Source organism: Methylobacterium sp. WCS2018Hpa-22 (assembly GCF_031843785.1).
Lineage (GTDB): Bacteria > Pseudomonadota > Alphaproteobacteria > Rhizobiales > Beijerinckiaceae > Methylobacterium.
Genome location: NZ_JAVTJA010000001.1, coordinates 285,219 through 342,286 on the forward strand (window position 1 = coordinate 285,219; position 57,068 = coordinate 342,286).

General features: G+C 67.5%; 54 protein-coding genes (2 of these 54 cut by a window edge). 21 read left to right on the top strand and 33 right to left on the bottom strand.

All coding sequences use genetic code 11. The features are described 5' to 3' along the window. Positions 1-849 carry the 3' portion of a class I SAM-dependent methyltransferase gene (locus tag RQI43_RS01265; protein ID WP_311273953.1) on the top strand. 27 nt of this gene lie to the left of the window's left edge, so 849 of the gene's 876 nt are visible here — the last part of the coding sequence; the start codon falls outside the window, past its left edge; the stop codon is at positions 847-849. A 62-nt stretch (positions 850-911) separates the two neighbouring features. Further along, complete coding sequence (gene oxlT / locus RQI43_RS01270) at positions 912-2,186, top strand: oxalate/formate MFS antiporter (RefSeq protein ID WP_056452811.1); 1,275 nt, start codon at positions 912-914, stop codon at positions 2,184-2,186. A gap of 115 nt (positions 2,187-2,301) precedes the next feature. Here the strand turns inward: oxlT and RQI43_RS01275 are convergent, their stop codons facing one another. The 6 genes from RQI43_RS01275 to dusB all read right to left on the bottom strand — a co-directional run bounded on the left by RQI43_RS01275 (position 2,302) and on the right by dusB (position 8,560). Beyond that, positions 2,302-2,733, bottom strand: a complete 432-nt coding sequence (locus RQI43_RS01275; RefSeq protein ID WP_056433356.1) for an NUDIX domain-containing protein — start codon at positions 2,731-2,733, stop codon at positions 2,302-2,304. Beyond that, complete coding sequence (locus tag RQI43_RS01280; protein WP_311273954.1) at positions 2,730-3,914, bottom strand: MFS transporter; 1,185 nt, start codon at positions 3,912-3,914, stop codon at positions 2,730-2,732. The genes RQI43_RS01275 and RQI43_RS01280 overlap by 4 nt, the downstream gene beginning before the upstream one ends. Positions 3,915-4,296: 382 nt before the next feature. Then, positions 4,297-4,908: a DUF6886 family protein gene (locus RQI43_RS01285; RefSeq protein WP_311273955.1), complete on the bottom strand. Its 612-nt coding sequence runs from the start codon at positions 4,906-4,908 to the stop codon at positions 4,297-4,299. After that, positions 4,905-6,368, bottom strand: a complete 1,464-nt coding sequence (gene ntrC / locus RQI43_RS01290; RefSeq protein ID WP_056157473.1) for a nitrogen regulation protein NR(I) — start codon at positions 6,366-6,368, stop codon at positions 4,905-4,907. The genes RQI43_RS01285 and ntrC overlap by 4 nt, the downstream gene beginning before the upstream one ends. A gap of 9 nt (positions 6,369-6,377) precedes the next feature. Next, on the bottom strand, positions 6,378-7,517 hold the full coding sequence (locus RQI43_RS01295) for a nitrogen regulation protein NR(II) (protein WP_056433362.1): 1,140 nt from the start codon (positions 7,515-7,517) through the stop codon (positions 6,378-6,380). Then, positions 7,514-8,560 (bottom strand): tRNA dihydrouridine synthase DusB, encoded by a 1,047-nt coding sequence (gene dusB / locus RQI43_RS01300; RefSeq protein ID WP_311273956.1) that lies wholly within the window; start codon positions 8,558-8,560, stop codon positions 7,514-7,516. The genes RQI43_RS01295 and dusB overlap by 4 nt, the downstream gene beginning before the upstream one ends. Positions 8,561-8,694: 134 nt before the next feature. Here dusB and RQI43_RS01305 point away from each other — a divergent pair, with 134 nt between their 5' ends. Continuing rightward, positions 8,695-9,966, top strand: coding sequence for a bifunctional 2-C-methyl-D-erythritol 4-phosphate cytidylyltransferase/2-C-methyl-D-erythritol 2,4-cyclodiphosphate synthase (locus RQI43_RS01305; RefSeq protein ID WP_311273957.1), 1,272 nt, complete (start codon positions 8,695-8,697; stop codon positions 9,964-9,966). After that, positions 9,963-10,472 carry a CinA family protein gene (locus RQI43_RS01310; protein ID WP_311273958.1) on the top strand — a complete coding sequence of 170 codons (510 nt, stop codon included), beginning with the start codon at positions 9,963-9,965 and terminating at the stop codon, positions 10,470-10,472. The genes RQI43_RS01305 and RQI43_RS01310 overlap by 4 nt, the downstream gene beginning before the upstream one ends. A gap of 205 nt (positions 10,473-10,677) precedes the next feature. Here the strand turns inward: RQI43_RS01310 and RQI43_RS01315 are convergent, their stop codons facing one another. From RQI43_RS01315 to RQI43_RS01330, 4 genes are all read right to left on the bottom strand, one after another. Continuing rightward, on the bottom strand, positions 10,678-10,938 hold the full coding sequence (locus RQI43_RS01315) for a PepSY domain-containing protein (RefSeq protein WP_311273959.1): 261 nt from the start codon (positions 10,936-10,938) through the stop codon (positions 10,678-10,680). Positions 10,939-11,459: 521 nt separating this feature from the next. Continuing rightward, on the bottom strand, positions 11,460-11,915 hold the full coding sequence (locus tag RQI43_RS01320) for a type II toxin-antitoxin system RatA family toxin (RefSeq protein ID WP_311273960.1): 456 nt from the start codon (positions 11,913-11,915) through the stop codon (positions 11,460-11,462). A 6-nt stretch (positions 11,916-11,921) separates the two neighbouring features. Beyond that, positions 11,922-12,890 (bottom strand): lipoyl synthase, encoded by a 969-nt coding sequence (lipA, locus tag RQI43_RS01325; RefSeq protein ID WP_311274100.1) that lies wholly within the window; start codon positions 12,888-12,890, stop codon positions 11,922-11,924. A gap of 104 nt (positions 12,891-12,994) precedes the next feature. Continuing rightward, complete coding sequence (locus RQI43_RS01330; protein ID WP_056433378.1) at positions 12,995-13,285, bottom strand: GlsB/YeaQ/YmgE family stress response membrane protein; 291 nt, start codon at positions 13,283-13,285, stop codon at positions 12,995-12,997. A 395-nt stretch (positions 13,286-13,680) separates the two neighbouring features. On the opposite strand from RQI43_RS01330, the gene RQI43_RS01335 reads away from it, so the two are divergent. Together RQI43_RS01335 and RQI43_RS01340 are read left to right on the top strand one after the other, a co-directional pair. Next, positions 13,681-14,892, top strand: a complete 1,212-nt coding sequence (locus tag RQI43_RS01335; protein ID WP_311273961.1) for an SDR family oxidoreductase — start codon at positions 13,681-13,683, stop codon at positions 14,890-14,892. Between the two features lie 88 nt (positions 14,893-14,980). Beyond that, complete coding sequence (locus tag RQI43_RS01340) at positions 14,981-16,327, top strand: sorbosone dehydrogenase family protein (protein ID WP_311273962.1); 1,347 nt, start codon at positions 14,981-14,983, stop codon at positions 16,325-16,327. Positions 16,328-16,373: 46 nt separating this feature from the next. Here the strand turns inward: RQI43_RS01340 and RQI43_RS01345 are convergent, their stop codons facing one another. The 9 genes from RQI43_RS01345 to RQI43_RS01385 form a co-directional block, all read right to left on the bottom strand. Continuing rightward, positions 16,374-17,015, bottom strand: coding sequence for a L,D-transpeptidase (locus RQI43_RS01345; protein ID WP_311273963.1), 642 nt, complete (start codon positions 17,013-17,015; stop codon positions 16,374-16,376). A 79-nt stretch (positions 17,016-17,094) separates the two neighbouring features. Next, entirely contained in the window at positions 17,095-17,328 is a 234-nt protein-coding gene (locus RQI43_RS01350) for a hypothetical protein (RefSeq protein ID WP_311273964.1), read from the bottom strand. A gap of 110 nt (positions 17,329-17,438) precedes the next feature. Beyond that, complete coding sequence (gene lpdA / locus RQI43_RS01355) at positions 17,439-18,878, bottom strand: dihydrolipoyl dehydrogenase (RefSeq protein ID WP_311273965.1); 1,440 nt, start codon at positions 18,876-18,878, stop codon at positions 17,439-17,441. Next, positions 18,879-19,388: a DUF559 domain-containing protein gene (locus RQI43_RS01360; RefSeq protein ID WP_311273966.1), complete on the bottom strand. Its 510-nt coding sequence runs from the start codon at positions 19,386-19,388 to the stop codon at positions 18,879-18,881. A gap of 173 nt (positions 19,389-19,561) precedes the next feature. Then, positions 19,562-20,971 carry a pyruvate dehydrogenase complex dihydrolipoamide acetyltransferase gene (locus RQI43_RS01365; protein WP_311273967.1) on the bottom strand — a complete coding sequence of 470 codons (1,410 nt, stop codon included), beginning with the start codon at positions 20,969-20,971 and terminating at the stop codon, positions 19,562-19,564. Between the two features lie 43 nt (positions 20,972-21,014). Further along, entirely contained in the window at positions 21,015-21,305 is a 291-nt protein-coding gene (locus RQI43_RS01370; RefSeq protein ID WP_018043098.1) for a DUF5076 domain-containing protein, read from the bottom strand. A gap of 142 nt (positions 21,306-21,447) precedes the next feature. Continuing rightward, on the bottom strand, positions 21,448-22,893 hold the full coding sequence (locus RQI43_RS01375) for a pyruvate dehydrogenase complex E1 component subunit beta (protein WP_311273968.1): 1,446 nt from the start codon (positions 22,891-22,893) through the stop codon (positions 21,448-21,450). Positions 22,894-23,028: 135 nt separating this feature from the next. After that, positions 23,029-24,114, bottom strand: coding sequence for a pyruvate dehydrogenase (acetyl-transferring) E1 component subunit alpha (gene pdhA / locus RQI43_RS01380; RefSeq protein ID WP_311273969.1), 1,086 nt, complete (start codon positions 24,112-24,114; stop codon positions 23,029-23,031). A 122-nt stretch (positions 24,115-24,236) separates the two neighbouring features. Then, complete coding sequence (locus RQI43_RS01385; protein WP_056433401.1) at positions 24,237-24,548, bottom strand: septum formation initiator family protein; 312 nt, start codon at positions 24,546-24,548, stop codon at positions 24,237-24,239. A gap of 69 nt (positions 24,549-24,617) precedes the next feature. Here RQI43_RS01385 and RQI43_RS01390 point away from each other — a divergent pair, with 69 nt between their 5' ends. Next, a complete protein-coding gene (locus tag RQI43_RS01390; RefSeq protein ID WP_200919218.1) occupies positions 24,618-25,553 on the top strand; it encodes a LysR substrate-binding domain-containing protein in 936 nt (311 codons plus the stop codon). Positions 25,554-25,617: 64 nt separating this feature from the next. Continuing rightward, positions 25,618-26,070 (top strand): manganese-binding transcriptional regulator MntR, encoded by a 453-nt coding sequence (mntR, locus tag RQI43_RS01395; protein ID WP_056433737.1) that lies wholly within the window; start codon positions 25,618-25,620, stop codon positions 26,068-26,070. Positions 26,071-26,141: 71 nt separating this feature from the next. On the opposite strand, the gene RQI43_RS01400 is transcribed toward mntR, so the two are convergent. From RQI43_RS01400 to RQI43_RS01415, 4 genes are all read right to left on the bottom strand, one after another. Next, positions 26,142-26,756 (bottom strand): hypothetical protein, encoded by a 615-nt coding sequence (locus RQI43_RS01400; RefSeq protein WP_311273970.1) that lies wholly within the window; start codon positions 26,754-26,756, stop codon positions 26,142-26,144. A gap of 181 nt (positions 26,757-26,937) precedes the next feature. Next, complete coding sequence (locus tag RQI43_RS01405) at positions 26,938-28,236, bottom strand: type III PLP-dependent enzyme (RefSeq protein ID WP_311273971.1); 1,299 nt, start codon at positions 28,234-28,236, stop codon at positions 26,938-26,940. Further along, positions 28,229-29,755: an AMP-binding protein gene (locus RQI43_RS01410; protein WP_311273972.1), complete on the bottom strand. Its 1,527-nt coding sequence runs from the start codon at positions 29,753-29,755 to the stop codon at positions 28,229-28,231. Before RQI43_RS01410 ends, RQI43_RS01405 begins: the two co-directional genes overlap by 8 nt. Positions 29,756-29,758: 3 nt before the next feature. Continuing rightward, entirely contained in the window at positions 29,759-30,043 is a 285-nt protein-coding gene (locus tag RQI43_RS01415; RefSeq protein ID WP_311273973.1) for an acyl carrier protein, read from the bottom strand. A 310-nt stretch (positions 30,044-30,353) separates the two neighbouring features. Between RQI43_RS01415 and aqpZ the strand changes: the two genes are divergently transcribed. Further along, positions 30,354-31,094 carry an aquaporin Z gene (gene aqpZ / locus RQI43_RS01420; RefSeq protein ID WP_056452802.1) on the top strand — a complete coding sequence of 247 codons (741 nt, stop codon included), beginning with the start codon at positions 30,354-30,356 and terminating at the stop codon, positions 31,092-31,094. Positions 31,095-31,263: 169 nt separating this feature from the next. Here the strand turns inward: aqpZ and RQI43_RS01425 are convergent, their stop codons facing one another. Genes RQI43_RS01425 through RQI43_RS01435 form a run of 3 tightly spaced genes read right to left on the bottom strand, consistent with a single transcriptional unit; the run spans position 31,264 to position 37,963 of the window. Then, a complete protein-coding gene (locus RQI43_RS01425; RefSeq protein ID WP_311273974.1) occupies positions 31,264-32,181 on the bottom strand; it encodes a transglutaminase family protein in 918 nt (305 codons plus the stop codon). Further along, a complete protein-coding gene (locus tag RQI43_RS01430; protein ID WP_311273975.1) occupies positions 32,178-34,697 on the bottom strand; it encodes a circularly permuted type 2 ATP-grasp protein in 2,520 nt (839 codons plus the stop codon). The genes RQI43_RS01425 and RQI43_RS01430 overlap by 4 nt, the downstream gene beginning before the upstream one ends. Continuing rightward, on the bottom strand, positions 34,694-37,963 hold the full coding sequence (locus RQI43_RS01435; RefSeq protein ID WP_207411424.1) for a DUF2126 domain-containing protein: 3,270 nt from the start codon (positions 37,961-37,963) through the stop codon (positions 34,694-34,696). Before RQI43_RS01435 ends, RQI43_RS01430 begins: the two co-directional genes overlap by 4 nt. Before the next feature lie 372 nt (positions 37,964-38,335). Between RQI43_RS01435 and RQI43_RS01440 the strand changes: the two genes are divergently transcribed. Further along, positions 38,336-39,484 (top strand): putative zinc-binding metallopeptidase, encoded by a 1,149-nt coding sequence (locus RQI43_RS01440; RefSeq protein ID WP_056433426.1) that lies wholly within the window; start codon positions 38,336-38,338, stop codon positions 39,482-39,484. Positions 39,485-39,517: 33 nt separating this feature from the next. Here the strand turns inward: RQI43_RS01440 and yciA are convergent, their stop codons facing one another. From yciA to RQI43_RS01470, 6 genes are all read right to left on the bottom strand, one after another. After that, entirely contained in the window at positions 39,518-39,922 is a 405-nt protein-coding gene (gene yciA, locus RQI43_RS01445; protein ID WP_056433429.1) for an acyl-CoA thioester hydrolase YciA, read from the bottom strand. Between the two features lie 152 nt (positions 39,923-40,074). Continuing rightward, positions 40,075-40,374, bottom strand: a complete 300-nt coding sequence (locus RQI43_RS01450; protein ID WP_056433743.1) for a hypothetical protein — start codon at positions 40,372-40,374, stop codon at positions 40,075-40,077. Positions 40,375-40,567: 193 nt separating this feature from the next. Beyond that, complete coding sequence (locus RQI43_RS01455; RefSeq protein ID WP_056433746.1) at positions 40,568-40,753, bottom strand: DUF1508 domain-containing protein; 186 nt, start codon at positions 40,751-40,753, stop codon at positions 40,568-40,570. A 162-nt stretch (positions 40,754-40,915) separates the two neighbouring features. Further along, a complete protein-coding gene (locus RQI43_RS01460) occupies positions 40,916-42,424 on the bottom strand; it encodes a DEAD/DEAH box helicase (protein ID WP_056433432.1) in 1,509 nt (502 codons plus the stop codon). A 301-nt stretch (positions 42,425-42,725) separates the two neighbouring features. After that, positions 42,726-43,079: a hypothetical protein gene (locus tag RQI43_RS01465; protein WP_311273976.1), complete on the bottom strand. Its 354-nt coding sequence runs from the start codon at positions 43,077-43,079 to the stop codon at positions 42,726-42,728. A 2-nt stretch (positions 43,080-43,081) separates the two neighbouring features. Continuing rightward, entirely contained in the window at positions 43,082-43,324 is a 243-nt protein-coding gene (locus tag RQI43_RS01470; protein WP_311273977.1) for a hypothetical protein, read from the bottom strand. Between the two features lie 134 nt (positions 43,325-43,458). Between RQI43_RS01470 and sseA the strand changes: the two genes are divergently transcribed. Then, positions 43,459-44,307 carry a 3-mercaptopyruvate sulfurtransferase gene (gene sseA / locus RQI43_RS01475; RefSeq protein ID WP_311273978.1) on the top strand — a complete coding sequence of 283 codons (849 nt, stop codon included), beginning with the start codon at positions 43,459-43,461 and terminating at the stop codon, positions 44,305-44,307. Positions 44,308-44,332: 25 nt separating this feature from the next. Then, on the top strand, positions 44,333-45,190 hold the full coding sequence (locus tag RQI43_RS01480; RefSeq protein WP_311273979.1) for an urease accessory protein UreD: 858 nt from the start codon (positions 44,333-44,335) through the stop codon (positions 45,188-45,190). A gap of 9 nt (positions 45,191-45,199) precedes the next feature. Here RQI43_RS01480 and nikR read toward each other — a convergent pair whose 3' ends face one another. Further along, on the bottom strand, positions 45,200-45,736 hold the full coding sequence (gene nikR, locus RQI43_RS01485) for a nickel-responsive transcriptional regulator NikR (RefSeq protein WP_244483691.1): 537 nt from the start codon (positions 45,734-45,736) through the stop codon (positions 45,200-45,202). Between the two features lie 86 nt (positions 45,737-45,822). Between nikR and RQI43_RS01490 the strand changes: the two genes are divergently transcribed. The 9 genes from RQI43_RS01490 to RQI43_RS01530 all read left to right on the top strand — a co-directional run. Then, positions 45,823-46,839: an ABC transporter substrate-binding protein gene (locus tag RQI43_RS01490; protein ID WP_311273980.1), complete on the top strand. Its 1,017-nt coding sequence runs from the start codon at positions 45,823-45,825 to the stop codon at positions 46,837-46,839. A gap of 68 nt (positions 46,840-46,907) precedes the next feature. After that, a complete protein-coding gene (locus RQI43_RS01495; RefSeq protein WP_405030532.1) occupies positions 46,908-47,966 on the top strand; it encodes an ABC transporter permease in 1,059 nt (352 codons plus the stop codon). Continuing rightward, the gene (locus RQI43_RS01500) at positions 47,963-48,904 is read left to right on the top strand and encodes an ABC transporter ATP-binding protein (protein WP_056433451.1); all 942 of its coding nucleotides are present in this window, start codon (positions 47,963-47,965) and stop codon (positions 48,902-48,904) included. Before RQI43_RS01495 ends, RQI43_RS01500 begins: the two co-directional genes overlap by 4 nt. Positions 48,905-49,175: 271 nt before the next feature. Then, positions 49,176-49,952, top strand: a complete 777-nt coding sequence (locus RQI43_RS01505; RefSeq protein WP_056433454.1) for a creatininase family protein — start codon at positions 49,176-49,178, stop codon at positions 49,950-49,952. A gap of 17 nt (positions 49,953-49,969) precedes the next feature. Next, positions 49,970-51,343 (top strand): type III glutamate--ammonia ligase, encoded by a 1,374-nt coding sequence (glnT, locus tag RQI43_RS01510; RefSeq protein WP_056433458.1) that lies wholly within the window; start codon positions 49,970-49,972, stop codon positions 51,341-51,343. 126 nt (positions 51,344-51,469) lie between these two features. Then, positions 51,470-51,931, top strand: coding sequence for a cupin domain-containing protein (locus RQI43_RS01515; protein ID WP_244477962.1), 462 nt, complete (start codon positions 51,470-51,472; stop codon positions 51,929-51,931). A gap of 96 nt (positions 51,932-52,027) precedes the next feature. Beyond that, positions 52,028-52,837, top strand: coding sequence for an urea amidolyase associated protein UAAP1 (locus tag RQI43_RS01520; RefSeq protein ID WP_056433461.1), 810 nt, complete (start codon positions 52,028-52,030; stop codon positions 52,835-52,837). Positions 52,838-52,852: 15 nt separating this feature from the next. After that, positions 52,853-53,491: an urea amidolyase associated protein UAAP2 gene (locus RQI43_RS01525; protein ID WP_056433464.1), complete on the top strand. Its 639-nt coding sequence runs from the start codon at positions 52,853-52,855 to the stop codon at positions 53,489-53,491. Continuing rightward, positions 53,491-57,068 carry the 5' portion of a 5-oxoprolinase/urea amidolyase family protein gene (locus RQI43_RS01530; protein ID WP_056433469.1) on the top strand. The gene runs 61 nt beyond the window's last position, so only the first 3,578 of its 3,639 coding nucleotides appear in the window; the start codon lies at positions 53,491-53,493; its stop codon lies beyond the right edge, outside the window. The genes RQI43_RS01525 and RQI43_RS01530 overlap by 1 nt, the downstream gene beginning before the upstream one ends.

Sequence of the window (57,068 nt, forward strand, 5' to 3'; positions counted from 1 at the left end):
CGCGAATACTGGAACGGCGAGGTCGGGGCGCGCTGGGCCCGCAACCAGCGCCGGATCGACGCTGTCTTCGCGCCCCTCACCACCGCGTTGCTCGATGCGGCACGCCTTCGGGTGGACAGCTCGGTGCTGGATATCGGCTGCGGCGCCGGTGATTGCGCCATCGCCGCCGCGCGGCATCTCGGTGCCGGGGGACGTGTGGTGGCGGCCGATCTCTCCGCGCCCCTGCTCGCCGTCGCGCGCGAGCGAGCCGGAACCGAGGCTTCCGCCAGCGCGCCGATCGCGTTCATCGAGGCGGACGCGCAGAGCCACGATTTCGGCGCGGCGGTTTTCGAACACGCGATCTCGCGCTTCGGAATCATGTTCTTCGACGATTCCGCCGCCGCCTTCGCCAACATCCGCAAGGCCCTGGTTCCCGGCGGTAGTATGACCTTCCTGTGCTGGCGGCGGATCGAGGACAATCCCTGGATCACCGTGCCGAGGGAGCTCGTCCTACCCCTCGTGCCGGAACCCGAGCCGGGCTCGCCGGACGCGCCCGGGCCGTTCCGCTTCGCCGAAGCGGAGACCATTCGTGCCGTGCTGGCGGAGGCCGGCTTCTGTGACATCACCGTCGAGGCCGTCGACCGCCCGCTCACCCTCGCCCGGTCCGGTGACGGCGTGGGCCCCACCGCGGCGGAGGCCGCCGCGGATTTCGCCACCGAGCTCGGCCCCGTCTCCCGACTCCTGCGTGATCAGCCGGCATCGATCCGCGTGGAGGCCCTGCGCAGGGTGAGCGACGACTTCGCGACGCGCACCGTCTCGGGGGGCGTCGCCCTGAATGCGGGTTGCTGGCTGGTCTCCGCCACAGGCTGACGACCCCGTCGGTTCAATTGGTATACACTTTGCGTCTCCGTGCCCGCAGCATGGAGTGCATAATGGATACGAATCTTTCCCGGCAGCGCTGGATACAACTCGGCCTCGGCCTCGTGGCCATGATGGCGATCTCCAGCCCGCAATACGTCTGGACCCTGTTCACCAAGCCGCTGATCGCGACGACGGGCGCGAGCCTGCCGCAGCTGCAATGGACCTTCACGATCCTGATCGTGCTGCAGACCTTCTTCTCGCCGGTCCAGGGCTACCTGATCGACCGGTTCAGTCCCAAGCTGATGATCGCGCTGGGCGCCATCCTCTCGGGCCTCGGCTGGGTGCTGGCCGCCCGCGTCGACACGCTCTGGGGCGTCTATGCCACCTACGGCCTGTTCTGCGGTCTCGGCACCGGCATCGTCTATGTCGGCATCGTCGGCCTGATGGTGAAGTGGTTTCCCGATCGCCGGGGCTTCGCCGTGGGCGTAGTCGCCGCCGGCTACGGCATGGGCGCGATGCTGAGCACCTTCCCCATCAGCGACATGCTCACCGCCTCGGGCTACCGCCACACGCTGACGGTGTTCGGCATCATCCTCGGCGTCATCGGCGCACTGGCCGCCCTCGGCCTGAGGGCTCCCCGCGCCGACGAGGTCCTGCCGGCCCCGGCCCGCAACCTCTCGACCTGTGTCCACGACACCGCCCCGAAGGAGATGCTGAAGACGCCTCTGTTCTGGCTGATGTTCGCGATGATGACGATGATGTCCACCGGCGGCCTGATGGTGGTGGCGAACTTCGCCTCCTTCGCCCGCGACTTCGGCGTGGCCGACGCGATCATCTTCGGCTTCGTGGCCCTGCCCTTCGCCCTGACCTTCGACCGCATCACCAACGGCCTCACCCGGCCCTTCTTCGGCTGGGTGTCGGACAAGATCGGCCGTGAGAACACGATGGGCATCGCGTTTGCCGCCGAGGCGGTGGCCATCGCGCTGCTCCTCGTCTTCCGCGAGAACGCTTACGCCTTCGCCCTGCTTTCGGGCGTCGTGTTCTTCGCCTGGGGCGAGATCTTCTCGCTGTTCCCCTCGATCCTCACCGACACGTTCGGCACCAAGCACGCCACCACCAATTACGGCTTCCTCTACATGGCGCAGGGCATCGGCTCGCTCTTCGGCGGACCGATCGCCGCCTGGATCTACCTGGTCCAGGGCTCCTGGCTCCCGGTCTTCGCGATCATCATCACCCTCGACGTGCTGACCGCGATCCTCGCCTACTTCGTCCTCAAGCCCATGCGCCGGAACTGGCTCGGTCTCGGCGAGACGCGGGCCATGACGGCCAAGCCCGCCATGGCCTGACACCCACGTCCTGACCCTCGCGGCTGGATTGATCTTTCGAAGCGCGGACGGGGAAACCCGCCCGCGCTTTGCCGTATGGCGCCCATCGATTTTTGTCTGTTCGATGAAGTGAGATTTACAACTTTGACAGGTGCATTCGCCGGGCCAGCGGAATGATCTGGTTGGCTGTCAGGGGGGCAAGCTCGATCGTTGGCAGCGTCGTCTCGGAAACCCAGGCCACCTCTTCGATTTCGGCTGCGGGAGAGACGGGCTGTTCGAGGTCGAAGCCGTAAAGTTCGGCGTCCACCCAGTGGCCGTCTTCGTTCGCGGCTTCCGCGATGAAGCGGCCGAGATAGGATGCTTCGGACGGAAGCTCCACGCCCAGCTCTTCCTTCAGCTCTCGCGCCAAAGCCGCGAGCGGGGTTTCTCCCGGCTCGATCTTTCCTCCCGCCTGCATGAAGAACGAGGACCCTCGCTTTCGAACGAGGAGCGTTCGGCCGTGCGAATCGAAGATCAACGCTGCCGCGATGCGAATGACGGGCGCTGTGTCGGGCGGGGAATTCTTCAAATGGTCTGTCTCCTCCGTCCCTGCGGGATGAGGGCGAAGCCCAGTGTCAGGATCGCGCCGATCCCGGCACCGAGCATGACGGTGAAGGGACCCCATCGATCGAGCAGGGCGGATCCCGCCATGGCGCCGATGCCGATCGCCGCGTTCAGGACGGCCGTGTGAACGGCTGCCGCCGGCGTTGCCAACGGGCCGGCTGCCTTCAGAATCCAGGTCTGCAACGTCGCGAAAAGCATCGAGATCGCCGCGCCCCAGACCACGAGGCATGCTCCGACGCCGAGAAGACCGAGGACCGTGCTCGACGTTCCCATGAGGATCAGGGCCATTCCCATCGCCGTGAGCGCACACAGGATGACCTCGCGCAGGAAACGATCGATCAACAACGCGCCGAGAACGCTGCCCAGAAGCCCTGCCGCACCGAAGGCGAAGAGGAAAATCGGGACCGTCGTCGGCAGGATGCCCGGAAGCGCGGCGATATACGGTTCGGCAAAGGTGTAGGCCGAGAAATGAACCGCCCCGATCAGCGCGGTGATGGCGTAGATCGGGCGGAGCGTCCGCTGACCGATGGCATCGGCGAGCGTCGCCTCCCGGCCGCGCGCCGATGTCGCCAGGTTCGGAAGCGTCACCATCATCGAAACGGCCGTGAGCAGACCGAGCAGCCCAAGCGCGCCGAAGGCTCCGCGCCATCCCATCACCTGCCCCGCCATGTTCACCGCCGGAACACCCATGACCGTGGCGACGGAAATGCCGCCGAAGACGATGGAGGTCGCCAGCCCCGTTCGGTGAGGCGGGGCGATGTCCATGGCAAAGGCGGCGACCGTCGCCCAGAAGATGCCGTGTGCCACGGACCCGACGAGGCGGGCGAGGAACAGCGCCTCCAGGGACGGCGACCTGAGCGCGATCGCGTTCGACGCGGCGATGACGAGCATCAATCCGATCAGGAGAGCTTTGCGCGGGACGCGTCCGACAAGTGTCGGCGCGAGAAGACCGCTGAGGGCTCCGAACCAGGCGTAGAGGGTGACCGTGAGGCCGATCGTGGCCTGGGATTCGCCGAGATCGCCAGCCATCTGCGACATCAGCCCGATCGGGGCGAATTCAGTCGAGACCATCGTGAACGCGGCGATGCCGAGCACCGAGATCGAAAGCCATGTCCGGAAAGGAGAGCGACCATGATCCTCGGCCAAACGTTCTCTCCTCGGACAAACGCGTCAGGCGATCGAATAATGGTTTTTTGAACTTTATCGAGTGGCGCCAACATCACACTTAGGAAGTGTTTGTTGTGATTTGCCGTTCCGCGTTAATTAAGTGACATTTCTCCGTATGTGTCTATATAGATATCTATAAAAACAATATAATGACCGAATAGTTATTAAATTGATTGTGAAAAGTTTCTTCACAACGCGTAATAGCGACAGTTATATTATGTTTTGACTGATTATGAATCGCAAATGGCAATCTATAATTTTTAGTATGTACAGAAATTTATTGTAAATATTGCCTTGCGCCATTCTTGTGGGGCCAGAAGTTGTTGTTTGACCAGCCGTTCCGGTCAACCCGAGCATTTCCTTACCGCGCAAGAGGAAGTGCGATCGGCCTCGGCGGTCCGCCCTCCGGCGTGACCCAGGCCTGCGCGTTCCTCAAGCGGATGCCGCTCGCGTGCAGGGTGGAGCGCCAGATCGGCGCCAGGGGGGTGAGGCGCGGGAGGGGGCGGAGTTCGACGCCTTGCGCCTTCATCGCGGCGGGGAGGTCCCGGATCGTGTCGTGGCCAACAGGGACGACCGGGCTTCGAGAGACCCAGGTGCCGGGCTCGCCGGTGGGCTCGAAGGTCTCGGCCGGCATCCGGTAGCGTTGGATCGCGGCGGTCGCGATCCTCTCCGACCAGGCCTCCTCCACATAGGCGACGGCGCGGTCGGTGACGTCGCCGAACCAGGCCCGCCGGTCCTCCGGCGTGGTCCGTTCGGTCGGCCAGATCACGATCCGGGGGCAGTCGCGCGGGAAGAGGTAGAGCAGGCTGTGGGCTGCATCGATCGCCCAGACCAGGGGGCCGTTCAGCCAGGCTCCCGCCTGCCCGCGATCCACGCCGACGCGGACGGGGCGCGGCGCGAAGACCCGGATCGCCGGGTCTTCGCTGAAATGGAACAGGTCCCCTGGTTCGCCGGACGTGTCGCGCGGGCTCACCGTGCGTTGCGGAAGACCTGAAGGTCGAGGTCCCGCACCTTCTTGCGCAGGGTGTTGCGATTGACGCCGAGCAGTTCCGCCGCGCGGATCTGGTTGCCGCGCGTGGCGGCGAGCGCCGCGCCGATCAGCGGGCCTTCGATCTCGCGCAGGATTCGGTGGTAGAGGCCGGGAGGGGGCAGCGTGTCGCGATAACCGCTGAAATACTCGGCGAGATGCCGCTCCACCGCGGCCGACAGCGTCTCGTTGTCCGCCGCGCCGGCCTTGCGCGCACCGGACCCGTTGGCCTGTGGCTGCGCCAGCGGCAGCGTGTCGAGCTCGGCCTCGATGACCGGGCCGGTAATCGTTTCCTGCGGATACAGGGCGGCGAGGCGGCGGACGAGGTTCTCGAGTTCGCGCACATTGCCGGGCCAGCGATAGCGCTTCAGGCGCTCCATCGCCTCGCCGTCGAGCTGCTTGCGGCTGAGACCCTCCTTCTCCACCAGGATGAAGAAGTGACGGATCAGGTCCGGCACGTCCTCCGAGCGCTCGCGCAGCGCCGGCAGGCGCAGCGGCACGACGTTCAGGCGGAAGAACAGATCCTCGCGGAAGATGCCCTGCTGAATCGAGACGCGCAGGTCCTTGTTGGTGGCCGCGATGATGCGGACATTGGTCTTGATCGGGACCCGGCCGCCGACCGTGGTGTACTCGCCTTGTTGCAGCACGCGCAGCAGGCGGGTCTGGGCCTCCATCGGCATGTCGCCGATCTCGTCGAGGAAGAGCGTGCCGCCCTCCGCCTGCTCGAACCGCCCGGCCGAGCGCGAGAGCGCGCCGGTGAAGGCGCCCTTCTCGTGGCCGAAGAGTTCGGATTCGATGAGGTCGCGCGGGATCGCCGCCATGTTCACCGGCACGAACGGCCCGGAGCGGCGACGGCCGTAATCGTGCAGCGCGCGGGCCACCAGCTCCTTACCGGTGCCCGACTCGCCGGTGATCATCACCGTGAGGTCGGTGGGCATGAGGCGGGCGAGGGCCCGGTAGATCTCCTGCATCGCCGGCGAACGGCCGACCAGCGGGATGTCCTCGTTGCCCGGATCGGCGCCGGGGGCGGGCGTGCCGCGCGGCCGCGAGAGCGCCCGGCCGACGATGGCGATGAGCTCCTTCAGGTCGAAGGGCTTGGGCAGGTATTCGTAGGCCCCGCGCTCCGAGGCGCGGATCGCGGTCATGAACGTGTTCTGCGCGCTCATGACGATGATCGGCAGTTCCGGCCGGACGCGCTTGATGCGCGGCAGCAGGTCGAACACGTTCTCATCCGGCATCATCACGTCGGTGATGACGAGATCGCCCTCCCCTTGCGCGACCCAGCGCCAGAGCGTGGCGCAGTTGCCCGTCGAGCGGACTTCGTAGCCCGCCCGTGACAGGGCCTGGTTGAGGACGGTGCGGATCGCAGCGTCGTCGTCCGCGACGATGATGTGGCCGTTGGGCATTACGCGACTCTATTGCTCCACGACCGATTCGCGCCCGTCTCGGGCGCTCGACATGGGAAGGAGGAGACGGAAAGTGGTGCGGCGCGGCACCGGATCGCATTCGACGATGCCACCGTGATCGCCGATGATCTTGGCAGCCAATGCAAGTCCGAGGCCGGACCCCTGGGCTTTGGTGGTCACGAACGGGTCGAACAGGTCCGGCAGAAGCTCGGCCGAAACCCCCGGCCCGTTATCCCGCACCGCGACTTCGATGGGCAGGCTGACCCGCTCGCGCGAGCCCGGAACCTGCATCTTCAGCCCCGTACGGAAGGCGGTGGAGAGGGTGATCTCGCCGTCCACCGCATCGGCGCCGATGGCCTCGGCGGCGTTCTTCACAAGGTTGAGGATGACCTGGATCAACTGATCGCGATTGCCGAGGACCGGCGGCAGCGACGGGTCGTAGGTCTCGACGAAGCGGATGTGACGCGCGAAGCCCGACTGGGCCGAGCGCTTCACCTGATCGAGCACGCCGTGCACGTTGACGGGCCCGCGTTCGACCGGGCGTTCGTCGCCGAACAGCTCCATGCGCTCGACGATGCGGACGATCCGGTCGGATTCGTCGCAGATCAACCGAGTCAGCAGCCGGTCGTCCTCGGTGCCCGATTGTTCGAGGAGCTGAGCCGCCCCGCGGATGCCAGCGAGCGGGTTCTTGATCTCGTGGGCGAGCATGGCGCCCAGCGCGATCATCGAGCGGGCGGCGCCGCGATGGGTGAGCTGCCGGTTCATCTTGTCGGCGATGGTGCGCTCCTGCAGCATCATCACCACCGCGTCCTCCTCGTCGCCGAGGGGGGTCGCGAAGACGTCGACATTGCGCTCCAGGCCGGAGCGCGGCTGAACCAGTTCGACGCCGTATTCGCTGACGCTCGCCTTGCGGCGGCGCACTTCGGCCACGAGAGCGCTGATCGGGGACGAGAACGGGATGATGTCGCGCAAGTGCCGGCGCTGCATCAACCGGGCGGAATGGTCGAAGAACGTCTCCCCCGCGTGGTTCACGTGAAGGATGCGGTCATCCGCGCCGATGGTCAGAACCGGCAGCGGCAGCGCGTTGATCACCGCCTCACTCGAAGGCAATGGGCGGGTCCTTCCGCCATAGTCCTTGTCTGCGCTCACGCTGCCTCCTCGGTGATGGACGGTTCGCGCAGGGGCCGCATCGCCCTCAGGAGAAGGTCGGCCGCGATTGTCGGGTCGGTCGTGGTGAGAAGCCGTGTCCGGTCATCCGGGCCGAGGGCGCCGACATCGTCCACATAGGCCGCCAGATGCTTGCGCGCGTGGCGCACGCCCATGGCGGGGCCGTAGAGCGCTATCAGCCCCTGGTAATGCTCGAGGGCCAGGGCGGCCTTCTCCGCGGCGTCGAGGGAACGCGGTGCCCGACCCGCGAGACCGGCGGCGATCTCGCCCACGAGCCAGGGACGACCCACGGCCGCACGCCCGATCATCAACCCGGCAGCGCCCGAGGCGGCGAGGCAGGCCCGCGCGCCGGCGAGATCGACGACGTCGCCATTGGCGATGACCGGGATCGAGACCGCGTCCACCACGGCGCGGATGGCGGCCCAATCGGCCTGGCCCTTGTAGAATTGCTGGCGGGTGCGCCCGTGCACCGTCACCGCCGCGAGGCCGAGGCCCTGGGCGCGCCGGGCGAGATCGGGGGCGTTGAGGCTCGCATGGTCCCAGCCGAGGCGCATCTTCACGGTGACCGGGATCGTGACCGCCGCGCGGACGGCGGCGAGGATGCGCGTGGCCCCCTCGATGTCGCGCATCAGGGCGGAGCCCGCCTCCCCGCCGGTGACGGTCTTGGCCGGGCAGCCCATATTGATGTCGATGACGTCGGCGCCGTTCGCCTCGGCCAAACGCGCGGCCTCCGCCATCGAATCGGGACGGCAACCGGCGAGCTGGACCACATGGGGATCGACACCGCTCCCCTCGGCCCGCAGGCGCGCCTCCTCCGCCCCACGGGCGAATTCGGCGGCGGCGACCATTTCCGAGACGACGGCGCTTGCACCCAGACGCCGCGCGATGCGACGCATGTGCAGGTCGGTGACGCCCGACAGGGGGGCGAGCAGGACCGGCACCGAAGCCGCGGCGCCTGCCCTCTCGCCGGCCTGCCCCTGGCCATCGCCCGAGCGCAGAGCGCTCAAATAATCATCAGCTTTCATTGTGCCCAACAAATAGACAATCGGCGGGGCGACGCAAGCGTCTTGCGCGATTTGATTTCAGGCTATGCCCCGCTTAAACGACAGACCACCCCAGCTATTCACGCTACCTCGAACTGATGCGGGAGCACTTTTCCATGTCCGGCACCGCCTGGAACGCCGCGGTGGTCGTCGCAGCCGGCCGCGGGATCCGCATCGGCGGTGACGTTCCCAAGCAATATCGCAGCGTCGGCGGACGCGCGGTCCTCACCCGGACCCTCGCCGCACTGGCGGCCCATCCCGACCTCGCGGTGATCCAGCCCGTGATCGCCGCGGACGCGGCCTCGTTCTACCACGCCTGCATCGCGGAACTCGACCCCGTTCTGCGCGCCAAGCTCGCGGCGCCCGTCGAAGGCGGCCCCACGCGCCAGCAATCCGTCCGGGCCGGCCTCGAAGCCCTGGCCGCAACGTCGGTGGAAACGGGCGCGCCGGGCCTCGTCCTGGTTCACGACGCGGCCCGCCCGCATGTGGACGAGGCGCTGATCGACCGTGCCCTCGTCGCCGGTCGTGACCATGGCGCGGCGGTGCCCGGCATCGCCGTCACCGATACGATCAAGATCGTCGAGGATGTCGGCCCGGGTATCGGCCGGGTGCGCGAGACCCCTGCCCGCGAATCCCTGCGCGCCGTCCAGACCCCTCAGGCCTTCGCCTTCGCGCCCCTCCTCGCCGCCCATCGTCAGGCGGCGGAGGCGGACCTCCACGGCTTCACCGATGACGGGGCTTTGGCCGAATGGGCCGGGCTCGACGTGGTGGTGTTCGAGGGCGACCCGCGCAACCGCAAGATCACCCAGCCCTCCGACCTGATCGAGGCCGACCGCGGCTTTTCCGGCAGCGATGTGCTGCCTTCAGAACCAGAGACCGATTCCATGACGACCTACGTGACCCGCCTCGGGACCGGCTTCGACGTCCACGCCTTCACCGAGGGCGACCATGTCTGGCTCGGCGGCGTGAAGATCCCCGCCGATCGCGGCGTGCTGGCCCATTCCGACGGGGACGTGGCGCTGCACGCCCTCACCGATGCCCTGCTGGGGGCGATCGCGGACGGCGATATCGGCACGCATTTCCCGCCCAGCGACGAGCAATGGCGCGGCGCTTCGTCCGACCGCTTCCTGGCCCATGCGGTGAAGCTCGTTCGCGACCGGGGCGGCCGGATCGACCATCTCGATATCACCGTGCTGGCCGAAGCCCCGCGCATCGGCGCCCATCGCGAGGCCATCCGCGCCCGCATCGCGGAGATCTGCGGCGTGAAGCTGAGTTCGGTCTCCATCAAGGCGACGACCACCGAGAAGCTCGGCTTCGTCGGTCGCGCCGAGGGGCTCGCGGCCCAGGCGGCGGCGACGATCCGCCTGCCGGAAGACGACGCGGCGTGATCGACGACCCGGCGCTCCTCGCCCGCGCCGAGGCGCTGGTGGCGGCCTATGCCGCTGCCGGCCTCCGTGCGGCCTGCGCCGAATCCTGCACCGGCGGCCTCGTTGCCGGGCTGCTCACCGCCGTTCCCGGCTCCTCGGCGGTGGTCGAGCGCGGTTTCGTGACCTATTCCAACGAGGCCAAGACCGAGATGCTCGGTGTGCCCGCCGACCTCATCGCGACCCATGGGGCGGTGAGCAAATCCGTCGCCCGCGCCATGGCGGAGGGCGCGCTCGCCCACTCGCATGCGGATGTGGCGGTCTCGATCACCGGAATCGCCGGCCCGGGCGGCGGCAGCGAGGCCAAGCCCGTGGGCCTCGTGCATTTCGGCCTCGCCCGCCGGGGTGCCGCGACCCGACATATCGAGCGCCGCTACGGCGATCTCGGCCGAGGCGAAATCCGCCGCGCGGCCGTGGCAGAGGCGCTGGAGCTGTTCGGCCGGGCCGTGGAGCCCGTCGGGACGGATTGACGCCTATTTCAATTGCTTTTCCAAGGCTCTACCTCATCCTGAGGTGACGCGTAGCAGCCTCGAAGGAGGCTTCCAGCCAGCATCGAGCGATCTGGGGGGCTCCTTCGAGGCCGCCGCTGTGCGGCGTCACCTCAGGATGAGGTGCTCTGATGGGATAATCGACTTTGGTCTCGTCATCCGCTGAGACATCCGATCAAGCCGGCTCTCAATCGGCGACTTCGCCGAGGATCGCGCCCGTCTTCGGATCGGCATCGAACTTCATCTTTTGGCCGTTCTTGATGCCCTCGCCGTCCCAATGGCCGTCATCGGCCTCGAGCTTCGAGATCTCGGTGTAGCCCTCCGCCATCAGCGCCTTCTTGACCTGATCGATCGGCAGCCAGTCGGGGCCGGGCTGGTCCGCCATGGCGAAGCCGGAGAGGCCCGCATTCAAGGCGAGGGCGAGGGCGAGAATCGGGATCGGTCTCACGGGGTGTTCTCCGGTGGCGCTGCGCCCCGGTATCTAGGGCCCCGCGCGGCATTGTCCGCCCGTCTTATCTACGGTGCCACACATCTCGCGGGTTGATCGGGTCCGCTCTCCTGGAAGGCAGGGCGATTGCATATGGCACCACGCCATCATTCCGGGTCGCCAGAGGCGAGCCCGGACCCGGACGGCCGCGCCAGAGGCGTGCAATCCAGAGCCGCCGACGGTGCAAAGTCCTGCACCGCCTGTGTTTCTGGATCCCGGGCTCCGCTGCGCGGCCCCGGGATGACGGGGTGCTGCGATTCGATTTTCGACGAGCAAATCGGCATATGCGATCGCCCTGCCCGGAAGGAGAGGGACAGGGTGAGGTGTATGACCTATCCGGATGTGGACCTCACCTCACCCCAGCCCTCTCCTTCCAGGAGAGGGAGCCCGTCGCGCCTCATGTCGACCCCTCATGGGTAGAGAAGCGGCCGTCGAGCAGATGTGTGGATCCAGTAGCCTGTCAGAGAACGGGCACCGGCGCGTCAGGCGACGCCGTACACCCGGTCCGCCCTGCCCTCGAACGCATCGGTGAACTTGCGGAAGGCGCGGTCGAACATCGTGCCCATGAGCAGGCCGAGGGTGCGGCTCTTGAACTCGTAGTTGATGAAGAAGTCGACGTCGCAGCCGGCGGGAGATTTCTCCTTGAAACCCCAGCGGTTCTCGAGGTGCCGGAACGGCCCATCGATGTATTCGGCGACGATCCTGTGGTTCTGCGGATCGAGGGTGACGCGGGTGGTGAAGCGCTCGCGGATCGCCTTGTAGCCGACCCCCATCTCGGCGACGAGAATTTCCGTCCCGTCCGCGCCGGGCTGGCGGCGCAGGACGCGTAGGGATTCACAGAGCGGCAGGAATTCCGGATAGCGTTCCACATCGGCCACGAGGTCGTACATCTGCTGCGGCGAGTGGCGTACCGCGCGGTTGATCCGGAAGGAAGGCATCGGCCCTCAGGCGTTGGCAGGCGCGAGCCGAGCGAGCCGGGCGGCCTTCAATCGAGAAAAATCCTCGCCCGCATGGTGCGAGGAGCGGGTCAGGGGCGTCGCCGAGACGAGGAGGAAACCCTTGGAATAGGCCGTGGTTTCAAGGGTCTTGAATTCTTCCGGCGGGACGAAGCGCCTCACCTCGTGGTGCTTCTTCGTCGGCTGCAGGTACTGGCCGATGGTGAGGAAGTCCACATCCGCCGAACGCAGGTCGTCCATGAGCTGGACGATCTCGTTCCGCTCCTCGCCGAGGCCGACCATGATGCCGGACTTGGTGAAGATGGTGGGGTCGAGCTCCTTCACCCGCTGCAGCAGCCGCACCGAATGGAAGTAGCGCGCGCCGGGGCGGACGGTGAGGTAATTCCCCGGCACCGTCTCCATGTTGTGGTTGAACACGTCGGGCCGCGCCTCCACGACGAGCTCCAGCGCCCCATCCTTGCGAAGGAAATCGGGGGTGAGCACCTCGATCGTGGTGGCGGGGCTGCGCTCGCGAATGGCCCGGATGGTGCGGAAGAAATGCATCGCCCCGCCATCGGCCAGGTCGTCGCGGTCCACCGACGTGATCACCACGTGATGCAGGCCGAGCTTGGCCACCGAATCGGCGATCTTGGCCGGCTCGTCCCCGTCGAGGGCATTGGGCAGGCCGGTGCGCACGTTGCAGAAGGCGCAGGCCCGCGTGCAGGTGTCGCCCATGATCATGAAGGTGGCGTGCTTCTTCTCCCAGCACTCGCCGATATTGGGGCAGCCCGCTTCCTCGCAGACCGTGACGAGGCCGTGCTCCTTCACGATGGCGCGGGTGGCGTTCCAGCCGGGCGATCCGGGTGCCTTCACCCGGATCCAGTCGGGCTTACGCTGGATCGGGTTGTCGGGGCGATGCGCCTTTTCCGGGTGCCGGGGGCGCTGGTCGTTTCGCAGGAGGTCGAGGACGACGGCCATGGCATACCGGGCAAGCTGCGCCGGCAACGTGCCGGTGCTCAGGCCGGAACGTAATGGCTCGGCCACCGCATCGCAAACGATCGGGAAACGATCCGCCGAACCTGTCAGTAGCTCATGCCGCGCCCGCGGATCGCCCGGTAGATGGTGATGATGATGACCGCGCCCACGGTCGCCGAGATGAGGTTGCGCCAGAAGCCGTAGATCGGGATGTGGAGCTTGGCGGCGAGGTAGTTCCCCAGCAGGCCGCCGAGGATGCCCATCGCGATATTGGCGAAGAGGCCCATATTCGCGGCGGTGAACTGTTCTGCGAGCCAGCCCGCCAGGGCGCCGATGAGGATGGCCATGAACAATCCCATGCCGGGCTGCCCCAGCGCACCGTAGACTTCGCCATCCATAGTCGTTGCTCCTCGCGATGAACGGGGGGGACGCCCCGCGTCGCATCCTACCTGTGATGCCCCGCTGCGTGGCGCAAGTTGCCCTGGCGGACCTGATATCGAGTTTTCCCAGACTGCGATCTTCGCGTGGATGGACGCAGGTCATGCAATGACAGGTTTAGGCTCGGTCAATCGGGTGGATGCACCTCGGTCCCGAGCGTAGTCAGCCTCACGGCGCAAGATATAATACAAAATTAACGATGTTTCTTAACCATGATTCGACTGAACCCGGCATAGCTAGGGAAAATTTTACGTATTAATTTCCATACACTTGTCAGCATCTTGTTAACGATCCCTTAACTATCTTTGGGCTGCCGAAACGTCCGCCCGGATGTGCAGTCCTTGGAGCGAGTGCTGTGAGTCGAATTCTTCTGACAGGTGCGACAGGGCTCATCGGCGGTGCTGTCCTGCACCGCGCCCTGGTGGCGAAAACCGATGCCGAATGGGTCTGCCTAGTGCGCGCCTCCGACGAGGAGGCCGGGCGTCAGCGCATCGCGGCGCGTCTCGGCCGCTTCACGAGTGCCCTGAACGCCCAGCGGATGGCACAGCGCGTGGAGATCGTGGCGGGCGATTTCACCAAGGCCGACCAGATCGCCGATCCGCGTCTCGATTCCGTGACGCAGGTTCTGCATCTGGCCGCCGACACCTCGTGGTGGGCGCAGGAGAAGGTGCACCGGACCAACCATGACGGCACCCTGGCCCTGGCCCGGCGCGCGGCGCGGATGCCGCGGCTCGACCGTTTCCTGCATGTGAGCACGGCGATGATCTGCGGCGGCAAGCCGCCCACCATGGTGGACGAGACCCGCTACCCCGACCCCGACGCCGCGCATCTCGTGCATTACAGCGCGTCCAAAGCCGCCGCCGAGACGTCGCTCGCGGCCGGTTTCGCGGACCTGCCCCTGATCGTGGCGCGCCCCTCCATCGTGCTCGGCCATTCGACGCTGGGCGCCCGGCCGGGTTCGAGCATCCTCTGGGTGATCCGCGCCTGCGACCGGCTTCGGCTCGTCGCTGGCTCACGTGACGGGACCGTCGACATCGTGCCCACCGACTGGGTGGCCGACACCCTGGTGGAGATGCTCGCGAGGCCCGCCCTCGCCCACGGCACCTACCACCTCTCCGCCGGCACGGTGAGCCGCACCCGCTGGAGCGAACTCGGCCGCACCCTCGATCGCGTCGACCCGGCCGAGGGTCCGCGCCGCTACGAGGAATTCTCCGCCCGCGACCGGGCGACCCTTCACAGGCGCTTCACCGAGGTCTTCGGCATGGACGAGGCGATCAAGGTGGCGATGTTCCGGGCGCTGCAGGCCTATTACCGGTTCTGCGAACTCGACGTGACCTTCGACAATACCCGCCTCCTGGCGGAGGGCTTTGCCCCTCCCCCCGCGCTCTCGGAATACATCGGCCGCTGCATCGAGACCTCCGGCGAGATCATCGATCAGTTCCGCGAGGATTTCGGCGGATTTGCCGGGGCGCCCGTGCGGGGCGAGCAGACCGCTCGTCCGAGGCCGTCCCAGCCCGATGGCGTCACGAACCGGACCGTGGCGCGACGGGGATCCGCCCCAGGCTGATCCCTTCCTTGCCGTAGCCAAATCTCACCTCGCCCATGTAATCTGAGCGAAGGGCGTCCGGCTCGGGCGCGGATACAGGGTCACCACCATGCGGAATCGATCGAAGCTCGGCCTTGCGGCCTTGGGCGTAGTGCTTCTTGGCGGAGCGGCATTCCTCCGCTTCGTCGTCTACCCCGAGAAGGCCAGTCTCGAAGCCTCGGCCGGAATAGGACCCGACCCCACCCTCCCCGCGCCGAACCCCACGCTGATGCCCACCGTCAACATCGCCCGCGTCGCCCGCTGGGAGAACGGCGCGAAGCCGAAGCCGGCCGCGGGGCTTCAGGTCGCGGCCTATGCGGCCGGGTTCGACCATCCACGCTGGATGTATCTCCTGCCCAACGGCGATGTGCTGGTGGCGGAGGCGAACAAGCCCAAGACCGACGACCCCTCCACCGGCATCGCCGACTGGGTTGCCGACAAGGTGAAGAGCATGGCCGGCGCCGGCGTGCCGAGCCCGGACCGGATCGTGCTCCTGCGCGACAAGGACGGCGACGGGGTCGCAGAGGAGCGCCACATGTTCCTCACCGGCCTGCACTCGCCCTTCGGCATGGCCTTGGTGGGCGGCGATCTCTACGTCGCCAATGCCGATGCCCTGGTGAAGGTGCCCTACGCACAGGGCCAGACCGAGATCACCGCGAAGCCCGAGAGGGTGGTCGAGCTACCGTCCGGCATCAACCACCATTGGACGAAGAACGTCATCGCGAGCCCGGATGGTACCAAACTCTTCGTCACCGTGGGCTCGAACAGCAATGTCGGCGAGAACGGTCTCGACAAGGAGGTGGGCCGCGCCGCGATCTGGGAATACACGATCGGCACGAAGCAGATGCGCGAGTTCGCCACCGGCCTGCGCAACCCCAACGGCCTCGCCTTCGAGCCCACCACCGGCGCCCTCTGGACGGCGGTGAACGAGCGTGACGAGATCGGCAGCGACCTCGTGCCCGACTACGTCACCTCGGTAAAGGAGGGTGGCTTCTATGGCTGGCCCTACAGCTACTGGGGCAAGCATGTGGACGAGCGGGTCTCGCCGCAGAAGCCCGACCTCGTCGCCAAGGCCATCGCGCCGGACTACGCGGTCGGCACCCACACCGCGTCCCTGGGCATCGCCTTCTCCAACGGCTCGGCCCTGCCGGAGGCGTGGACAAACGGCCTCTTCGTGGCCCAGCACGGCTCATGGAACCGCCGCCCGAAGAGCGGATACAAGGTGATCTATGTGCCCTTCAAGGACGGCAAACCCACCGGCCAACCCGTCGAGGCGCTCACAGGCTTCCTCGACGCCGACGAGAAGGCGCAGGGGCGTCCGGTGGGCGTGATCCTCGACAAGACCAGGGCGCTGCTCGTGTCGGACGATGTGGGGAAGGTGATCTGGCGGGTGACCGGTGCGTCGCAGACGCAGTGAAACCGAATCGGGTCCCTGACGACCGGGAGGGAGGGGTTCTCCCTCCTTAGTATCCGTCGCCGTAGACAAGGACCGTTCCGTACCCACTACGTTCGTCAAGCGGATTGCGAGACACACGTGTGACCGGAGCGTCGTAGTAGTTTTCCTGCTCCCACGCCCGGTCTCGCGCGCTTTGAGACACGACGCGACGTGAGCGCTCCGAGGAGCGAGCCACACGCTGCGGTTCGGACCGACGGAGGTCGGCGATGGGCGCATGAATGCTGCCCTCGACGGTGACACGCGTCCCGCCCATCCCCTGCTGCCTCACTAGCGCGAACAAAGTCGCGGCGTTGCGCGGCGAGAGCCGGACACAGCCATGCGAGGCCGGGCGGCCGAGATGGCGGGTCTGATGGGTGGCGTGGATCGCGTGGCCGGCGGGCGTGAAGAAGATCGCGTGCGGCATCGGCGCGTTGTCCCATTCGCGGGAAAAGTGCGTCTTCTCCATCCGGAACGGCCGGTAGGCGCCGTTCGGCGTGTCGTAGCGGGCGAGCCCCGTGGAGACCGGCCAGACATGCCGGGTCTCGCCGTCCACCGCGACACTCATGCGCTGCGCCTCCTTGTCGATGGTCACGCGCAACTCGGCCGAGGCGGGATGCGTCAGCGCCGCGAGGGCGAAGGCGGACAGGAGGGTGGCGAGACGGCGGCGCATGATCGTCCTCGGTGTGATGCGAGGGTACATGCACCGGCGGGGGCGCGCTTCAAGCGATGCGTTTTGGTTGACGCGCGCTTCAGCTCCTGAGGGCGGAGCGGACATAACCCCGCGAAATCAACCGGCTGGTCTCGCGTGCCCGACGCTCGGCCTGCATCAGGTCGGACAGCGCGTCGGTGATGGCGCAGCGGAGCGCGATCTCCGCATCCCCCGCCGTGCTGGTGAGATAGGCCTGGGCGATATCCTCCACCGGACAGTGCAGGCCCGACTCCGCCTCACCCTCGTTCCTGATCCTGGTCAGCGTCTTCGGCATGGCCCGTCTCCGACTCGCATTGAGAACGAAGACAGAACACGCTGCGACGGTTAACGGATCCTTACCCGGACCGTGAGAAGCCTGTGGACATCCCGCGACGGATTCCGGGCTCAGCTGTGGATCACCTTTCCGTAGGCGTCGAGCACGCTTTCGTGCATCATCTCGCTCAGGGTCGGGTGCGGGAAGACCGTGTGCATGAGGTCTTCCTCCGTCGTCTCCAGGTTCATGGCGACGACGTAGCCCTGGATCAGTTCGGTGACTTCCGCTCCCACCATGTGGGCGCCGAGCAGCTGGCCGGTCTTGGCGTCGAACACCGTCTTCACCAGCCCGTCCGGCTCGCCGAGCGCGATGGCCTTGCCGTTGCCCGCGAAGGGGAAGCGGCCGACCTTCACGGAAAAACCCTGCTCCTTGGCCTTGGCCTCGGTGAGGCCGACGCTGGCGATCTGCGGCTGACAATAGGTGCAGCCGGGGATCTTGGCCTTGTCCATGGCGTGGGTGTGCAGCCCCTTGATCGTCTCGACGCAGAGCACGCCCTCGTGCTCGGCCTTGTGGGCGAGCATCGGCGGTCCGGCGACGTCGCCGATGGCGTAGATGCCCGGCACGTTGGTGTTGCCGAGCCCATCGGTGACGACGATGCCGCGCTCGATGCCGATTCCAAGCTTCTCGAGACCGAGATTCTCGATGTTGCCGACGACGCCCACTGCCGAGATCAGCTTCTCCGCCGTCAGCTGCTGGCTCTTGCCGTCCGTGGTCTCGATGGTAGCGGTGACGGAATCTGCCGCCTTCTCCACCTTCGTCACCTTGGCGCCGGTGAGGATCTTGATGCCCTGCTTCTCGAAGCGCTTGCGGGCGAGGCCGGCGATCTCGGCATCCTCCACCGGCAGGATCTGCGGCAGCAGCTCGATCACCGTCACCTCGGCGCCCATGGTGCGGTAGAACGAGGCGAACTCGATGCCGATGGCGCCCGAGCCCATGACGAGCAGGCTCTTGGGCATCGTCTCCGGCACCATGGCCTCGTAATAGGTCCAGATTTGCTTCTTGTCCGGCTCGATGCCCGGGATCGCGCGGGGGCGGGCACCCGTGGCGACGATGATGTGCTTGGCCAAATAGGAGCCGGCGGCGAGCGCACCCTTCGGCGCGGGCGCGCGGCTCGTCTCCTTCACCGTCACCTTGCCGGGCTCGTTGCCCTTGGCGGCGGCCTCGATGGTGGCCTCGCCCCAGATCACATCGACCTTGTTCTTCTTGAGCAGCATGCCGACGCCGCCGTTGAGCCGGGTCGAGACGCCGCGCGAGCGCTTGACGATGGCGGCCGTGTCGAACCCGACTTTCTCCGCCGACAGGCCGTAATCGGAAGCGTGCTGCATGTAATGGTAGATCTCGGCCGAGCGCAGCAGCGCCTTCGTGGGGATGCAGCCCCAGTTCAGGCAGATGCCGCCGAGATGCTCTCGGTCCACCACCGCGGTCTTGAACCCGAGCTGTGCCGCCCGGATGGCCGCGACGTAGCCCCCGGGGCCTGCGCCGATGACGAGGATGTCGTAGGTGTTGGACATTCAGGGCTCCGCGGTCTCTCCTCCCCCTTGCGGGGAGGAGGTAGGAGGTGGGGGTGGTGCCGGATGGAACGGGTAGGGTGCCGATTGACCCCTCGGCGTTGCCAATCCTGTCTCGGGCAGGACATGTAACGACGGGTCGGAGAGTGCGGCGAATATCGTCTCGAGGACGGTGTCGATCCGCAGCATGACGTCTGCATTGGTGAATCTGAGAACGCGGAAACCTCTCTCTTCGAGAGCGAGCGTGCGGGTTTCATCGTAAGCGGCCATGTGGTCGTGGCTATGCTGCCCGCCATCGACTTCGACGATCATGCGCGCGGACAGACAACAGAAATCAGCGACGTAAGGACCGAGGGCAACCTGACGACGGAAATGCGAGCCTTCGATCGGCAGGCAGTGCCTCAGGTGCCGCCACAATCGCCTCTCCGCATCTGTCGATGTTCGGCGCAGGGTCTTCGCATTCAGTGCGGCGCGTGGAGAGACAGAGTGCCGAGGCGGTTCCTTCCATGGCATCGGCTGTCGCCTCCCGTGAACCCCACCAAGCTCGCGCACCTCCCTCCCCCTTGTGGGGAGGGATCGAGGGTGGGGGTGGCTCCGCCGGACTCCGCAGTGGGTCACCCAGTCACCCCCACCTCCCACTCCTCCCCACAAGGGGGAGGAGGGCTCGTTCAGTCTGGTCCGAAAGACTAGACCAGCATCCCCATCGGGTTCTCGATCAGGCTCTTGAAGGCCGAGATCAACTCGGCGCCGAGTGCCCCGTCGAGGACGCGATGGTCGCAGGACAACGTGGCGGTCATCACCTGGACCACGGCCGGGGCGCCGTCCTTCACCACGACGCGCTTCTCGCCCGCACCCACCGCCAGGATCGAGGATTGCGGCGGGTTGATCACCGCCGTGAAGTGCTTGATGCCGAACATGCCGAGGTTCGACACCGAGGTGACGCCGCCCTGGTACTCCTCCGGCTTCAGCTTCTTGGCCCGCGCCCGCCCGGCAAAGTCCTTCATCTCGTTCGAGATGGTGGACAGCGTCTTCTGGTCGGCCTTGCGGATGACGGGCGTGAACAGCCCGCCGTCGATGGCCACCGCCACGCCGACCTCGGCATTGTTGAAGCGCAGGATCCGGTCCTCGGCCCAGACCGCGTTGGTGGCCGGCACGCGCATCAGCGCGAGGCCCATCGCCTTGATGACGAAATCGTTCACCGAGAGCTTGAACAGCGGCTTGCCGTCCTTGGTGGTGCCGGCGCTCTTGTTGAGCTGTTCGCGCAGGGCCATCAGCGCGTCGAGCTCGCAATCCACCGTGAGGTAGAAATGCGGGGCCACCTGCATCGCCTCGGTGAGGCGCTTGGCGATGGTCTTGCGCATGCCGTCGAGGGGAACCTCCTCGAACGTGCCCTTCTGGTAGAAGCCGCGCACCTGATCGGTGGTCAGCCCCTGTGCGGCGGCCTTTGGTGCGGGCGCTGGCGCGGCGGGAGCCGGAGCGGCCGCCGGCGCTGCGGCGGGGGCGGCTGCCTTCGGTGCGCCGGCCTTGGCCGAGCCGCTGGCGATGGCGGCGCGGACGTCGCGCTCGATCACGCGGCCATGCGGGCCGGAGCCCGAGACGGCGGATAGGTCGATGCCTTCGAGCTTGGCGATGCGGCGCGCCAGCGGCGAGGCGACGATGCGGCCGCCCTGCCCTGCTTGGGGCGCGGCATCCGGCTTGGCTCCGTCCGGCGCCGCGTCGACTCGCGCGTAGGATTTGTGGCCGTCGCCGGGGGTGGCGTTCAGTGCGGGCGTGTCGCTCTTCGGAGCGTCTGCCTTGGGAGCCTCCGCTTTTGCGCCGCCGTCGCCCGAAGCCTCGACGGTCTTCGGGTCCTCACCCTCGGAGGCGATGATGGCGATGAGATCGTTCACCGGCACGTCGGCGGTGCCCTCGGCCACGACGATCTTGGCGAGGATGCCCTCGTCGATGGCCTCGACCTCCATCGTGGCCTTGTCGGTCTCGATCTCGGCGAGGACGTCGCCGGATTTGACCGCGTCGCCCTCCTTCTTGAGCCACTTGGCGAGGTTGCCCTTCTCCATCGTCGGCGACAGGGCGGGCATCAGGACGTTGATGGGCATCGTTATGTATCCTGATCGTCAGCGGATGGGCGTGGCGGGGCGGTCAGTTGAGTGTGCCGCCGGGCGGCAGGTCGGGGTCGAAGCTCTCGGAATCGAGGCCGGCGCGGATGCGCTCGAACGCCTCTTCCTCCGACATCTCGGTCTCCAGCGCGTAGACCCGGGCGGCCTGGCGGGCGAGGTCGATGAGAAGACGGCCCCAGGTATAGGGATCGTCGAAGGAGCGGCGCAGGGCCACGCTCACCGCGCCGTCCACCACGCTGGCACGCACGACTTCGATGCCGCCATTGTTCAGGGCGTCGGGGGGAGCGGAGAGTTCCTGGAACTTGTCGGTCATGGTGCTGCTCTACTCTCCTCCCCCTTGTGGGGAGGAGTTTGAGGTGGAGGTGGTTGGGCGACCCTCGACGTGCGGAGGCTGGCGGAAGCACCCCCACCCTCGATCCCTCCCCACAAGGGGGAGGGAAGTTGGCGCGGTAGGCTCAGCGATAGCAGACCGCCTTCACCGCCTGGATCACTTCGGCGACGTTGGGCAAGGCGAGTTTCTCGAGATTGGCGGCGTAGGGCATCGGGACATCCTTGCCGGTGACCCGCAGGACCGGGGCGTCGAGGAAGTCGAAGGCATCGGCCATGAGACGGGCGATGATCTCGGCGCCGATGCCCGATTGCGGGAAGCCTTCCTCGACGGTGACGCAGCGGCCGGTCTTCTTCACCGATTCCACGATCGTGTCGGTATCCATCGGGCGGAGCGTACGCAGGTCGATGACCTCCGCGTCGATGCCCTCCTCGGCCAAAGCCTGCGCCGCCTTCAGCGCGTAGGTCATGCCGATGGAGAAGGAGACGATGGTCACGTCCTTGCCGGTGCGATGGATACGCGCCTTGCCGATGGGGAGCACGAAATCGTCGAGCTTCGGCACCGGGAAGCTCTGGCCGTAGAGGATTTCGTTCTCGAGGAAGATCACCGGGTTCGGGTCGCGGATCGCGGCCTTGAGCAGGCCCTTGGCGTCGGAGGCGGTATAGGGCGCGATCACCTTGAGGCCGGGCACGTTGGAGTACCAGGCGGAGTAATCGTGGCTGTGCTGGGCGCCGACGCGGGCGGCAGCGCCGTTGGGACCACGGAACACGATGGGACAGCCGAGCTGGCCGCCGGACATGTAGAGGGTCTTGGCCGCCGAGTTGATGATGTGGTCGATCGCCTGCATGGCGAAGTTGAAGGTCATGAACTCGACGATGGGCCGCAGGCCGGTGAAGGCGGCACCGGCCGCGATGCCGGCGAATCCGTGCTCGGTGATCGGCGTGTCGACCACCCGGCGGGCGCCGAATTCCTGCAGCAGGCCCTGGGTCACCTTGTAGGCGCCCTGGTACTCGGCGACTTCCTCGCCCATCACGAAGACCGAATCCTCGCGGCGCATCTCCTCGGCCATGGCGTCGCGGAGCGACTCGCGCACGGTCATGGTGACCATTTCGGTGCCGGCCGGGAATTCCTCCATCACCGGCGCGGGGGCCTTGTTGGTGATGACGGCCGGGGCGGCGGGAGCGTTCGGCTTGTCGTCGCCCGATTTCGCCGTGGCGGCCGGTGCAGAGGCCTGGCCTTCGGCCTGCATGGTCGGCGTCGGGGCCGATTGTGCCGGGTTCGAAGCCTCCGGCTTCGAACCGCCGCCCGCCGCCGCCGCGGCCACATCCTCGCCTTCACCGGCGATGATGGCGATCGGCGTGTTCACCTTCACGCCCTCGGTGCCTTCCTCGATGAGGATCTTGGCGAGGACGCCTTCGTCGATGGCCTCGACTTCCATCGTGGCCTTGTCGGTCTCGATCTCGGCGAGGACATCGCCGGATTTGACCGCGTCGCCCTCCTTCTTCAGCCACTTGGCGAGCTTGCCTTCCTCCATCGTCGGAGACAGCGCGGGCATCAGGATGTCGGTCGCCATGAGGTTTTTTATCCGTAGGTTGGCGGGCGGCCTTCTGGAGAGGAAGCAGCGGCTTCTCGGTCCCTCGCTGCGGCTCTCCCCCGTGCCGTCATGGCAGGGGGATGCCCCGGCTCGGGGAGCGTCGCGAGGCCTGTCTTAGGCGCGGGCTTCCAGCAGGATGTCGGTCCAGAGCTCGGACGGATCCGGCTCGGGATCGTGCGTGGCGAACTCGGCCGCGTCGTTGACGGTCTCGCGGACCTTGGCGTCCGTGGCCTTGAGGTCCGCTTCCGGCACCCCGTGCATCTCGATCAGGCGCTTGCGCACCATCTCGATCGGGTCGTGCTCGTCGCGCATCTTGGAGACTTCGTCCTTGGTCCGGTACTTCGCCGGATCGGACATCGAGTGGCCACGATAGCGGTAGGTCTGCATCTCGAGGATGTAGGGTCCCTGCCCGGAGCGGGCATGCTCCACCGCGCGGCTCGCCGCCTCACGGACGGTGCGGACGTCCATGCCGTCCACCTGCTCGCCGGGGATGCCGAAAGAGATGCCGCGCCTGGAGAAATCGGTCTGCGCCGAGGCGCGTGCCACCGACGTGCCCATGGCATAGCGGTTGTTCTCGATCACGTAGACCACGGGCAGCTTCCAGAGCTGGGCCATGTTGAAGCTCTCGTAGACCTGGCCCTGGTTGGCGGCGCCATCGCCCATATAGGTCAGGCTGACTTTGCCGTTCTTCCTGTAGGCGTCGGCGAAACCGAGACCGGTTCCGAGGGAGACCTGGGCGCCGACGATGCCGTGGCCGCCAAAGAACTGCTTCTCCTTGGAGAACATGTGCATCGAGCCGCCCTTGCCGCGGGAATACCCGCCGCGGCGGCCGGTCAGCTCGGCCATCACGCCCTTCGGGTCCATGCCGCAGGCGAGCATGTGGCCGTGGTCGCGGTATCCGGTGATGGTCTGGTCGCCTTCGACCGAGGCCATCTGCATGCCGATCACGACGGCTTCCTGGCCGATATAGAGGTGGCAGAACCCACCGATCAGGCCCATGCCGTAGAGCTGGCCCGCCTTTTCCTCGAAGCGCCGGATCAGCAGCATTTCGTGATAGGCGTGGAGGTCTTCTTCACGCGTGAATTGTGGTGTGTTCGGCGCGGGGGCGTGCTCCGGAGCGTTGCCGGCCCCCGTACCCAACTGAGCCGAACCCTTGGCCGAATCGGCTTTCGCCTGCCCCGCTTCGTTGGCGGCATCCATCGGCTTTCCTCCCGTGAACGGCTATTCTGAACCGTTTCTAGGACAGGGTTTTCCGGAAAGCGAGGCCGTCCAGTCGACAGATCGTCGGAGTTGTCAGGCGGAATGCGACGGGACAAACACGATCATGGGTTGATGATGACGACATCGTTCGCGTGGACGCGCCCCAGCACGATGCGGGCACGTTCCTCGAGGAGATCGCGGTCGATCTGGTCGCTGCGCAGGAGGGCCACCCGGTGTTCCCAGATCGCCCGGTCCGCCTTGGCGGCCGTGAGCTCCTGCTTCAACCCATAGGCCTGGATCTTGAGCGCGCGCTTGGCCTCCAAGCCGCGATTGCCGCTCTCGGCCTGATGAACGAAATATCCGACCACGAGCGCGGACACGGCGTAGAGGCCGAGCGGCATGAGAACGGAACGGACGCGACGACGAACCACCATGTTTCGAGCATCGCGTCACAGGGTTAAGGATGTGTTTCCAATGTGGCCTCCTTTCGCCGGGTTTGCCCGATGATGCGTTTCGACCTCGTCGATCTCGGCCTGTTTCGCCACGTGGCCGAGGCGGGGTCGATCACGCATGGGGCGGCCCGGGCGAACCTGGCGCTCGCCGCCGCGTCGAGCCGGATACGGGCGATGGAGGTTTCCCTCGGGGCGGCACTCCTCAGCCGGAGCCGCCAGGGCGTGCTTCTCACCCCGGCGGGCCGCGCGCTGCTCGCTCATGCGCGCGGTCTTCTGGAGGGGGTCGACCGGATGCAGGGTGATCTCGCCGCCTATGCCGGCGGCGCGATCGGCCAGATCAAGGTTCTGTCGAACACCCACGCGCTGACCGAATTCCTGCCGGAGGCCCTGAGCGCCTACCTCGCCCTTCATACCGGCGTGAGCGTCGATATCGTCGAGCGGACCTCGGACGAGATCGTCGGTCTCGTGGCGGAGGGAGCCGCCGATCTCGGCATCGTCTCCGGCACGGTGGATACCGGCACTCTGGAGACCCACCCGTTCCGCCAGGACAGGTTCGTGGCGGTGCTGCCCTCCGGCCATCCGCTGGGGGAGCGGGACGGCGTGCTGTTCGCCGATGTGCTGGATTACGACCTCGTCGGCCTCGATCGGGCGAGCGCCATCACCCGCTTCCTCGCCGACAAGGCCATGCGCACCGGGCGGCCGCTCATGCGGCTGCGGGTCCAGCTGCGCGGCTTCGATGCGGTGTGCCGGCTGGTGGAATGCGGCGTCGGGCTCGGGATCGTCCCCGAAACCACCGCCCGGCGCGCCGCGCGCTCGATGGGCCTCGATATCGTGCCGCTCCTCGACCCATGGGCGGCGCGCGACCTCACCATCTGCCTGCGATCCCTCGAAGCGCTACCGGTTTTCGCCCGGGAATTCGTCGCTCATCTGCGCGCAGGGGCGTCACGGCCCGGTTTAGGGCTCCCCTCGGGGGCCGGCCTTGGCTAAACACGGCTCGGGAACGGAATGGTCCGTGTCCGTGACACCGATGAAGCAAGGGGTGCCCGGCATCATGCAGGATTCGTCGCGATCCATGCCCGACGCCCCTCTGGTCGATCCGGACGTCCATGTGGAGAGCTTCCGGCAGGCACGCGAGGCGCGCCGCCTCGAACTCGTCGAAGATTACGTGGAGTTGATCGCCGATCTCATCGGTGATGGCGGCGAGGCGCGGCAGGTCGATATCGCCGCACGCCTCGGCGTCGCCCAGCCCACCGTCGCCAAGATGCTGAAACGCCTGGCCGAGGACGGCCTCGTCCAGCAGCGCCCCTATCGCGGCGTGTTCCTCACCGAGAGCGGGCGCATGCTCGCGGTCCAGAGCCGCGAGCGCCATCGGATCGTCGAGCATTTTCTCTGTGCCCTCGGCGTCAGCGCCGAGACCGCGCGGCGCGATGCCGAAGGAATCGAGCATCACGTGAGCGCCGAGACGCTGGAGGCTTTTCGCGACTTCACGGAGCGCAAGGCCTGAAGGGGTCGAAGCTCAAGGGGCTGGCACGTCACGGAGAGGTGCCGGCCTTCGCCCCGTGGTCGAACGGAACGCTACGGTTTTCGCGCGAAGACATGGCGCGTCGAGCGGCTCGACGGCAGGACCGAGGTCGTTTCCCCTTCGCGCAAAGGCCGGGCGCTCCCGCCGATCTCGCGCCACCCGCCCCAGCTGGGTCCGGTCGCGGACTCCTTGGATGCCTGGATGATGCCGTCCGAGACGGAAAGATGCCCGGTTGCGACGCCGCGTATCATTTCGGGCGCGTATTGCCGGGCCGCGATCCCGAACAGCGAGATCCCTTTGCTGCCTGGCGCCAGCAGGGTGCCGAGCGCGCCCTCAGGTGGTTCGCCGGCGAGGCGCATGACGCTGGTGTTGGAATCGAGGACGGCCGCTGCCGCTTCGATGTCGCCCTTTGCCAGGAGCCGGCCGGCGCGGGTGATGCGCACCTCGTAGCCGTATCCATCCCGGTCGCGATACAGGCGGGTCAGGCCGAGTTGCAGGGATTCGCAGATCATCAGCACGTGGTCGCGGGCGTATTCGTCGCTCGTCATGACCGTGGGGAAATCGCTCCTTCCCGTGTGCGTGCTGGCGGCGATGTGCTCGAGGAATTCGAGCTTGGTGGATTTCCGCCTGATCGTGCCGCCGCCTTTCAACCGGGGTACCTCCCGCACCGCATTCGAACGTCATCGGGGCAACGAGCGCCCCACACAGCTCCCGAAGTCGGATGCCCCACGACGAGCCTCCGACCGTCACGTAGCTTTCGCGAGGGGACGTTAAGGCTGTGAGGGTTTCCGTTCTCTTGCCAAACCCCCTCAGTCTGAAACGATCTCATCCGTACGGAGGACGGGAGCGTCAGTCCGTCCTCAGTGCTCCGCCGATCTCCCGTGCCGCGCCGCCATCCACGAGGAGCTCCACCGGGCGCGGGTGGCTGAGAAAGCCCGTGGGGCTCGCCGTCAGGCCGTAGGCGCCCGATTGCAGCACGGCGATGAGGTCTCCTGCCGCGAGGTCCGGCAGCGCTGTGGCGCGGGCGAGCATGTCTAGGGGCGTGCAGAGCGGGCCGACGACGGCGCAGGGCGAGCGTGGCCCGCTCCGGTCCACCACGACGGTGACGGGATAATCGCGCTTGACCACCTGTCCGAGATTGCCGGAGGCGGCGAGATGGTGGTGCATGCCCCCATCGGTGATGACGAAGCGGCTGCCCCGCGAGACCTTCACGGCCCGCACCCGCGCCACGTAGAGCCCGGCCGGCCCAGCGAGGAACCGTCCGGGTTCGAGCATGATCCGCGCCTCCCTGAGCCGAGGATCGGTCCCCACACGGGCGATCAGCGCTGGAATGCCGTCCCGGATGGCGGCGAGGTCCAACTGCGTGTCGGTGGAGAAATAGGGGATGCCGAGGCCGCCGCCGAGGTCGATCGTCTCCAGCGGACGCGCGATCCGGTCCGCGACTCGCGCCGCCAGCGACAGACCGTAGGCCCATTGGGACAGGAGCGTCGCGGCGACGAGCCCTTGCGTCCCGGCAAAAAGGTGGATGCCGGACAGGTGCAGGCGCGGCTCGGCCTCCACCGCATCGACGATCGCATCCAGTTCCTCTTCGTCGAAGCCGAAGGGCGAGGGTTTGCCGCCCATCCGCATGGCGCCCCCCTGCGCGTCGGGCCCCGGATTGATCCGGATCGCCACGCGCTGAACGACGCCGTGGCGTCCGGCGGCCTCGGCCACGCGCCGCATCTCCTCGATGTTCTCCAGATGGATCTCGCCGATCCCACCGGCGACGGTGGCCTCGATGTCGAAATCGCTCTTACCCGGCCCGGCGAACAGGATGTGTCGAGGTTCGACGCCGGCCGCCCAGGACGCGGCGAATTCCGCGCCGGAGGCGATCTCGGCCCCCGCCCCCTCGTCGCGGAAAACCCGGATCACCTCGGGTGCCGGATTGGCCTTTACCGAATAATCCACCACGGCGAAGCCCGAGACCGCATCGGCAAGGTCGCGATAGGCCCGTCTCAGAAGCTCGGCGTCGTAGACGAAGAATGGCGTGCCGTGAGCCTCGGCGAGGTCGCGCAGGTCGAGCCCGCCCACCCGGAGCACACCGTCAGACCGGGGGAAATGTGCCGCCACGAGGCGATCCGCGAGGCTATCGCCGGCCGTGTCAGACATAGCTCGTCCGTTCCGCCACGAGGCGCTTGTAATCGACCTTACCGTTCGGCGTCGTCGGTAGGGCCGGGACGCTCTCGACGGCACACGGGACCATGTGCGGGGGAAGGCTCCGCCGCACGTCCTGCAGCACCTCGGCTCGGGCAGGACCGCCCTCCGCCGGCACCGCCACCGCATGGATGCGTTGACCGAGGGCGGCATCCGGCAGGCCGATAACCGCCACGGCCCGGAAGGCCCCGGTTTCCATCAGCGCCTCCTCGACCTCGGTGGGGCTGACGCGGAACCCGGCGCTCTTGATCATCGCGTCCTCGCGGCCGAGGAAGCGAAAGTAACCGTCCTCGTCTTCCACGACGAGGTCGCCCGAGCGGCAGACGAGGGTACCGTCCCCCGGAAAGCGCGGGTCAGGCACGAGCACCCGGGCGGTGTCCTCGGGCCGGTTCCAGTAGCCGAGGGATACGGTGGGCCCGCGATGGTGCAGGATACCCGGCTCTTGGGGCCGGCTCCGCTCTCCCTCTGCCGTCACCGCGAAGATCTCGGTCTCCGGGATGGCGCGGCCCATGGAGCCCGGGCGCATCTCCAATTCCTCCGGGGGAAGGAAGGTGGAGCGAAAAGCCTCGGTGAGGCCGTACATGAGTACGATCCCGGTCTGCGGCAGCGCCTTGCGCAGCCTCGAAACCGTCTCCAGCGGCACCGCTCCGCCGGAATTGGTGATCAACCGCAGGCTCGAAAGATCGGCCTTTCCCAGTCTCGGCGCCGCGCGGGTCAGCAGGGTCCAGAGGGTGGGGACGCCGGCGAGCACGGTGATCCGATGCCGTTCCAGCGCACCCACCACCTCGTCTCCGAAGCGGAATTCCAGCAGGACGAGGCACGCGCCCTGCTCGACGCTCGTGAGCAACTGGTTGAGGCCGTAATCGAAGGAAAATGGCAGGACGGAGAGGATCCGGTCGTCCGCCGTGATCGCCAGGTAGGTGCGCACGATCCGGGTGCCGGCCAGGAGATTGGCATGGCTGAGCATCACGCCCTTCGGCAGACCGGTGGAGCCGGACGTGTAGAGGATCGCGGCGAGGCCGGGCGGCGGCGATGTCACGGATTCCGGTTGCAGCCGGACGATGATCGGGAATTCGGGAACCCCTCCCTCCCCCGTTGAGGGTGGAACGTTCGAGGGGGGCAGATCGAGGGCCGAGAGCAAGGTCGCGTCGGTGATGAGGAACCGCGCACCGCAATCGGCGAGGATATGCGCCACCTGACGCGGGCGCAGGCTCGGATGGATCGGCACGAACACCGCCCCGATCCGGCTGATGGCGAAGATCGCCGTACATTCGGCAAAGGATTTCGGAAGCAGGATCGCGATGCGGTCGCCGGGCTCCGCGCCCTGGCTCCTCAAACGTACTGCGAGATCATCCACCCCGGCCCGCATCCCGCCATAGCTCAGCCGTTCGGTGCCGGCGACGAGGGCGGTCCGCTCGGGCGCACATGCCGATCCGTCGAGGAGGTCGTGCAGCAGTGCGGGCGCCGCCGACATATCCTAACGCTGTGCCTCAGCCCGCTTGGCGTCGACGAAGGCGGCCAGCGCGTCGATGCTTTCGAAATGCGTGAGTTCGAACGCGTCGTCCTCGATCTCGAAGCCGAACCGGTCGCCGAGCTCCATCATCAGATCGAGCACGCCGATGGAATCGAGGGCATCGCTGGTGACGAGGGACGTCTCGCCCGTGATGGCCCCTGGCGCGAGGCCGGGGTTGCGGCCAGCGATGAAGGCGAAAATCGCCTCTCGCGCGGCGGCATGGGTGTCGACCACATTTGTCTCGACCACGTTCCAGCCTCCCCATCGGTCATTCCGCCGACCGTCGCCGCCCATAGCGAGGTCGACAGGGCAAGTCCATGAGTCACGCGGACGTGCTCCGAGCCGGCAAGTCATCCAGCATACGAGAGGAATGGGGCCGCGCCGGGTTTCCGGATGCGGAGGCGAGACAACACCGGGTTATGGTCTCGGTAGCACCGAATTGGTGATTGCGAAGTTTCTGGATGAAAACTAGTCTATCCGTGCGAATATTGATTATCGGGTCGATTCTTCGGTCGTGAATACCGGATTGCCGTCCCTTTGCATTTGGGCGGAGATTGTCATGACGCATGATACGATCCGGCGAGCGACCGCTGAGTTTTTTGGAACATTCTGGCTGACATTCGGTGGCTGCGGCGCAGCCGTCTTTTCCGCGGCCTATCCCGAATTGGGGATCGGATTTCTCGGGGTGGCCTTCGCCTTCGGACTCACGGTCCTGACGATGGCCTACGCCGTGGGCCATATCTCAGGTGGCCATTTCAATCCCGCCGTCACCGTCGGCCTATGGTCCGCCGGGCGTTGCGCCGACCATCATGTGATTCCCTACATCGTCGCGCAGATCGTCGGGGCCGTGTTCGGCGCCGGCGTGCTCTACCTCATCGCCTCCGGCAAGGCCGGATGGATGCCTAACGGCTTCGCCTCGAACGGCTACGGCGACCTCAGCCCAGGCAAGTATGGATTGCTCTCCTGCTTCCTCGTGGAGGTTCTCGCGACCTTCTTCTTCCTGTTCATCATCATCGGGACGACATCGAAGGGCGCCGCCACCGGATTTGCCGGTATTCCCATCGGCTTTGCCCTGGTGCTGATCCACCTCATCTCGATCCCGATCACCAACACCTCCGTCAATCCTGCGCGCAGCACCGGTCCGGCCCTGTTCGCGGGGGGCGAGGCGATGGGCCAGCTCTGGCTGTTCTGGCTGGCACCGGTGCTCGGTGCCGTGATGGCCGGGGCCATGGCGCGCTGGCTCTACGAGCCGGACACGATCATCGAGACGACGATCGTCGAGAAGCGGACTCCGGCGTAGGAATCGACGGAACCCATTCCGTCTCGCGACCTCATCCTGAGGGACCGACGAGGCCTCCATGACGCTCGGCGTTCCTTGAAGGCCTCGACGCTCGGCGTTCCCCGGCGGCCTCCGTCGAGGCGCTCGCTTCGCTGCGGCACCAGGGGATCGCGTAGGACGACGCTCGAAATCAGGCCGTTTCGGTTTCAGGCTCGCCCGCCGATTCCGGCATCGCTTCGCCGTCCGGGATCACGTCCACCTCGACCTTGAGCTTCTGCGGGCCGGAAGAGGAGACGATGCCGTCGATGGGCGAGACGTCGGTGTAGTCGCGGCCCCGCGCCACCACGATGTGGTCGTCGCAGGCGCCGATATTGTTGGTGGGATCGAGGCCGATCCAGCCATCCCCGCACCAGACCGAGACCCAGGCATGGCTGGCATCGGCGCCGCGCAGGCGCGGCCGTCCGGCGGGAGGGATCGTGCGGATGTAGCCGCTGACATAGGCCGCCGGCAGGCCGAGCCCGCGCAGGCCGGCGATCATGATATGCGCGAAATCCTGGCACACCCCCGCCTTCAGGGCGAAGGCCTTGGCGAGGGGCGTGTGAACCGTTGTGGCCTTCGCGTCGAATTTGAAGTCGGCACGCATGCGCCGCATCAGGTCGACGGCTCCGCCATATGCGCTACGACCGGGTGTGAAACTCGCCCGCGCATAGTCGGTCACGTCCGGGTCGAGGGGAACCCTGACGCTCGGGAACACGAAATGCACGGGGGCGTCGGGCGCCATCGACCGACCGGAAATCGCTGCGTCGCGCACCGATTCCCATGCCATGCCGGATTCGGGCGGCGGCAGCGGCGGACGCTCCACCTTGACCCGCGACAGGGCTTCGACCCGCAACTCGTTATGCGGCGTGTCGATCAGGAAGGTCACCACGTCGAGGCCGAAATAGTCGCGCCGCACGGTGCGGGTCCGCGGTGTCGGCGAAACGGTCAACTCACTGGATAGGACACACTGCCCCTCCCCGTCCCGCGGCTGAAGCCGCAGGGAGCAGCGGGCGTAACGGACGGGCTTGCCGTAGCGGTAGGTGGTGAGGTGGCGCAGCGTATAGATCACGCGAGCCCCACGAGCTTCTCCGGACGCATGGCGTGCGGGCCGTTGGGGAAGTAGCGGGTGACGATCGCGTCGGCGAGGCCCTCGAAGGCGTTCTCCAGGCGCGTCAGGGCGGCGCCGTCGAGTTCCGATGCCTCGCAGGTCGTGAATTCGGCGGCCAGCTTGAGAGCGAGGCGCTGGTGCGCCTCCGGCAGGCCGTCGACGCGCAACACCGGCAGGTCGGCGAGATGCCGGCAGATCGCTTCCACCTGGAACGCGACGGAGCGCGGGTTGAACGGGTCGAGGAGCACCATGTCGCGTACCGGGTCGATCGCCACGCCCTGCATGTAGCGCGCGCCGAACGAGACGTGCGAGTCGCACAGGGACAGCATGACCCCGAGATCCTCGGCCGTCGCCTCGTCCCCTGCGAAACTGGCGGCGAAGGAGCAGGTGTTGATCGCCCGCTCGATCCGGCGTCCGAGATCGACGAAGTGCCAGCCGGCGGTCCGGTTCATGTTCTCCTGAGCGAGACCGGCCAGGGCGGCGATGTGGCTGAGGGCACGCTCCGCCAGGCCGAGGAGCTCGGCCTCGGCCAGTTCCTTCGCCTCGTCGAGTTCCAGGAGATCCTTCAGGTCGGCGAGCACGCGCCATGCCTCGCTGGAGAGCCTTTCGCGCAGGGAGGCCGCGTTATGGCGTGCCGACACGCTGTGCGAGAGGGCCGAGCCGTAGGTGAGGCGTCCGCTCAGGGCTTCCTGCGCGAGCTTGGCCGTCGGCAGGTCGGGCGCTTCGATGGCGCCCCATTCGTCGAGCAGGGCGCGGATCCGCAGGGCCGTCGGCGCCGTCTCGTCGCCCGCCATGTCGGCGATCACCGCGTTCCCGACGCTGCCGAGATGGGCGATGACGAGGCGGATCACCGCCTCTGCCCGCTCGACGTAGCGGCCGAACCAGAACAGGTTGTCGGCCGCGCGAGACGGCAGGTGCCCGGCGATGCGGCGGACCCTGGGCGCGCCCGGATGCATCAGCGAGACCGGTTCGACCGGACGGTCGGAGAGGACCCAGACATCCGCCGATTTGATCCCGGCCCGCATCTCGATCGGGTTCACGTCGGGGCGCTCCGAGATGCGGCAGAAGCCGCCCGGCATCACGCGCCAGCCGTCCGGCGTCGCCGCCGCGAAGACCCGCAGGACGAAGGGACGGGGCACGAGGCGCATCCCGTCCTCCCGACGCTCCCAGCCCGGCATGGTCGAAAGCGGCGCCTGTTCCTGGGCGATGTAGTCGAAGGGCCTGTCGCGCAGGGCCGCCACCACGCGCTCGCGCTCGGCGACGATCGCGTGCGGTCCGAGGATGGCGTCGCGACCCATCCCCTTGGTCGGCGTCGCCACTGGGCGAAGGTTGAGGTGTTCGAGGTTGTCGCGGACATGGGCGAGCGCGTCGGGATCGCCGCACCACCAACTCTTCAGCCCTTCGAGGTGGAGATCGGTGCCGAGGAAGTAGCGGGCGATGCGCGGCAGGTAGGCGCCGAGCGCACCCGATTCGAGGATGCCGGACCCCGGCATGTTGCCGACGACGAGACTGCCGTTGCGCAGAGCCTCCAGCACCCCGGAAATGCCGAGGCGCGAGGCCGGGTTCAGTTCGAGCGGGTCGATATAGTCGGAATCGATGCGCCGCCACAGCACGTCGGTGCGTTTCAGCCCGGAGACGGTGCGCACGTGGAGCGCGCCGTCCTGCATCACGAGGTCGTCACCCTCCACCAGCAACAGGCCGAGATAGCGCGCCAGCGCCGCCTGCTCGACATAGGTGGAGCTCAACGGCCCGGAGGTGAGAAGGCCGATACGCGGGTCGCTCCGCTGCGCGCCCATGACCAGCCCGTCGCGAAACGCCTGAAAGAACGGGGCGAGGCGCTCGACATGGAGATCGGCATAGAGGTCCGGGAAGGCGCGGGTGAGCACCATCCGGTTCTCGAGCGCGTAGCCGGGACCGGAGGGAGCCTGCGTCCTGTCGGCGAGGACACGCCAGCGCCCGTCCGGCCCCCGGCCGATATCGGCGGCGTAGAGCTTGAGCCAGCGCCCGCCGGGCGGCTTCACCCCTGAGAGCGGTCGCAGGAATTCCGGGCTGCCGGCTACGAGGGCCGCCGGCAGCACGCCCTCCGACACCATCCGGCCGGGGCCGTAGATGTCGGAGATGATGGTTTCCATCAGCTCCGCGCGCTGGACGATGCCGGTGCTGAGGGCGCGCCATTCGGCGCTCTCGATCACGAGAGGGAGGGAACTCAGTGGCCAGGCATGCTCGCGCTGGTCGCCGTAGATCCGGTAGGAGATCCCGGTATCGCGGATATGCCGCTCCGCCGAGGCGAAGCGGGTGGTGATCTCGGTTCCGCTCAGGGTCCCGAGCCGGTCCAGCAGGCGGGGCCAGGCACCGAGATGCGCGCCTCCCGCCCCCACGAACTCGTCCGGGATACCGGGCCGAGGCTGGTAGTCCGAGGTCCAGCGCGCAAGACGCTTCGCCCGTCCTCCGGCTTGCGCCTCGGCCATATTCGTCATCTGGGTGCGGGTGTCCTGAGGTCGAGCGTGAGCGGGAACTCGCGGCTGATCTCCTCGACCGGCATCTCGACCTTGCCGGGCGTGTGGCCATGGGCCTGGAAGCGCGCGAGACGCCGACCCTCGGCCTCGTAGGTGTTCACCGGGAAGGTCTCGTAGTTGCGGCCCCCGGGATGGCTGACATGGTAGCGGCAGCCGCCGATCGAGCGTCCGCTCCACGCATCGAGGATGTCGATGGTGAGGGGCGAATGCGCGGGGATCGTTGGATGCATCGAGGAGGCCGGCTGCCACGCCTTGAAGCGCAGGCCCGCCACCGCTTCGCCCACCGTGCCGGTGCCGGTCATCGGAAGGCGCCGGCCGTTGCAGCTGATGATGTGGCGGCCGGGGACGAAGCCCTCGACCTTGACCTGCAGACGCTCCACCGAGCTGTCCACGTACCGCACCGTTCCACCGATCGCCCCCTCTTCGCCCAGCACATGCCAGGGCTCCAATGCTTGCCGCAGTTCCAGCTTGACGCCGCCCTGCTCCACAGTCCCGAAGACCGGGAAGCGGAACTCGTACTGCGCTTGGAACGCCGCCGGATCGAAGTCGTAGCCGGCTTGGCGGAGGTCTTCCAGCACGCCGAGGAAGTCCGTCCAGAGGAAGTGGGGCAGCATGAAGCGATCGTGCAGGCCCGTGCCCCAACGGACACAGCCGCCTTCCTGCGGTTCGCGCCAGGCCCAGGCGACGATGGCCCGCAACAGCAATTGCTGGGCGAGGCTCATGCGCGGGTCCGGCGGCATCTCGAAGGAGCGGAACTCCAGCAGGCCGAGGCGGCCGGTGGGGCCGTCCGGCGAGTAGAGCTTGTCGATGCAGATCTCGGAGCGGTGGGTGTTTCCGGTGACGTCCACGAGGATGTTGCGGAAGATCCGGTCCACGAGCCAGCGCGGGATGTTGGGCTCGTCGGGTTTGGGCACCTGCGCCAGGGCGATCTCGAGCTCGTAGAGCCCGTCGTGCCGGGCCTCGTCCATGCGCGGCGCCTGGCTCGTCGGGCCGATATAGAGCCCGGCGAACAGGTAGGAGAGCGAGGGGTGGCGCTGCCAGTAGAGCACGAGGCTCTTCAGCAGGTCCGGCCGGCGCAGGAACGGCGAATCCGCCGGGGTGGCGCCGCCCAGCACCACGTGGTTGCCGCCGCCGGTGCCGGTATGGCGGCCGTCGGTCATGAATTTCTGCGCGCCGAGGCGGATCTGGCGGGCATCCTCGTAGAGCTCGCTCGTGATGGTGACGGCCTCGCGCCAGGAAGTGGCAGGATGCACGTTCACCTCGATCACGCCCGGATCGGGCGTGACCTTGATGACGTTGAGGCGCGGATCGAACGGCGGCTCGTAGCCCTCGATATGCAGGGGCTGCTTCAGCTCGGCGGCGACGGCCTCGAGATGCCCGATGAGTTCGAGATACTCGTCCACCCGCTGCAGCGGCGGCATGAACACCCGCAGCACCCCATCCCGGGGCTCGACCGCGAGCGCCGTGCGCACGGCGACGCCGGTGACGCCCGATCCGTTCTCGGTCTTCGTGCCGGGATGACCCTCGGGGAGCGCGCCCCGCTCCTCCAGCGGGTCCTGGGGCTGATAATAGGGGTAATGCTCCGGCGGCACGAAGGGCAGCGAACTCAGGGGCAGCCGATATCCGACCGGCGAGTCACCCGGCGTCAGGAAGGCGTGGGTACGGCGGAACTCCCAGGGCTCCGAGATCCAGCGACGGTCGTCGGGATCGTCCTTACCCATGGGCAGGCTCGCCAGGGGAAGAGCATAGCCGGCGGCCTCGCCGAGGCCGCGTTCGAACACCCGCGCGATACGGGCATTGGTCTCCGGGTTCGGAAACTTGGCGTCGGAGGTGGTGACGTTGATCGGCAGCTCCTCCCGCTTCTCCTCCCAGTAGATCGGGTCTTCGAAGGCGGGGAACACGTAGGTTTCGAGGCCGAGGCGCTTGGCGACGCCGTCGATCAGCGCCTTCGCCTTGCTGGAGGTGGCGTCACGCGGGCCGTCCTCCTTGGCGACGAGGTCGGGATTGCTCCAGATCGGCTTGCCGTCCCGGCGCCAGTACAGGGCGAAGGCCCAGCGCGGCAGGCTCTCGCCCGGATACCATTTGCCCTGGCCGTAATGCAGCATGCCGCCCGGTCCGAAGCGGGTGCGCAGGCGCCGGATCAGCTTGTCGGCGAGGCCGCGCTTGGTCGGCCCCACGGCGGCGGCGTTCCACTCGGCCGATTCGAAATCGTCGATGGAGACGAAGGTCGGCTCGCCGCCCATGGTCAGGCGCACGTCCTGTTCGGCGAGATCGACGTCGATCCGCTCGCCCAGGGCGTCCATCTTGGCCCAGACCTCCTCGGAGAAGGGCTTCGTGATGCGCGGGGCTTCCGCCACGCGAGTCACCGTCATCTCGAAGCCGAACTCCACCTCGGCGGGTTCGGCGAGGCCGGAAATCGGCGCGGCCGATTGATAATGCGGGGTGGCGGCAAGGGGGATATGCCCTTCGCCGCAGAGGAGGCCCGACGTGGCGTCGAGGCCGATCCAGCCGGCGCCGGGCAGGTAGACCTCGGCCCAGGCATGAAGATCGGTGAAGTCCGTGCTGGTGCCCGCCGGCCCGTCGACGGCGGTGGTGTCGGGAACGAGCTGGATCAGGTAGCCGGAGACGAAGCGCGCGGCGAGGCCGATGCGGCGCAGCACCTGGACAAGGAGCCAAGCGGAATCGCGGCAGGAGCCGCTCTTGAGCGTCAGCGTCTCGGACGGTGTCTGGACACCGGGCTCCATGCGGACGCCGTAGGTGATCTCGGAGGCGATCATGGCGTTGAGGGCCACGAGGAAGAGCACGGTGTTGGGCTGTTCGGGCAGCCGCTCGAGCAGGGCGTCGATCTCGGGGCCCACCGCGTCGTCGGTGACGAGATAAGGCTTCAGCTCCGCGGTCAGGTCGCTCTCGTAAGCGAAGGGGCGGGTCTGGGCGTAATCCTCGACGAAGAAATCGAACGGGTTGATGACCGCCATCTCGGCGGTCAAATCGACCTCGATCTTCAATTCGGTGGTCCGCTCAGGGAAGACCAGACGGGCGAGCCAGTTCCCGTTCGGGTCCTGCTGCCAGTTGATGAAGTGGTTCTCCGGCAGGATCTTGAGGGAATAGGCCGGCACGGTCGAGCGCGTATGCGGCGCGGGGCGCAGGCGGATCACCTGCGGTCCGAGCTGGATCGGCCGATCGTACTTGTAGTGAGTGACGTGGTGCAGAGCGGCTTTAATGGACACGGGGACTCCCGCTGGTTCGGACGTGAGACCGGGCGCGCGGCGGACGCGCGGCGGTGGCGGGAAACCGGAGCGCATCACCGAAGCGCCCCACGGTTGTCATCGGCGTTTTGAGGCCGAATGACCATAGGCTGTGATCGCCGCCGACGGCAGCCGAAATCGGTGCTAGTCTACAGCGGCGTTGCCCTACCGGGCGATGGGAGGTGACGACGTTCATCACGTGAGCAGATTGGCCCTGGCAGTTCAGACAGACGGCATGGCGACGCTGCCCGCCGTCGAGCAGAAAGCAAATTCCGTGCATCGTGACGCGGGGCTTCGCCGCGAAGCGTTCCCTCACGCATATGCCGGCGCCCATAGTGCGGGCCCGGCCGGCCCATGAAGATCTTTCAGTGCCAGGCTTGCAACCAGCCGGCGAGTTTCGAGAGTACGGAATGCGAGAGCTGTCAGCGGCGGCTCGGCTATGTCTGCGGCACCCACGAGATTTCCGCCCTGGAGCCCTCCGGGACGGTCTGGCACGCCTATGCCGATCCGGGCCGGAAGTACCGCTTCTGTGCAAATGCCGAGTTCAGCGCCTGCAATTGGCTGCTGCCCGATGACAGTCCAGACCGGTACTGTACTTGCTGTCGGCACAACAGGGTGGTGCCGGACCTGGCCCTTGCCTGGAATCTGACGCGCTGGCGCCAGATCGAGGCCGCCAAGCACCGGTTGTTCTACTCGCTGCTTCGCCTCGACCTGCCCCTGATGACACGGGACGAGAACCCCGCCACCGGTCTGGCCTTCGACTTCCTCGTCGACCCCGCCGAGAGTTACAGCGTCGGCCCTCCCGTGCTCACCGGGCATCGCAGCGGCCTCATCACCCTGAATATCGCCGAGGCGGACGATGTCGAGCGCGAACGGCGCAGGATGCTGTTCGGGGAGTATTACCGCACGCTCCTCGGCCATTTCCGCCACGAGATCGGGCATTATTTCTGGAACGTCCTGATCCGCTACGATCAGAGCATCTGGTCGTTCCGTGACCTGTTCGGCGACGAGCGTGCCAGCTACGGCATGGCCCTGCAGCGTTACTACGCCCAAGGCGCGCCGGCGGACTGGCAGGAATCCTACGTCAGCGCCTATGCCACCAGCCACCCATGGGAGGATTTCGCCGAGACCTGGGCGCATTACCTCCACATCGTCGACACGGTGGAGACGGCGAGCACGTTCGAACTGCACGTGCGGCCTCGCCTGCGCAACGGCGCGCCGGACCCCGTCGTGATCGACTTCGATCCGTATCAGTCGCCAGACCTCGATCGCCTGATCTCGGCCTGGTTGCCGCTGACCTATGCGGTGAATTCCTTGAGCCGCAGCATGGGGCAGCCGGCGCTCTATCCCTTCAAGCTGACACCGGCTGTCATCGCCAAACTCGCCTTCATCCACGACCGGATCGAAACCGTTCGCTCGGTCACGGGCGATCACCTCGATTCGGATATCCTGAAGGCGGTGATCACCGGCCTGCGCCAGCGTGTGGCACCGCCGAACGTCTGAGCCGCGAGCTGAACCCTAGGGCCGGTTCAGGGCTCACATTCCCTGTTCCGGCTCCGGTTTGGGAAGCCGACGTGGGCGCCCGTCATCGTCGATGGCGACGAAGGTGAAGGTCGCCTCGGTCACCTTCTCGCGCAGCTTGGTGCGGAAGCGGCGCGCCCAGGCTTCGACCTGGATCTTCATGGACGTGCGGCCGACACTCTCTACTCGGGTGTAGACGCAGAGCACATCGCCCACCCGTACCGGACGAATGAAGGTCATCGCGTCGACCGCCACCGTGACCACGCGGCCTTGGGCCTGGTCGACGCCGGCAATCCCGCCTGCCTGGTCCATCTGCGACATCACCCAGCCGCCGAAGATGTCGCCATTGGCGTTGGTGTCGGCCGGCATGGCGATGGTGCGCACCGTGAGGTCGCCGCGCGGGTCGCTGGTCTCGCCCATTCCGGTCTCCACCCATCCTCGTTGCGACGCCTTCGTTCGTCCGAGACGTCGCTTGGCCTCCTGCATCGGCCGACAAGGGGCATCAGGTCAAGAAAAAGCCCGGCCGTCCCGAATGGGACGACCGGGCCTCGAAACCGACCGGCGTGACCGACTTAGTAGTAGAAGCGACGCGGGCCGTAGAACCGGCGCGGGCCGTAAAACGGGCGGCGGTAGAACGGACGCGGCGCGAAGTACGGCCGACGGTAATACGGACGGGCGTAGTAAGGACGACCGTAGAACGGGCGACGGTAATACGGCCGGCGATAGTAGTACTGCGCCTTCTCGGCGACGGCCGGTGCGGCCTCGCTCTGAAGGGCCGAGACTGGGCCGATGGGCGCGGCCGAGGCACCCTGGGGGGCCAGGGCGGCGAAGCCCAGGGCCAGCAAGGCGGCCAGAAGGAGTTTTCTCAACACGTTCATGACTCCTCGAGTGATCGAACGACGGTGATGATACGACGGCATGCGAAGGAATGCATGCTTGGCCGTCAGCCGAACGCACAGAATCGGCAAACCGTTTCATGCCCTCCGTCGGCAAGCTTAACGGCAGCCTTCCCGGGAACGGCCTTCGCGGGCGGGGTCTCCGCGTCGGTGACTTCGCGTGGACGGGTCAGGCGATCTTCAACGTCATGTCGACGATGCTGGCATCGGCCGAACCCTTCACGAGGGTGATGCCATGCTCGCAATCTTCCCTGCGGGCATAGCCTTCGGCCGAATCGGCGATGACGTTCCCGTTCGTGACTCGGAGGCGCCAGCGCCAGTCGCCACTCGAATCCCGGTACAGCTCGAAACGCATGCCCATGCCTCCCTCGCGGAGATGCCCGCCAGAGGCTGAGATGGCGCGGGATCGTCCGTAAGCAATATCCGTCCCGGCCTTGGGCTCAAACGAAAACGCCGCCCCGGACGATCCGGGGCGGCGTCGTGTCGAGCGAACTCGACCGTCTGGGATCGATTCGGATCAGGAACGCGGGAAGCGGTCGAGCCAGCCGATGGCGCGACCTTCGCCGGCGGCATTGCCGCCGCCGCCGCTGCTGCGCGGGCGTTCACCCTGGCGCGGAGCGCGGGTGTCGCCGCGCTGGTCGGGACGGGGGCCACGGCCCTGCCCTTCCGCCGGACGATCGCCGCGGCCTTCCTGCGGACGGCCGGAACGGGCCGGACCGCCGGGCTGGCCGCCACGGCTCTCGCCGCCGCGACCGCCACCGGGACGACCGCCGAAGCCGGGGCGTCCGCCGCCGGGGCGCTGACCCTGGCGCTGGCCGGGACGCTGGCCCTGGGGCGCCGGACGACGCTCCTCGGCCTGCGCGGCTTCAGCCGCTTCCTGGCGGGTCGGCGGGTTGAAGCCCTCGGGGAAGGCGCCGACGGGAATTTTCTGGCGCGTGGTACGCTCGATATCCCGAAGGTAGGCCTTCTCCTCGTCGTTGCAGAACGAGATGGCGAGCCCGTTCGCACCGGCGCGCGCGGTGCGGCCGATGCGGTGGACGTAGCTCTCGGGGACGTTGGGGAGATCGTAGTTGATGACGTGGCTCACCGCCTCGACGTCGATGCCGCGGGCGGCGATGTCGGTGGCCACCAGAACGCGGCAGGACCCGTCCTTGAACGCGGCGAGAGCACGCTCGCGCTGCGGCTGGGACTTGTTGCCGTGAATGGCCGAGGCGTTGATCCCGACCTTCTCCAGGCCGCGCACGACCCGGTCTGCGCCGTGCTTGGTGCGGGTGAAGACCAGGACGCGTTCGATGGCGGGGTCGCGCAGGATGTGGTTCAGCAGGGCCTGCTTCGCACCGGTATGGGCGAAGATGACCTCCTGCGTCACACGCTCGGCCGTCGTCGCCACGGGAGTCACGGCCACCTGGACCGGGTCACGCAGGTACTGGTCGGCGAGGCCCGCGATGTTCTTCGGCATGGTCGCCGAGAAGAACAGGCTCTGGCGCTCCTTCGGCAGCATCTTCACGATGCGCTTGAGGGCGTGGATGAAGCCGAGGTCGAGCATCTGGTCGGCCTCGTCGAGGACGAGGATCTCGACGGCTTCGAGGGTCAGCGAGCGACGCTCGATGAGATCCATGAGGCGGCCCGGCGTGGCGACGAGGATGTCGACGCCGTTGGCGAGCGCCTTCTCCTGGCGGGAGATGGTGACGCCGCCGAACACCACGGTGTTGGTGAAGGACAGGTGCTTGCCGTAATCCGAGAAGCTCTCGGCGATCTGGTTGGCGAGTTCGCGGGTGGGCGAGAGCACCAGCACGCGGCAGCCGCGGCGGATGGCCTTGCGCGGGTTCTGGGCGAGGCGGTGCAGGATCGGCAGCGCGAAGGCCGCAGTCTTGCCGGTGCCGGTCTGGGCGATGCCGCAGAGGTCGCGGCCTTCCATGGCGGGGCGCAGGGCCTGAGCCTGGATCGGGGTCGGAGTCTTGTAGCCGGCCTCATCCAGGGCGCGCAGCACGGGCTGAGCGAGGCCGAAATCGGTAAATTGGGTCAAGGGTAGACTTTCAGGCAGCGGGACCGGCCGGACGCCATCGGATAGGATGGCCGTCTTATCGAAGGGACTGGTCCGTTGAGCTGGAGGTCGCCCGCGTGATGGGGCGATCCGGGTGCATGCACGTTTGAAGAGAGGGGCTCAGGTCGCTTGGGTCGCGCTGACGCGCAATCGGCGATCCGTCACGCAGCCCTCTCAAGCGAACCTGTCACGGCCGCTGACGCTGCAACTGCGATATGCGCTTTCGCGCCTGCGAAGTCAATCTCGGCCTTGAGCCATACGCTGAGCGCCTGGACGTGTGGCCTTACCAGCCGAAACGCGCCATCTGGGCGAGCTTGGCCTGGACCGCTTTCTCGTCCCGGCCGAGGGAGGCGAGGGTCTGGGACAGGCCGTAGCAGGTGCCGCAGAACGGGAGCTGGACGAGGGGTATCGTCTCGGCCCGGAACCGGGACACGGAGCCGATCAGGCAGGCGATGACCGCCTCGTCTTCCGGGCCGCCGACGCAATCGCCGCGTGGGCTGCCGAACAGGGCACGATTCGGCCAGGCCAGGGCGATGGTGGTGCCGCCGCGCCGGTCCGGTGCGGGCGGCAATGTGTAGCTCCGTACGAACAGGCCCGCGAACAGAAGCATCAGAACGAGGCCCGCGAAGACGCGCATGGTCAGGCGGTCTCGTCGAAACGCGTGCGGTGGAAGACCTCTGTCCCCGCCCCGTCGATGACCCGTACCGCCTCGGCCGGTCCGCCCGAGCGCTGCGGTGCCCGTGCCCGTGCGAACAGCAGGAGCGCGCGCTCGGTGGCGCTCTCGGGCCCGCTCGCGCGGATCGACAGGCGCTGGCGCACGCGATCCTCTCCCTCGTCCTCGGCGCCGAGAATCTCGATGTGGAACGTCTCGCGGGGACTCACGATTCTGTCCGCTCCGGAAGGGGTTCGTGGCTGCGGCTCGTCATGCGGTGAGCTTTCGCCTCAACGCACCGACTGTGCAAGCCGGGGGCGGATGTGGTTGAGTGGCGCTGACCCTCACCACGGACCGAGAAAACATGACGCCTTCGCACTTCGTCACGACCGACTGGCTCAAGGAGCGTCTCGGCGCGCCGGGCATCATCGTGCTGGATGCGTCATGGTATCTTCCCGCCCAAGGCAGGAACGCCGAGGCCGAGTACCAGGCCGCGCACATACCCGGCGCGATCCGCTTCGATATCGATGCCATGAGTGACGAGACGTCGCCGCTGCCGCACATGCTGCCCCGCCCGGAGGTCTTCGCCTCGCGCATGCGCGAACTCGGCATCGGCGACGGCATGCACATCATCGTCTATGACGGAATGGGTCTGTTCTCCGCCCCCCGGGTCTGGTGGATGCTGCGCACCTTCGGCGTGCGCGACGTCCAGATCCTGGAAGGCGGTTTCCCGGCCTGGCTCGCCTCCGGCGGCAAGACCGAGGATGGCGACGGCCCCCGGCGCGACCGGCGCCATTTCTCGGCGCGACTGGACCATGGCGCCGTGGCCGATGCCGGCGATGTCGCGCGCGCCCTGGAGAGCGGTTCGGCGCAGGTCGTGGATGCCCGTTCCGCCCCGCGCTTCCGTGGCGAGGAGGCCGAGCCACGCCCCGGCGTACGTCCCGGCCACATGCCGGGTGCCCGCAACGTCCATTATTCCGCGCTCCAGGCGGACGGCCGGCTGAAGGACGCCGATTCCCTGCGCGCCGTCTTCGCCGAGGCCGGAGTCGATCCGGCAAAGCCGGTCATCACCACCTGCGGTTCAGGCGTCACGGCGGCCATCGTCTCGCTCGCCCTGGAGACGCTGGGCCACCCGCCCCGTGCGCTGTACGATGGGTCCTGGTCCGAATGGGGCGTAGATCCCGCGCGTCCGGTCGCTACAGGGCCGGCCTGAGGGTTCCGCGCGGGACCCCCTTCCCGTGGCCGACCTCCCGAGCCTCGACACCGTCCCTCACGCTATTGTTCCGGTGCGCCAGCGCTCGGAGGGGCGCGTCGCCGTGCGCGTCGTCCGCCACGGGGCGGGCACGCATATCGCCGATCTCTCGGAGGCCGGGCCGTTGCGCCTGCGCCTGCCGCGCCATGGCGAGGGTGTCTGCGAGGCGGTGCTGCTCAACACGGCGGGTGGCATCGCCTGCGGCGACGGTTTTCGGGTCGAGGCGACGGTCGATGCCGGGGCTCACCTCGTGCTCACGACGACGGCCGCCGAGAAGATATACAAGTCCGACGGTCTCTCGAGCCGCGTGACGACGACCGCGACCCTGGCCGAGGGCGCGGGTCTCGACTGGCTGCCGCAGGAGACGATCCTGTTCGACCGCGCGCGGCTGGAGCGACGGTTCGAAGTGGACCTTGCGCCCGATGCCCGGTTGCTCGCTTTCGAGGCGGTGGTCTTCGGGCGAACGGCGCGCCATGAGCGTATGGAAACGGGCCTGTTCCGGGATGCCTGGCGCATCCGCCGCGCGGGGCGTCTGACCTACGCGGATTCCGTCGCCTTCGACGGGCCGATCACCGCCCTTCTGGAGCGGACGGCTTTCGGCGGCGGCGCCCGCGCCATGGCGACTCTGCTCGATGTTTCGGCAGACGCGGAATCCCGCCTGGAGCCGCTTCGTGCCCATCTCGACAGTCTGGGACCGACAGGGGTGGATGTGGCGGCAAGTGCCTGGAACGGGCACCTCGTTGCCCGTTTCTTGAGCGCCGACCCCGATGCCCTGCGGGCGACGGCCGCCCGTATCCTGGTGGGCTACCGTGGCGCGCCGATGCCCCGGGTCTGGCAGAGCTGAGGCCCCTCGTCAGGGGGCCTTCTCTCCCTGGAACGGATGGATCGGCGGAATCAGCGCCGCCGCGAGTTCCAGCCGCCCGGAGATGACGCCGCGCTCGGTGATCATCGTGTCGGCGATGGTCTGCAGCGTCGCCGCCGGCCCCTGCACCAGCACCACTTCCAGGGTCTGGTTGTTCATCAGATGGACGTGGAGAGAGGAAATGACTTCAGCGATGTAGCGCCGCTGCAGATCGGCCAAACGCTGCTGCACGCCCGGCGCGAGATGGTCGTAGAACAGTGTGATCGTGCCCACCATCACCCGGTCGCCGACCTTGTGGCGGTGCTCCACGAGCGAGCGGTGAAGAATCGTCGCCACGGCCTGTGAGCGGCTGGCGAAGCCACGCTCCCCCACCATGGTGTCGAGCTCGCAGAGCAGATCCTCGGAAAGCGACAGGCTGATCCGGCTCACCGGCTTGCGCCGGCCGCCAACTCCCTCCTCCGGGTTCGTGCCGTCCTCGGGGGGCGCTTCCGTCGCTTCGCTACCCACCATGTCGCCTTCCTCCTGCATGCCGGACTGGTCCTGGCACGTGTTTTGTATGGCAATCAGCCGATCGGTATTACGATTTCCAGCGATCGTACTACGCGGTTCGGAGAATGCAGATGCACCTTTCCACGATCCTGACCGCCGGACGCAAGGCCATCACGGGCTGCGCCCTTGCCCTGGGCCTCCTCACGGCCTCCGCCTCCATCCCCGTGGCGCACGCCGCCGAGCCCCTGCGCATCGGCTACAGCGACTGGCCCGGCTGGGTCGCCTGGCAGGTCGCCATCGAGAAGGGCTGGCTGAAGGAGGCCGGGGTCGACGCGAAGTTCGAGTGGTTCGACTACTCGGCCTCCATGGACGCGTTCTCCGCCGGCAAGCTCGACGCCGTCACCTGCACCAACGGCGATGCCCTGGTGATGGGGGGCAATGGCGCCAAGAACGTCATGATCATGCTCACGGATTACTCCAACGGCAACGACATGATCGTGGGCAAGCCGGGCGTGAAGGCACTGGCCGACCTCAAAGGCAAGAAGGTCGGCCTCGAAGTCGGCCTCGTGGAGCATCTCCTCCTCATCAACGGCCTGACCAAGCTCGGCCTCAAGGAGACGGACGTCACCCTGATCAACGCCAAGACCAACGAGACCCCGCAGGTTCTCGCCTCCGGCGACGTCTCGGCCATCGGCGCGTGGCAGCCCGTCGCCGGACAGGCAATGAAGGGCGCGGCCGGCGCCAAGCCGCTCTACACCTCCGCCGACGAGCCGGGCCTGATCTACGACGTGGTCACCGTCTCGCCGGCCAGCCTGTCGGGACGCCGGGCCGAGTGGATCAAGTTCGTCGGCGTCTGGAACAAGGTCGTCGCCTATATTCAGGATCCGAAGACGCAGGGCGATGCGGTGGCGATCATGGCGGCCAAGGTCGGCATCGACGCGCCCACCTTCACCCGCTTCCTCAAGGGCACCAAGCTCCTCACCCTGGCCGAGGGCGCCAAGGTGATGAAGGATGCCGACGGGTTCGGCTCCCTCTACGGCTCGAGCCGCTACGCCGACGCCTTCAACGTCAAGTACGAGGTCTACAAGACCGCCCAGGACGTGAAGAGCTACATCGACCCCGCGCTGACCGACGGCAAATGAGCGCGGAGATGCGCCAGGGCGTGGAGCGCACTTCCCCTCCCCCTTGTGGGGAGGGGACAGGGGTGGGGGTGGCTCCGCCAGCCTCGGCCGCGGTGGGTCACCCAACCACCCCCACCTCCAACTCCTCCCCACAAGGGGGAGGAGGGGCCCGCGTCTCGTCTCCCATCTCCCGCCGCCGCTCCTGGGTCGGCGTGGCCCGGCCGCTCTCGCCGCGCCGCCGGACGAGCCTCGCAATCCTGTCGTTCCTGATCCCGCTCCTCGCCTGGGCGGCGGTCTCCTACGTGCCGTTCCTGTGGCATCCCCTGGTGGAGGTGACCGAGCCCGGCGACATCGCCTGGATGGAGCCGGGGATGCGCGTGCCGAAGGCCGCCTTCGCGGAGGAGGTCGCCTCGGCCAAGGCCGCCGGCACCGCCGAGCCGGCGGGCATTCCCGCCAACCCGGTCTACCTTCCCGCCCCTCACGAGGTGGCCACCGCGTTCTGGACCTCGCTGACGGCCCAGCCGACCCAGCGCGACGCCATCCGCCTGCCCTTGAGCCTGTGGCACTCGATCCAGATCATCGCCATCGGCTTCCTGCTGTCGTCGCTGATCGGTGTTCCCCTCGGAATCCTCTGCGGCGCCCAGCCGACTTTGGCGCGCCTCACCGAACCGGTCATCGAGTTCGTGCGCTACATGCCGGCTCCCGCCTTCGGGGCGCTGATGGTGGCGATCCTCGGCATCTATGACGGGCCGAAAATCGCGATCATCGTCATCGGCACCTTCTTCCAGCAGGTGCTGGTCATCGCCAACACCACCCGGCGGATCGAGCCGCTGCTGATCGAGGCGGCCCTGACGCTCGGCGCGCGAAATCTCCGCCTCATCCGCCGGGTGATCGTGCCGGCGATGCTGCCGCAGCTCTACCGCGACCAGCGTATCCTGCTCGGCTGGGCCTGGACCTACCTCATCGTCGCCGAACTCATAGGCACTTCGTCGGGCATCACCTTCTTCATCACGCAGCAGGCCCGCTACCAGCATTTCGACAACGTCTACGCCGCGATCCTCATCATCGGCCTCGTCGGCTCGATCACGGATCTCGCCCTCGCCTGGCTCGGCCGCCGGCTGTTCCCCTATGACAGGAGCGAAGCGTGAACTCGGTCTCTCCCGTCGTCTCGCCCGTCATCCTGCCGATCGAGGCCTGCGACTACCGCACCCAGTGCGAGCCCGTCCGCGCCCGGTTCGAGAAACTGAAGAGCCGCGAGGTCGCCCTCCGGGTCGAGAAGCTGACGAAGACCTTCCGTAGGGCGGATGGCGGCGTGACGGTGGCCTTGAAGGACATCGACCTCGTCACCCACCGGCGCGAGTTCCTCTGCGTCGTCGGGCCGTCGGGCTGCGGCAAGTCCACCTTCGTGCGCATCCTCGCCGGGCTCGAGACCTCTACCTCGGGCGTGGTCAGCGTCGAGGGCGTGCCGGTCTCCGGGCCGGGGGCCGACCGGGGCATGGTGTTCCAGGGCTACACCCTGTTCCCCTGGCTCAGCGTGCTGCGCAACGTCGCCTTCGGGCTGGAGGAGAACGGCACGCCGCGTCGGGAAGCGGAGCGCGAGGCCCGGCAATGGCTGGCGCTGATCGGGCTGGAGGCCTTCGCCGACAGCTACCCGCACCAGCTCTCCGGCGGCATGAAGCAGCGCGTGGCCATCGCCCGGGCGCTCGCCACGCGCCCGCGCATCCTACTCATGGACGAGCCGTTCTCGGCCCTCGACACCCAGTCACGCGCCCGGATGCAGGCCTATCTGATCGAGATCTGGAAGAAGATCGACATCACCATCGTCTTCATCACCCACGACCTCGACGAGGCGGTGCATCTGGCCGACCGCATCCTCGTCCTCAGCGCCCATCCGGGCGAGGTCGCCGAACTCATCGAGGTCCCGGTGCCGCGACCGCGCAGCCACAACCAGGCGCTCACCCCCGAATTCCGCGCCACCCGCGCCCGTCTCGACGCGCTGATCCACCCGCCGAAGGACGAGGCCGAAGAAAGCGTCGCCCCCGACGTGGTGACGCGCATGACCTCCGCCGGGGACGAGGTGGAATGATCGCCCGCGCTTGTTCTCCCGGTGTCGTGCGCATCCCCTTCTCCCCGCTTGCGGGGAGAGGGCTTCCTGCCCCCTTGCCGGGGCAGGAAGCGAGGCGTCAGCCGACGGTGAGGGGGCGGTTCCGGATGAGCCTCATCCGTCGATACCCCCTCACCCTCGCTTCGGCTTCGCCTGCGCTACCCGCCGGCACGACGGGGTGCCTGCGGGCCTCTCCCCGCCCGGCGGGGAGAGGGGGGCGCGCCTGCGTCGTCGATCTTCGGGCATCTCGGTCATGACCACACCCTCCCCCCTCCTCTGGGCGAACCGCACCTGGGACGAGATCCCCGGCGACCTCGCCGCCGTTTCGCAGGCCGCCATCCTACCCGTGGGAGCCACGGAACAGCACGGGCCGCATCTCGGCACGGGCATGGATTTCGTTCTCGCCGAGGCCCTGACCCATGCGGTCTCTGCGCGGACCCGCGTGCCGGTGCTCCCCACCCTGGCCTATGGCTGTTCCCTCGGGCATAGCCGGCGCTGGCCCGGTACGATCACCCTCGATCCCGTGATGATGACGCGGCTCGTGGCCCAGATTGGCACCTCGGCCTACCAGTCCGGCGTCCGCCGGCTGTTCATCGTCAACGCCCACGTCACCAACGCCGCGCCCCTGCGCTGCGCCCTGGAGATGCTGCGCGCCGCCCATGACGACCTCATGGTCGCCCTGGTGAATTCCGCCACGGTGAGCGAGCGCGTCCGCGCCGCGCATTTCGCCGATGCCGACGACTGGCACGCCAACGCCGCCGAGACCGCGCTGATGATGGCGATGGCGCCCGATCTCGTGCGCCCGGACCGCATCGCCGATGCGGACGACCCCGACCGGACGGAGGGGCTCGTCTTCTCCCATCCGGTGAACCGGACGAGCCTGAACGGCGTCACCGGGCGTCCTTCGGAGGCGAGTCTCGAAGACGGGAAACGCCTGTTCGGCTGGATGGTCGAGGACCTGTCCGCCCTCGTCCTGCGCGGCCTCTCCGAGACCCCGCCCCTCCCCCATTCCTTCTCCATTTCCGCTTAAAACCAAGGAGCCGCCCGATGGCGCATGCCACCGAAATCGATCCCGCCATCGCCAAGCTCCAGGACGACCTGCGCGCCAAGGGCGTGAAATACGTCATCGGCGCTTATGTCGACATCCATGGCGCGCAGAAGGCCAAGGTCGTGCCCATCGACCACCTTCCGCAGATGGCGGCGGGGTCCGAGCGCTATACCGGCTATGCCCTCGACGGGCTCGGCCAGGCTCCGAACGAGGACGAGCTGGCCTCCGTGCCGGACTTCTCCCAGTTGATCCAGCTGCCCTGGGAATCGAAGCTCGCCTGGTGTCCGGCGGACCTGACGTTCCAGGGCCAGCCTTATCCGCTCTCGACCCGTGTCGCCCTGAAGACCGTCATGGCCGAGGCCGAGGCCATGGGGTTCGGCTTCAATCTCGGCATCGAATGCGAGATCTTCCTGCTGAAGCAGGAGGCGGACGGCTCGCTCCACACGCCGATCCTCGACGATAAGCTGGTGAAGCCCTGCTACGACGTGCGTGGCTTCGTCGACAACTTCACCTGGCTCGACAAGGTCGCCACCACCATTAACGATCTCGGCTGGGACCTGTATTCCTTCGACCACGAGGATGCGTGCGGCCAGTTCGAGTTCGACTTCAATTACGCCGACGCTCTGACGATGTGTGACCGGCTCACCTTCTTCCGCATGATGGCCAAGCACTATGCCAAGGAAGAAGGCCTCATCGCCACGATGATGCCCAAACCCTTTGCAGACCGCACCGGAAATGGCGCGCATTTCAACATGTCCCTCTCCGACAAGGAAACGGGCAAGAACATCTTCGCCTGCGACCCATCGGCCGATCCGCGCGGCCTCGGCCTCACCGAGACCGGCTATTACTTCATCGGCGGCGTGCTGAAGCACGGGCGGGCGCTCTGCGCCGCCTTCGCGCCGACCGTGAACAGCTACAAGCGCCTCGTGCGCCAGGGCTCCATGGCGGGCTTCTCCTGGGCGCCGGTGTTCAACTCCTACGGCTCGAACAACCGCACCAATTCGGTGCGCGTACCCGCCGGCGGCGGGCGTTGCGAGAGCCGCAACGCCGACGGCGCGGTGAACCCCTACCTCGCAGCCGCCCTGGTCCTGGCGGCCGGTCTCGAAGGCATCCGCGAGCGCATCGATCCCGGCGCGCCCAACGAGGACAACCTCTACGACCTCACCGACGCCCAGCGCGCCGAACGCGGCATCGAGTTCTTGCCCCAGACCCTCGCCGAGGCGGTGGACGCCTTCGCCGCCGACCCGCTGGTGGAGAAGACCCTGGGCAAGGCGCTGCGCGACGAGTTCATCCGCTACAAGCGCGCCGAGTGGGAGGAGTATCACCTCACGGTCAGTGCCTGGGAGATCGAGCGCTATAGCCACCTCTTCTAGGTGTTAACTTCCTCTTGAAGCGGACGCTCAACACACTCATGCCTCTCTCGCGCGAGACATATTGGTATTTGCAGGTGCGGCCGGGATTCGGCCGGCCGCGGATGTTCTTGCGAGGGAGATGGCTCGGTGGAGATTGCGCGGCCGCTTCATACTTTCGGCGGTCCGATTCTTGCCCTATTCGGCGGCATGGGAGCCCGATCGGTCGCGACCCTCGTGACCGGTCTGGGACAGGGCAGAAAGACCATCGATCTCGCCCCCGCTCAGCGGCAATCGAAGCTCTGCCGGCCGGAGCTGGAGCGTATCGTCTCGGGCGACCCCGCCCAGACGGTAAGCGTCGTCTACCAGAGCGAGGACAGTCTCTTCTCGGCCGGCACTTGGACCTGCCAGCCGGGCAAGTGGCACATCGACTTCGCGCAGAACGAGTTCGTCCACATCCTGGAAGGGGTGGTGTCGGTCACCGACGGGGACGGGCTCGCCAAGACCTACCGGGCGGGAGACACCTTCGTTTCCCCCTCCGGTTTTGCCGGCACCTGGGACGTACGGGAGCCGGTCCGCAAATTTTTCACACTCGGCGATCCCCCGGGTTAAGCAGCACCGCGATCGACGCATGCCCGCCGGGACGACCCGGCCGCGACAGGGCTGTTTTTCCGGGACGACCCGGAGAACAGCCTTGAGGAGACGGGCATGACCGACACAGCCAGCATCATCGCCGAGAATCGGCGTCGCTACGAGGAACTTAAGGCCCAGGGCCAGGGGCATGCCCCCCGCGCCCTGCCGCCGCCCTCGTCGCGGGGATTGCCCCTCGACGAGGCGGCGATCCTCCACACCGAGACCATCCCGGGCGGCTGGTACTGCACCTTCGAGCTGAATGCCGGCGAGGCCCTGCGGATCAGTCTCGACCATGGTCCCTCCAGCGTCGCCCTCGTCGCCTGGAACGCCGCCGAGACCTCCGAGCGTCTCAACTACGCCGACACCGTGAAGGTGCAGTGGACCGCCGCTCTTCAGCGCGGCCGGGTGCTGTTCTCCGACATGGGGCGGGTGATGCTCTCGCTCATCGAGGATTCCTGCGGCGCGCACGATGCGCTGGCGGGCGGCTCCAACGCCGCCTCCAACGCCGCGCGCTACGCGGGCGGCCCCCATCGCAACACCCGCGACAACCTCGTCCTCGCCGCTCTCAAGGCCGGGCTCGACCGGCGCGACATCCCCGCCTGCGTCACGCTGTTCGCCCCCGTCTCCGTGGGTGCGGAGGGGCGCTTCGCCTGGAACGAGGCGGGTCGCCGCGCGGGCGACTTCGTCGATCTCCGCGCCGAGCTCGACCTTCTCGTCACCCTCTCGAACTGTCCCCACCCCCTCGACCCGAACCCGGATTACGCGCCGAACCCCGTGGTGGTGACCCGCTTCCGGGCGCCCATCCCCGCGGCCGACGATCTCTGCCGCACGGCCACGATCGAGGCCGTCCGCGGCTTCGAGAACAACGCCGCCATCGGCTTCTGACGGGAGGGACGCATCATGACCAACGACACCCAGCTTCTCCTCGAAGAGGTCGTGCCGGCTCAGGCGCCCTGGTCCGGCCTCGTGCGCAAGGGCCAGATTCTTCGCATCACCGACACCGACGGCTGCCAGGCGGTGGACACCCTGTTCTACCGCGCCGGCGACATGGGCGAGCGCTATTCCTCGCAGGACACCCTGCGCGTCCAGGGCTCGGCCTACGTGACGACGGGCACGCGGCTCGTCTCCAACGAGGGCCGGGTGATGGCGACCGTCACCGCCGATTCCTGCGGTCGTCACGATACCTCGGCTGGCGCCTGCTCCTGCGAGGCCAACACCGTGCGCTTCGGTCACGCCACCAAGTATCTCCATGCCTGCCGCGAGAACTTCGCCCTTGAGGTCGCGAAATACGGGCTCTCGAAGCGCGACATCCCACCCAACATCAACTTCTTCATGAACGTGCCCATCGAGCAGAACGGCGAGCTCGCCATCGTCGACGGCGTCTCCGCTCCCGGCGACTATGTCGAGGTCACGGCTGAGATGGACGTGATCTGCGTGATCTCGAACTGCCCGCAGATCAACAACCCCTGCAACGGCTTCAACCCGACGCCGATCCGCGTCTCTATCCGGGATCAAGCCTCGACCGGGGATCTGCGCTGATGTTCGGCAAGATCCTCATCGCCAATCGCGGCGAGATCGCCCGGCGGATCGCCCGCACCTGCCGGCGCATGGGTGTCGCGTCCGTGGCCGTCTACTCGGATGCAGACCGGTTCACCCGTGGCGTGCTGGAGGCGGACGAGGCCGTCCGCCTCGGACCCGCGCCGGCGGCGGAAAGCTACCTGAACGTCGAGGCCGTGATCGCCGCCTGCAAGGCGACGGGAGCGCAAGCCGTCCATCCCGGCTACGGCTTCCTGTCGGAGAACGTGGCCTTCGCCGAGCGTCTGGCGGCGGAGGGCATCGTCTTCATCGGCCCGAAACCCGAGCACCTGCGCGCCTTCGGCCTCAAGCACACCGCGCGCGACCTCGCCCGCGCCAGCGGGGTCCCGCTCCTTCCCGGCACCGGCCTGCTGCCGGATCTGGACGCAGCCCTCGCGGCGGCCGAGACCATCGGTTACCCGGTGATGCTCAAGAGCACCGCCGGTGGCGGCGGCATCGGCATGCGTCTGTGCGCCTCTGCCAAGGAGTTGCGCGAGCACTATACCAGTGTCGAGCGCACGGCGCGGGCGAGCTTCGGCGATGCCCGCGTCTATCTCGAACGCTTCGTCGGCGAGGCGCGCCACGTGGAGGTGCAGATCTTCGGCGATGGTGCCGGCCGCGTGGTGGCGCTTGGCGAGCGCGATTGCTCGCTCCAGCGCCGCAACCAGAAGGTCATCGAGGAGACCCCCGCGCCGGGCCTGTCGGACGCCGTCCGAGCACGCCTCCACGCGGCCTCGGTGGCTTTGGGGACGAGCGTTTCCTACGCCTCGGCGGGAACGGTGGAGTATATCTACGATCCCGTCCGCGAGAATTTCTCCTTCCTCGAAGTGAACACCCGGCTGCAGGTCGAGCACCCGGTCACCGAGGCGGTGTTCGGCATCGATCTCGTCGAATGGATGATCCGCCAAGCGGCGGGCGAGGACGTGATCGGTGCCGCCGGCCCCCTGGTCCCGCAGGGTGCGGCCATGGAGGCGCGGCTCTATGCCGAGATCCCCCACGCCAATTTCGCCCCGAGCGCCGGCCTCCTCACCGAAGTGCGGTTCCCCGCCGAGGCGCGCATCGACGGTTGGATCGAGACTGGCACCGAGGTCACCACGAACTACGACCCGATGCTCGCCAAGATCATCGTGACCGGCGAGGATCGCCCGGCGGCGCTCGCCGCTTTGCGCCAAGCCCTCGACGACAGCGCGGTCTCGGGGATCGAGACCAATCTCGATTACCTGCGCGCCATCGCCGGTTCCGATCTCTTCGCCTCGGGCCGGGTCGCCACCACGGCGTTGCGCGACTTTCCCTATGCGCCGCGCAGCATCGAGGTGCTGGTTCCCGGCGCGCAATCGAGCCTGCAGGAACTACCCGGCCGCATTGGCCTCTGGCATGTGGGCGTGCCACCGAGCGGGCCGATGGATGCGCGCTCGTTCCGCAACGCCAACGCCCTCGTCGGCAACCCGCCCGATACCTGCGCCCTCGAACTCACCGTGTCGGGGCCGACCCTGCGGTTCCACGCCGCCGCCACCGTGGCGCTCGCCGGAGCCGCGATGACCGCGCGCCTCGACGGGGTCGAGCAGCCCCATCGCCGCGCCTTCACCGTCGAACCCGGACAGACGTTGAGCATCGGCGCGATCGCCGGCCCCGGCCAGCGCAGCTACCTAGCCCTGCGCGGCGGTTTCGCCGCGCCCGTCGTCCTCGGCTCGCGGGCGACCTTCGCCCTCGGCGCCTTCGGCGGCCACGCCACCGGTGTGCTCAAGGCCGGGGACGTCCTGCATCTCGGCGATGCGCCCGAGGTCGAGGCCTCGATGCCCGAGCCCGCGCTGCTGACCCATGCCTGGGAGATCGGCGTGGTCTATGGGCCGCACGGTGCGCCGGACTTCTTCCGGGACGAGGACATTTCTGACTTGTTTTCAGCCTCTTACGAGGTTCACTTCAACTCGGCCCGCACCGGCGTGCGCCTCGTCGGCCCGACCCCGCTCTGGGCGCGCAGCGACGGCGGCGAGGCCGGACTCCACCCGTCGAACCTCCACGACAACGCCTACGCCATCGGCTCCATCGACTTCACCGGCGACATGCCGATCCTCCTGGGGCCGGACGGCCCGAGTCTCGGCGGCTTCGTCTGCCCGGCGGTGATCGCCCGCGACGAGCAGTGGAAGATGGGTCAGTTGCGGCCTGGAGATACGGTGCGGTTCAGGGCGGTGGAGCGGGTGGGGGACGGCCCTCCGATCCCTCCCCCCTCTGCGGGGGAGGGTGGCCCGCGAAGCGGGTCGGGAGAGGGGAGCGCCGGTTCCGGAGAGGTCGACCCCTCTCCCGCCTGCTCCGCAGGCACCCTCCCCCGCAAGGGGGGGAGGGTCGATTCGGCCGGCTCGCCCATCCTCGCCACCGACTCTTCCGGCCCCGTGCCGGTGGTCTACCGCCGCCAGGGCGACGATAACCTGCTGGTCGAATACGGGCCGATGGCCCTCGATATCGGCATCCGCCTGCGGGTCCACCTCCTGGCCGAAGCCGTGGCCGAGGCGCGGTTGCCGGGGCTCATCGACCTGACGCCGGGCATCCGCTCGCTCCAGATCCATTACGACGGCACGACGCTGCCGCGCTCACGCCTCCTCGGGCAGTTGCGCGAGATCGAGGCCGCCCTGCCCGCCGTCGAGGACGTGACGGTGCCGAGCCGCGTGGTCCATCTGCCCCTGTCCTGGAACGACCCGCAGGCCGAACTCGCCATGCGCAAGTACCAGGAACTGGTCCGCCCCAACGCGCCCTGGTGCCCCTCGAACATCGAGTTCATCCGCCGCATCAACGGGTTGGAGTCGGAAGCTGACGTAAAACGCATCATCTTCGATGCGAGCTATCTCGTGATGGGACTGGGCGACGTCTATCTCGGCGCGCCGGTGGCGACACCGGTGGATCCGCGCCACCGCCTCGTCACGACCAAGTACAACCCCGCCCGCACCTGGACGCCTGAGAACGCGGTGGGCATCGGCGGCGCCTATATGTGCATCTACGGCATGGAGGGGCCGGGCGGGTACCAGCTCTTCGGCCGCACCATCCAGATCTGGAACACCTGGCGGATGACGAAGGAATTCGTCCCCGGCCATCCCTGGCTGCTGCGCCCGTTCGACCGCATCCGCTTCTTCCCCGTGAGCCATGACGAGCTGATGGAGGCGCGCGCCGCCTTTCCGCACGGGGCCTACCCGCTGAGGATCGAGGAGGGCACGTTCTCCTATGCCGAGCATCGGGCCGAGCTCGCCCGCAACGCCGTCGAGATCACGGCCGCGAAACTGCGCCAACAGACCGCCTTCGAGGCCGAGCGGCAGCGCTGGCAGGACGAGGGGCTCGACAGTTTCGTCGCCGACGAGGGCGCCCCCCTGGGCGAGGAGGACGCGGTGCCCGCCGGCCATGTGGGCGTGCCGACCACGGTTCCGGGCAATGTCTGGAAGGTGCTGGTCGAGGAAGGCCAGAGCGTTGCGGCCGGCGAGACGGTGGCGATCCTCGAATCGATGAAGATGGAGATCGCCGTTTCCGCCCCGGTGGCGGGAATCGTGCGTGAGGTCCG

What these genes read in the sequence shown, in the direction of transcription:
- oxlT (WP_056452811.1), top strand. Translation starts at nt 912, where the DNA reads ATGGATACGAATCTTTCCCGGCAGCGCTGGATACAACTCGGCCTCGGC.
- ntrC (WP_056157473.1), bottom strand. Translation starts at nt 6,368, where the DNA reads ATGCCCAACGGCCACATCATCGTCGCGGACGACGACGCTGCGATCCGC.
- dusB (WP_311273956.1), bottom strand. Translation starts at nt 8,560, where the DNA reads ATGAAAGCTGATGATTATTTGAGCGCTCTGCGCTCGGGCGATGGCCAG.
- RQI43_RS01305 (WP_311273957.1), top strand. Translation starts at nt 8,695, where the DNA reads ATGTCCGGCACCGCCTGGAACGCCGCGGTGGTCGTCGCAGCCGGCCGC.
- RQI43_RS01320 (WP_311273960.1), bottom strand. Translation starts at nt 11,915, where the DNA reads ATGCCTTCCTTCCGGATCAACCGCGCGGTACGCCACTCGCCGCAGCAG.
- lipA (WP_311274100.1), bottom strand. Translation starts at nt 12,890, where the DNA reads ATGGCCGTCGTCCTCGACCTCCTGCGAAACGACCAGCGCCCCCGGCAC.
- RQI43_RS01330 (WP_056433378.1), bottom strand. Translation starts at nt 13,285, where the DNA reads ATGGATGGCGAAGTCTACGGTGCGCTGGGGCAGCCCGGCATGGGATTG.
- RQI43_RS01340 (WP_311273962.1), top strand. Translation starts at nt 14,981, where the DNA reads ATGCGGAATCGATCGAAGCTCGGCCTTGCGGCCTTGGGCGTAGTGCTT.
- RQI43_RS01345 (WP_311273963.1), bottom strand. Translation starts at nt 17,015, where the DNA reads ATGCGCCGCCGTCTCGCCACCCTCCTGTCCGCCTTCGCCCTCGCGGCG.
- RQI43_RS01350 (WP_311273964.1), bottom strand. Translation starts at nt 17,328, where the DNA reads ATGCCGAAGACGCTGACCAGGATCAGGAACGAGGGTGAGGCGGAGTCG.
- lpdA (WP_311273965.1), bottom strand. Translation starts at nt 18,878, where the DNA reads ATGTCCAACACCTACGACATCCTCGTCATCGGCGCAGGCCCCGGGGGC.
- RQI43_RS01360 (WP_311273966.1), bottom strand. Translation starts at nt 19,388, where the DNA reads ATGCCATGGAAGGAACCGCCTCGGCACTCTGTCTCTCCACGCGCCGCA.
- RQI43_RS01365 (WP_311273967.1), bottom strand. Translation starts at nt 20,971, where the DNA reads ATGCCCATCAACGTCCTGATGCCCGCCCTGTCGCCGACGATGGAGAAG.
- RQI43_RS01370 (WP_018043098.1), bottom strand. Translation starts at nt 21,305, where the DNA reads ATGACCGACAAGTTCCAGGAACTCTCCGCTCCCCCCGACGCCCTGAAC.
- RQI43_RS01375 (WP_311273968.1), bottom strand. Translation starts at nt 22,893, where the DNA reads ATGGCGACCGACATCCTGATGCCCGCGCTGTCTCCGACGATGGAGGAA.
- pdhA (WP_311273969.1), bottom strand. Translation starts at nt 24,114, where the DNA reads ATGGATGCCGCCAACGAAGCGGGGCAGGCGAAAGCCGATTCGGCCAAG.
- RQI43_RS01385 (WP_056433401.1), bottom strand. Translation starts at nt 24,548, where the DNA reads ATGGTGGTTCGTCGTCGCGTCCGTTCCGTTCTCATGCCGCTCGGCCTC.
- RQI43_RS01390 (WP_200919218.1), top strand. Translation starts at nt 24,618, where the DNA reads ATGATGCGTTTCGACCTCGTCGATCTCGGCCTGTTTCGCCACGTGGCC.
- mntR (WP_056433737.1), top strand. Translation starts at nt 25,618, where the DNA reads ATGCAGGATTCGTCGCGATCCATGCCCGACGCCCCTCTGGTCGATCCG.
- RQI43_RS01405 (WP_311273971.1), bottom strand. Translation starts at nt 28,236, where the DNA reads ATGTCTGACACGGCCGGCGATAGCCTCGCGGATCGCCTCGTGGCGGCA.
- RQI43_RS01410 (WP_311273972.1), bottom strand. Translation starts at nt 29,755, where the DNA reads ATGTCGGCGGCGCCCGCACTGCTGCACGACCTCCTCGACGGATCGGCA.
- aqpZ (WP_056452802.1), top strand. Translation starts at nt 30,354, where the DNA reads ATGACGCATGATACGATCCGGCGAGCGACCGCTGAGTTTTTTGGAACA.
- RQI43_RS01430 (WP_311273975.1), bottom strand. Translation starts at nt 34,697, where the DNA reads ATGACGAATATGGCCGAGGCGCAAGCCGGAGGACGGGCGAAGCGTCTT.
- RQI43_RS01440 (WP_056433426.1), top strand. Translation starts at nt 38,336, where the DNA reads ATGAAGATCTTTCAGTGCCAGGCTTGCAACCAGCCGGCGAGTTTCGAG.
- yciA (WP_056433429.1), bottom strand. Translation starts at nt 39,922, where the DNA reads ATGGGCGAGACCAGCGACCCGCGCGGCGACCTCACGGTGCGCACCATC.
- RQI43_RS01455 (WP_056433746.1), bottom strand. Translation starts at nt 40,753, where the DNA reads ATGCGTTTCGAGCTGTACCGGGATTCGAGTGGCGACTGGCGCTGGCGC.
- RQI43_RS01465 (WP_311273976.1), bottom strand. Translation starts at nt 43,079, where the DNA reads ATGCGCGTCTTCGCGGGCCTCGTTCTGATGCTTCTGTTCGCGGGCCTG.
- sseA (WP_311273978.1), top strand. Translation starts at nt 43,459, where the DNA reads ATGACGCCTTCGCACTTCGTCACGACCGACTGGCTCAAGGAGCGTCTC.
- nikR (WP_244483691.1), bottom strand. Translation starts at nt 45,736, where the DNA reads ATGCAGGAGGAAGGCGACATGGTGGGTAGCGAAGCGACGGAAGCGCCC.
- RQI43_RS01490 (WP_311273980.1), top strand. Translation starts at nt 45,823, where the DNA reads ATGCAGATGCACCTTTCCACGATCCTGACCGCCGGACGCAAGGCCATC.
- RQI43_RS01505 (WP_056433454.1), top strand. Translation starts at nt 49,176, where the DNA reads ATGACCACACCCTCCCCCCTCCTCTGGGCGAACCGCACCTGGGACGAG.
- glnT (WP_056433458.1), top strand. Translation starts at nt 49,970, where the DNA reads ATGGCGCATGCCACCGAAATCGATCCCGCCATCGCCAAGCTCCAGGAC.
- RQI43_RS01520 (WP_056433461.1), top strand. Translation starts at nt 52,028, where the DNA reads ATGACCGACACAGCCAGCATCATCGCCGAGAATCGGCGTCGCTACGAG.
- RQI43_RS01525 (WP_056433464.1), top strand. Translation starts at nt 52,853, where the DNA reads ATGACCAACGACACCCAGCTTCTCCTCGAAGAGGTCGTGCCGGCTCAG.